The sequence below is a fragment of the Streptomyces bathyalis genome (genome assembly GCF_015910445.1).
Lineage (GTDB): Bacteria > Actinomycetota > Actinomycetes > Streptomycetales > Streptomycetaceae > Streptomyces > Streptomyces bathyalis.
The window spans coordinates 7301638-7357793 of record NZ_CP048882.1 but is presented as its reverse complement, the minus strand read 5'-3'; the positions used below and the strand labels follow the sequence as shown (position 1 = coordinate 7357793).

Sequence of the window (56156 nt, the reverse complement as noted above, 5' to 3'; positions counted from 1 at the left end):
GAAGCGGCCCGCAGAGTCGGCATGGCCACCTCGGCACTGCGCTACTACGAGGAGCGGGGCATCGTGACGCCGGCCGCCCGCCGTGGCGGCAAGCGCATGTACGGGCCGCAAGAACTCCACATGCTCGCATTCGTGCAGTTCATGCGGCGTCTGGGACTCAGCCTGGAGGACACCCGCGCCGTCCTGCAGGACTCCGGCACCCAATGGCGCCAGACCGTGAACGGAACCCTTGCCGCGCTGGAGGCATTGATCGCGCAGGCCGAGGGGGCGCGGCACTTCCTGCGGCACGCGCTGGAATGCCCGGCCGAACACCCCGTCACCGGCTGCCCGTTCATGGTCGAGACCCTCGAGCGCGCTCTCGCCGGTGTCTCCTTCGAGGAACTCGCCGCCGAGCACGGTCATGAAGTGCCCCCACCTGGAAAGGCACTCTCCTGGCCGCAGCCGGTGCGGTGCAGCCACACCAGTGCAGAAGGAGAGCACGGCAGGCATGCGTGAGCTACGAGTGGGCCTCGTCGTCGCCGGCGGGAGCCTGGGAGGTGTCGCGGCGGCGCTGGCCGCGTGCCGCCGCGGACACCGGGTGCTGCTGATCGAGGAGATGGACTGGCTCGGGGTTCAGCTCACCTCACAGGCCGTGCCCCCGGACGAGCACCCCTGGATCGAGCAGTTCGGCTGCACCGCCCCACACGTCGCGGCGCAGCGCCTGAAAGTACTCCTGCGTCACCGCGTGACCGCCGCCGTCCGCGACGGAAACTGGGTGGAAGCCCTGCAGGTCGCCGGGCCCGACGGCGAGGCCCTCTCTGTCTGCGCCCCGTTCTTCCTGGACGCCACCGAGCACGGCGATGTGCTCCCGGCCGCGGGCGCCGAGTTCGTCATCGGAGCCGAGGGCGCCGACGAGCACGGCGAACCGCAGCACCGACCGAGGCGCAGCCGGCCAACATCCAAAGCTTCACCGTGACGTTCGCCCTCTCCCACCACGACGGGGAGGACCACACCATCGACCGCCCCGCCTCCTACGAACACTGGCGCACCTACCAGCCGGACTTCTGGCCCGGCCCCCTGCTGGGATTCCGGGCCCCGGTGCCCAGCACCCTGGAGCCCTACGAACGGTGACTGGACCCGAACCCGCCCGGCGACCCCATCGACGAACTCGCCGACCCCACACGCGACATGGGCGACCGGGAACTGTGGATGTTCCGCCGCATCCTCGCCGCCGGTCTGCACACCCCCGGCTCCTTCGGCTCCGACATCACACTGGTGAACTGGCCGATGAACGACTACTGGCTGGGCCCGATCGTGGAGACAAGCGACCCGGAGGCGGCCCAACATCTGGGCCAGGCACGGGAGTTGAGCCTGTCGCTGCTGCGCTGGCTGCAGACCGAAGCACCGCGCAGGGACGGCGGCACCGGCTTCCCCGGCCTCCGACTACGACCCGACGTCACAGGGACCGCGGACGGCCTGGCCAAGGCCCCCTACGTGCGCGAGTCACGCCGCATACGGGCGCTGCGCACCGTCACCGAGTCGCGATCGTCGCCGACCGGGGTCTGGCCGCGGTGTCGTTGGCGGCGGTCGCGCGGATCATCAGCAGCGCGCATAGCCGTGTCCTGGAACCTTGCGGCGCAGGCGTTGTCGACGGCTGGAATGGACGACGGTCATCCCCCACGACTCCGCGAGTTCAGCCTCGTGGTCCGGCGGGATTCACCGCCCCTCGGACGCCACCGGTTCAGGCTTCCATCGGTGGTAGACCGGGAAGCACCTTCTCGAGCGTGATGGGGAAGTCGCGTACGCGCATGCCGGTCGCGTTGAAGACCGCGTTCCCGATGGCAGCGCCGGCCCCGCAGATGCCCAGCTCCCCGGCGCCTTTCGAGCCCAGGACGTTGGCCTTGTCGTCGTGCCCGTCCAGCACAGTGACGTCGAGGTCGGGGATGTCAGCCTGCACCGGCACCAGGTACTGCGCGAGGTCCCGGGTGGCGATGGCGCCGGTCCGGGGGTCCACGAAGGCCTCCTCCTGCAGGGCCGCTCCGAAACCCCAGATCATGCCGCCGAGCAGTTGCGATCGGACGGTCTTGGCGTTGAGGACCCGGCCCACTGAGAACACGCCCAGCATCCTGCGGAGCCGGATCTCGGCGGTGTCGGCGTCGACGCCCACCTCGGCGAAGTGGGCGCCGTAGGTGTGGATCGAGTAGTCCGTGTAGTTCGGCTCATCTGCCATGAGCGGGATCTCGCCCTCCGCCTCCACGCCGTCAGGGTGGTTGCGCGCGACGATCTCCCTCATCGGCTCGGACCTGCCTTCGACCCTCAGTTCGCCACCGGAGAACTGTGCCTCCGCCAGGTCCAGGCCGTACATGGGGGACCGGGCGTCGTCCTTCGCCGTCGACAGCAGTTTCTCGCGCAGGGCACGGCACGCGCGGTGGAGCGCGGTACTCGAATTGCAGGCGCCCCAAGAACCGCCGGACCCCCAGCTGGCGGGAAAGTCGGAGTGCCCCAGTTCGACTCGCACCTGATCCGGCGTCAGTCCGAGCGCCTCCGCTGCGACCTGGGTGAGGACCGTGTAGGTGCCGGTACCGAGGTCGGTCATGTCCGACTGCACCACGACGGTCCCGTCGGCCTCCATCCGCACGCGCACCGCTGTCGGCTGCTGGAAGTGTCCGCGGATGCCGGCCGCCATGCCGTAGCCGACCAGCCACCGGCCGTCACGGACACTGGCGGGCGTCGTAGGGCGACGCTCCCAGCCGAACCGGCGCGCTCCTTCGCGGAGGCACTCGACCAAGCGCCGTTCGCTGAAGGGCACATCCCGCTCGGGATCGACGGTGGGCTCGTTGCGGATCCGCAGCTCGACTGGGTCCATCCCCAGCTCATGGGCCAGCTCGTCCATCGCGGACTCGACCGCGAGCAGCCCCGGGGCTTCGCCGGGAGCGCGGACGTCCTCCCCCTGCGGCAGATCGAGCGGTGCCAGGCGGTGGGTCGTGGACCGGTTGGGCGCGGCGTAGAGGCTGCGGGTGGTGCCGGCCGTCGGCTCCCCGTATTCCATGTCGGGTCTGGTGTGCATGGTGACGTCGTGGGCGATCGCCGTCAGCCGCCCGTCGCGCGCCGCGCCCAGCCGGACCCGTTGGCTGGATGTGGGGCGCAGGCCGGTCAGGTGGAAGACCTGCTGCCGCGTGAGTGCCACCTTGACGGGCCGGTCCAGTGCGCGAGCGGCGAGCGCCGCCAAGACCGTCTCCGCATGGATGTTCAGCTTGGACCCGAACCCCCCGCCGATGTAGGGGGCGACGATGTGGATGCGCGCGGGGTCGATGTCGAGCGTGGCAGCGAGCGAGGCCTGCGCAGCGTCGACCACCTGGGAGCTGACGTAGACCGTCAGGTCCTCGCCCCGCGGCTCCACCAGACACGCGTGCGGCTCCATCGGCATGGACAGCTCGTAGGGCGTCGTGTAAACCTGATCGACTTTCACCGCTGAGGCCTCGAACGCCGCGTCGACGTCACCGACGGCGGTATCGGCAGGGATACCGGGGCCGACCAACGCCGGGGCGTACGCCTCGTCCATGTGAGTGCTGAAGTCGAATCGTCCTGGCTCGGCGGCGTATTCCACTTCGACCAGCTCGGCCGCCGCCCGGGCCTGCTCGAAGGTGGCGGCGACGACCAGCGCCACCGGCTCACCGTAGTGGTGGATCTCCGGCCCGGTCAGCGCGGGCTTGGCGCGCCAGTACTCCACCGCGATGGACTCGTCGCGGGGTCCCTGGGCCGCTGCATTGTGATGCGTCATCACCATGTGGTGGACACCGGGGGCGCTCTCGGCGTGGTCGGTGTCGATCCGCGCGATCCGGCCCTTGCCGATCGTGGCCCCGACGATGAATCCGTACAGCGGTGGTGTCTCCACCCAGTGCTCGTAGGCGTAGGTGGCGCGGCCGGCGACCTTCAGCGGGCCGTCGACGCGGTTCAGAGCCTGTCCGATCACATGCGTCTCCTCAGCCTGCCTGGGCCGCTTGCGCGAGTGTGCGCGACAGCGTGCGCTTGGCCAGTTCGATCTTGAAGTCGTTGTGCCCCTGGCCCACCGCGTCCTGCATGGCTGCCTCGGCTGCTGCGCGGTAGGTGGCCATTGTGGCGGGCCGGCCTGTCAGAGCGTCCTCCGCCTCAACGGATCGCCAGGGCTTGTGGGCCACGCCTCCGAAGGCCACTCGCGCCTGGCTGATCGTCCCTCCTTCGGTGGAGAGGACGGCCGCTACGGAGACCAACGCGAACTCGTACGACGCCCGGTCCCGCACCTTGCGGTAGATCTGCCGGCCCGGAGGGGGTGGAGGCAGGAGCACACCGGTGATCATTTCCCCGGGCCGCAGCACTGTCTCGATGTGCGGCGTATCGCCCGGCAGCCGGTGGAATTCCGTGACGGGCACGCGGCGTACCGCCTGCTCGGCATCGAGCAGTTCGATCTCCGCATCCAGTGCGGCCATCGCGACGGCCATGTCCGAGGGGTGCGTGGCGATGCAGGAGCTGCTGGCGCCGAGGATCGCGTGGATCCGGTTGAAACCTCCGATCGCCGCGCATCCGGCCTCGGGATCCCGCTTGTTGCAGCCCGCGGCAGTGTCGTAGAAGTAGGGGCAGCGAGTGCGCTGCAACAGGTTTCCGCCGGTGGAGGCCTTGTTGCGCAGCTGCCCCGACGCGCCGGCGACCAGCGCCTGCGACAGCACCGGGTAGCGGCTTCGCACGTGACTGTGGGCGGCAAGGTCGGAGTTCGCCGTCTGGGCTCCGATGCGCAGTCCGCCATCGGGGAGGTCCTCGATGTCCCGCAGCGGAAGCCTGCTGATGTCGACCAGATGCCCTGGCTTCTCAATTTCCAGCTTCATCAGGTCGAGGAGGTTGGTGCCGCCGCTGATGAACTTCGCACCGGTCTTGGACACTGCGTCGAGGGCGGTGTGCGCGGTCATCGCTCTCTCGTAGGTGAAGGACCTCATGCCGGACCTCCCTGCGCGGCGTCGCGGATGGCCGCGACGATGTTCGGATAGGCGGCGCACCGGCAGACGTTGCCGCTCATGCGCTCCCGAATCTCCTCGTCGCTCAACTCGATGCGTGATGACGCCACGTCAGCGGTCGCGTGGCTGGGCCATCCCGCCTCCACCTCTGAGAGCATGCCGACAGCCGAACAGATCTGGCCGGGCGTGCAATAGCCGCATTGGAAGCCGTCATGCTCAACGAATGCCCGCTGCATGGGGTGCAGGCCCTTGACCCCGTCCAAACCCTCGACCGTGACGATCTCGTCGCCCTCGTGCATCACGGCAAGCGTCAGACATGAACAGACGCGCCGACCGTTGATCAGCACCGTGCACGCGCCGCACTGTCCGTGATCGCAGCCCTTCTTCGTCCCGCCCAGTCGTAGATGCTCGCGGAGCGCGTCCAGCAGCGAGACCCGCGGGTCCAACTCAAGCTGCCGAACCTGACCGTTGACGCTCAACTTGATCGCCAAGCCCCTGTCCCCGTCGTCCTGAGCTCGCTCCGCGGCGTCCGTCCCTGAATCGCTCATCACAGCCCACCTTCCTCACCGATCATCGAATGAGCGCCCTGCCACGCCTGAGCCGCCACGCCGAGCGAGTCGCGATCCTGGTGTTCGGTCCGCGGGCGGTTGCTGACCGGCCTCCGCGGAGTCCTGACAGGAGTGCGGCTTCCGGAACAGCGGTGCGGCGGCGGGTGCTCGACCGGTCGGCCAGCACTGCCGTCCGAAGTCAGCTTTGGGCGTCCGGCCTGGGCCGGGAGTCAGGGCCATCGCCCTCGGGCGGTCCTGAACTCGACCGGAGTACCACCGGCCATCGCTTCCAGATGGCCACGTGCAGGATGACCGCCATGCCGATGCCATTCAGGGCGCTGTAGGACACCCAGCCATCCGGGTGCACACGTCCCCAGTTCACCGTGTCCGCGTACGCGTACAGGGCCCAATACATCAGTCCTGCCACGGCGATCGAGGTAGCCACCACCCCGGTACGGCCGGGTAGTGGACTCAGCTGCGTCCACGGCCAGCGGTCGAAAAGCATCGCCACGAGCAAGAGGGACGCGACGCCGCAGCCGCAGGCCGCGGTAACCCGCCCTACCGGCATGTCCAGAGCATGACGCAGCAGCAGGTACGAGGCCCAGGCACAGGCGATCACGGCCACATTGGCCACCGGAATGCGGACGGATTTACGCTTCACGCTCGTGAAAGGCCATCCGCGCAGGACCACGTAGAACACCAACTGCCAGGCGCCCAGGGCGGTGAGCCACGCGCCGTAGACCTCGGACGAAACGGGCCCACTGGGATCGCGGAGTCCGTTCTCCGCCTCCGTGTCGAGGTGTACCAGGAGCAGGTAGGCGCCGGCCCCGATGCCCCAGGCAACCGCGAGTGCCGCGACGCCCGAGGTGAGGCGGCCGAGCCGGCGGAAGGGCCAGCCTTCGCACACCAGCGTCAGCTGGAGGATCGCCGTGAACACCCCGGCAGCGACAGGCAAGGTGTGGGGGAAGGTCTCCACGTGCCCGGAACCCGGCTCCGGGTCGAACAGGGCGTGTGCGTCGGATCCGGCGACGACGGCCTGGCCGAGGAGAGTGAGAACGATCGCTGCCGGGATGGCGATCAGCGTGTCCGTCAGCCCGGACCAGCCCGCACGTAATGTGCTGCCGGGCCAGTCCTCCCACCAGAAGGCAATGGTCGCGATGACCGGAAGGCCGAAGGTGGTGAGCGGGGCCAGAACCTTGAGCGACGTCACCGGCCCACCGGCACCCAAGGCCAGCAAGAAGAACAGCGGCAGGAGAACGGCCAGCCCGGCGAGGCCGATCATGGGTTGCCCCCGCCCGGGAGCGGGAGCCGGCGCACCCATTCCTGGGGCCGGTGCGCTTACCGGGGGCCGACCTGGCAGCGGCGGAGTCCCGACGTAACCCCGGGCCCGCTCGCCGGTGGCTGACGAAGCCGTACTGGACGTGCCGTTCCCCGCGGAGGCCCCTCTCGACGCCCCAACGCCGTGCCGTCTCACGTCTCGCTCCGATCCCGAGGACGCAGCGACGACCCCGGACTCCCGGATACCGAGTCCCTTAGCAGTGAAAGCATCGTTTGACCGGGGGTGGTCGCGATTGGTCGGTTCAGCAACGTGAGGAGCTATAGCACGAATGCATCCGCGTCAGCCGGATTTGTTTGAGCTGGTGCGCCTTGTCCGCGTGGGTCCACTGTCTCGCTTACCAGGTCCAGCATCGAGAGCGTCAGGACTACCCCCCCCCCGCCCTCACTTGCAGCATTCCGGCCCGCTGGACTCCGGACGACAAGATCCCGAAGAGCTTCCGTCGGTGACCGTACGTAGCCGTCATCCGACGATTCACTCACCGCTGGCCGGAGGGCTTGCTAATGATTTGCTAACTGGGCTCCTGCGCACCCAGCGCAACAGGCCCCCAGATCCAGAATCTGAGGCCCACTCCCGAGACAAACGCGAGGTAAGCGACGCACGCGACCTTCACCAGCGTGCTTGCAACTGATTGGTCGTTCGCTTTGTCACTACCTCGCACTTTTCATGCTGGCTGTCACCGCTTCCATGCTTGTGTGACGCGAGCCCTCGACGGAGCAGAAGCCCCACTGTCGGCAGGATGAAGAGCCAACAAGCACTGAGGGTGAACAGCTGTCGGTTTCCAGCGGCGTTCGCAAACGCTGCACCGACGCCGCTTCCGAGCGAGGCCCCCAATAGCCCCACGCTGACTATGAGATCTCCAGCTCCGGGGGCGGCCTTCGCGTCTGCCATGGGCGAACTCCTCCGACGTGGCTTACCGCCCCCGGGCGCAGGCAGCCGCTCCGCCGAGAAGAGTGCACAGCAGGGCGTGGTAGCGGTCAGCCGCCCCTGTGGGGCGAAGATCCTGGGCCACCGTGTCCGTCTGTCGCGAGATCAGCCAGTCGGCGCTGGATGTGCCAGCAGCCTCCTCGCTCGGGAAGATGCTCGCTCGCTATAGAAGCCACACCGCCGCACCCTCGGCACAGTCACAGTCGCGACGTTAAGGCTCGTCCCGTGAGAGGTCTTTACAGTTCTGATGATCTTTGTTTGCGGTCGGTGTGACCACAGTGCCTGAGACATCCTGGAGAGGTCGCGTTCACGATTCTGAGCCCGAAGGTGTTTCAACAACCTGGTGGCCCAACTGTGCCGGGCGGGAGCCAGCCCGGGCCAGCGAGGACGTTCCGGGGCCCGGGCAGTGGTTGTCGTGGCGGGGTCAGGTCGTGCCCGCAGCGGGGGTCAACTCGGGCCGGTCGGTCGCGGAACGTCGTTGCGAGGTGGTGTCGCGGGTGCGCAGTTCTTCGTTGATGCGCTGGGCTTCTTCGAGTTGGTCTTCGAGGATGATGATGCGGCAGGCGGCTTCGATGGGGGTGCCGGCGTCGACGAGTTCTCGGGCGCGGGCGGCGATGCGTAGTTGGTAGCGGGAGTAGCGGCGGTGGCCGCCTGCGGAGCGCGGCGGGGTGATCAGTCGGTTCTCGCCGAGACTGCGGAGGAAGGCGGGGGTGGTGCCGAGCATGTCGGCGGCCCGGCCCATGGTGTAGGCGGGGTAGTCGTCGTCGTCGAACTTGTCGACGGGGTGGGAAGTGCGAGGGGGCATAGACCTCTTCTTTCGGGGGCGCGTCGGGGGGCCCGGGTGCCGTACTGGCACCCGGGCCCCGAGCTTTCAACACCATCTACCGGCTGACTGCGCCGGCCTTGTTGTTCCGCTGGTCCGCCTCGGAGGGCGGACGAGCGAGGATCGCGGCTGCGTGACCGAGGACCACCTTCCAATCCGGGGCCTGCGGTACCCGAGCGGTTTTTCGCTTCGCCCGGGCGATCCCGATGGCGTCTGCTCCTTACCTCGTTCGGTTACTCGGCTGTACTGCTGGATATCGCGGGTGTTGCATGCGACCCCTGGGGTCGCTCGGCCCGGCAGCCAGTGATGGGACCCACCCTTTCCGGCCCCGCCACTCCACTGCCGTTCCGCATCCTTCCTGACCTGCTTGCACGGCAGTTCATCTCTGCCGTGCCCTCTTCGACCTCTTGGCTACGAGGAAGACGTTAACCCCTGCACCCAACCATGTCTACTCTCGCCGTGATAGATTTTCTCCATGGGCAGTGATGGGATTTCTGCTCTATACGCACCCGGAAGAGTGGTGTCAGGGATTGAGGCCCGGCCCAGTGGGCACGAGCCGAACCCGGCGACACGACCGACCCAGGGGCGTGAGCGCATGAACGACACGACGACAATCAGCACGACAGCCCGCAGGCCCCCGTCGTCCTTGAAGACGACAGCCCTGTCGGCATCCCCCGCACCCGCCACGTCGCCCGTGCTTTCGCCGACAGCCTCAACCCGGCCCCGGCCCCCGGGACCGCGGAAACGCTGGCCCTGGTGGTCTCCGAACTCGCCACCAACGCCCTGCGCCACGGCGGCGGCCACTACACCCTCCACCTCAGCGCCACCGCCGACGCGGTGAACGTCGCCGTCAGCGACCTCAACCCGGCGCCGCCGCGCGAACGCACCCCGGCCTCAACGACGGCACCGGCGGCTTCGGATGGCACATGATCCGCCGCCTCACCGGCGACGTCACCATCACCCCCGGCCCCGGACAGGGCAAGACCATCCATGCCCGCCTTAGAGTTGATCTCAATTGACGATCATTGGGCTGTCGCCGTGATGGCGATGGTGGAGCGTCTGGTCCCGGACGGGTTGTGGGGGTTGTTCCAACGAGTGGTGCCCCCGGCGCCTGTCCGGCCGCAGGGCGGTGGCCGACGGCGCCACGGGGATCGGGAGGTGTTGGCCGCCATCGTGTTCGTGGCCACGACGGGCTGCACGTGGCAGCAAGTGCCGCCGGTCTTCGGCCCGTCCGGACCGACCGCGCACCGCCGCTTCACCGAGTGGAGTGCCGCGCGGGTATGGGGCAAGCTGCACCGACTCGTCCTGGACGCTCGGAGCACGCGGGAATCTGGACTGGTCGCGATGCGCGATCGACTCGGTGAACATGAGGGCGCTCAAAGGGGGGACCTGACGGGCCCGAATCCAGTGGATCGGGGCAAGAAAGGCTCAAAGATCCACTTGATCACCGAGCGGACCGGTCTGCCCCTATCAATCGGAATCTCCGCAGCGAACACCCACGACAGTCAGGGCCTGGAGCCCCTCGTCCGTGGTATCCCGCCGAGGACCGCGCCGACGCTGCCCCGCCAAGCTCCATGCGTACAAGGGTTACGACTACAATCGCCTGCGGAAATGGCTCCGCAGCCGGAACATCATCCCGCGCATCGCCCGCACGGGTATCGAGCCCTCGCAGCGGCTGGGACGCCACCGGTGGACCGTGGAGCGCACCGTGAGCTGGCTGTCCGGCTGTCGCCGCCTGCACCGCCGCTACGAACGCAAAGCCGAGCACTTCCTAGCCTTCGCTGGCATCGCCGCGGCCCTCATCTGCTACCGGCGACTCGCCAGATAGGGCGGTCAGTCGGCATCACAGCTCACCTTCCGAAGCCTGACGCTCGGGCCGACCTACCAGTCGGCCTTGTCCAGCACGACGGACAGCTCAGGGGCGATCACATCCGTTGTGGCCAAAGCCCCGATGTGGTCCTGACCCTCGACCTCGATCAGCTCGAACCCAGCCGCACGCAACTCGTCGGCGTGCGCACGGATATGGCGAGCGATAGCCGCGCCACCCACGAAGTCGTACATCCGGCAGCCCGGTTCGCAGTCCCGGCTGCCGTACCACAGGACCTTCGGCCCTGGCAGAGCGGCTAGAGCCGCACGGTCATCCCGGCTTCCCCACTCCCGGTACAGCAAACGGCCCAGGTGATGAACCGCCGCCTTGTCCTGCATCCCGGCCTGGATCAGGGCCGCCCTTGCCCCTTCCTCGAAACCCAGCCAGTAGTCGCAACTCGCCAGCAGCGGGAACCCTCCGACCACGAGCCCCCGCGCGCGGTCGCTCACCGGCGCCAGAAAGCCCGCCAGCGCGGCCATGCCCGAATAACCGGCGAGCACGAAGTCCCCCACCCCGGCCGCATCCGCCACGGCGTGCAGGTCGGCGACCTCCATCTCCAGGGGATAGTGGGTCCACGTCGACGGCTCCCACGGACCGCCCGCCTCGTCCTCGGCCTCCATCTCCCCCACGACCTGCCGGGGCTTGTACCGGACGACGCGATACCGATCGGCCAACGCAGCTCCCAGGGCTGCGAATTCTGCACGGAATCGAGCCGGGAAGACGATAGTCGGCGTCTCCTCGCCCCCGACGACGTCGTACCACAGCTTGTATCCATCGGCAGCAACGGCAACCGGCATCTAAGCGCTCCCATGATCGGCACGTCAGGCGATGAGCCTAGCCTCGACCGTCAGCACGCCGTTGGGTCGCGCAGGGAACTGCAGTGCCCCTGGCGTTGTCCACCGTCCAATACACCGCCAACGCGCCAATTGAGATGAGCTCCTAAGCGATGACCCCGCCCACGGCGGTCCTGCATCGGGGCCGGAGCCGTGGCGGACAGGGCGCCGAACGAAAGCCGGGCCGGGGTACTTTGCGGAACCTTTAACCGGGTGCAGGCGTTGGGACGGTAAGCGTGCGAGCGGCGTTCGCAACCGATGACTGAGACGAATATCGAGGTGACTCAATGCCAATGTGGGACCGGCTCAAGGATCAGGCCAGGACTCTGCAGCAGTCCCAGGGAGGACGAACCGGAGGGCGAAGCAGCGGTAGCGGCGCCGGAGGTGGCTCACGTGCGCAACTGGTCAGCGCGCTGAAGACGCAGCTCGGCTCCCTTAAGACTGAACTGAAGAGCGGCGCCTACCGGGACGCGAGCATGGCGATGTGTGCGCTGGTCGCGGCCGCGGACGGTCATGTGGACCCCGCCGAGCGGCAGCGCGTCGAGTCGATGATCCTCAGCAACGACGTCCTGCAGAACTTCCCGCCGGAACAGTTGCGGCAGCGCTTCAACAAGCACGTGGACCAGCTGACGCAGAACTTCGCGCAGGGCAAGGCTGATGCGATGCAGGAGATCGCCAAGGCCGCCAAGAAGCCGGCCGAAGCAAGGGCCGTGGTTCAGACCGGCATTGTCATCGCGGGTGCCGACGGCGACTTCTCCCCGGCCGAGCAGACGATCATCCGGGAAGCCTGCACAACACTGCAAGTGCCTCCAGCCGAGTTCCAGCTCTGACTTTCCCGGCTCGGGTCACGAAACGTATGAATCGACGATCGGTTACCGAAGCGGGCAAGATTCACCGCGCCTCAACGTGACCCGCTGCAGAGATAATCCCCAACTCGACCATTGGTGCTGACCCGCCAAGGGAGCGCGGGAAAAGATCAAGCGCGTGACAGATGTCGCGAACAAGCAAGGTTGATGACAACTATCTCGGCCAAACGGTGACAACCTGGTGATGATGGAGGAGGCAGGTGCGATCAGCCGCGGACCCGGGCCGCGTGATTGCCGCCCCAACGCAGGCGCAGCCGTGGCTCACCCCCCACGCGCCCGCAGGCATGTGCCGGGAGCAGCAACGCCTCGAGGCGGTATCGCAGGGATACCGCCTCGCAGCGCCGGTCGTCTTTGGTTGCCGGTGGTGAATCCGCGGCTGGCAGATCAGTTGGCGCCGGGACGTGTGCTGCGACCGGCGTGACCCGACCCCGTAGGTCCCGTTGCCCTGCTGCGCGCTGGAGCCCGGAGCACCGGGCCTTGGTGGATGCGTACGTATCGCGGATGGTGTCGGTCGGATTGCCTGGGGCCGGGAACCACGGGTGTACGTACTGCTCGGATGGAAGATCCGGTCCAGGTGGACGACGGTGTACGCCGGGCCAGGGCTCGCCATCCCGGCATCGGCGTCGGCGTGCACCTGCACAACCGGAACGGGTTCGCGCCCGCCAACGCGCTCGCCGAACTCGCGAGCGGGGCCGACTGGTTGGAGAGCGCGACCGCCGGCCTCGGCGGCGACCTGTGGTTCCCCGGAGACCGGACCGTCCTGGTCAACATGGCCACCGAGGACCTCGTCCACCTGCTCGACAGCGTCGGCATCGCCACCGGCGTCGACCTGACCCGGCTTCGGACGGCGATGCGGCTGGTGACGGAGACGACCAGCTGACCGCCGACCTCGTTCGTCGCCCGCGGCGGCACCCGCCATGACGTTGCGACCGCCGAGTGGCCGGCGCCCTGACCTCGTCACAGGCCGGTCCCGTATCGGTGTCACCGGGACGTCCGGGCTGGTCCGGAACTCGCAAGGTGCCAACCCCGAGACTGCTCCGGCGCGCGCTCTGTGCCCGTGGGCCTATCAGTTGGGGCCGGACGAGAGAGGCTAACCGAGTCCGCGCTTCGGGCTCCGAGACAGGGGACAAACCTGCCGTGGGGTTCGTTCACCCGCTGCTTCAGCAGGCCGGCAGGGCGTGGGTCCACCGGTCTGCACGCTGCTCGATGTGTTCGGCACCGTTGCGCCGGACATCGCCATGGCCTTCCGCCCGGAGGCGTTCTCGTCGGCAGGCATCAGAGCCCGCCACCGAGCATCGGGCGGTCACTGCTGCATCCTCGGGTCCTGGGTGGGGTCGGCATACATGCGCGGGCAACCACCGTCGATCGCTTTGGTGCGCAGTTCGTAGTGCCAGGGTTCGTTCCTGTAGATCTGGCACAGTCCGTACTCGGCTCCGTGCTGGGACAGCCACGCCGCGGCTTTCGAGCGCCCGATGTCGATCGCGTCCCCCGACACGTGAGGAGACGTGTCCGCTGTGGCAACCCATCGGGCAGCTTCCTCCTCCGAGCCGTACTTCAAAACCGCCTCGCGAAGAATCTGATTCTGACGCTCGGGGGAACGCCAGCCGCTGTTGACGTGGAACTCGACGCCGTCGTCAGCGGCATCCGCCGCCGCTTCGCGCAGGGCCCGGAGCAGATCGGGGTCGAGGTTGGCCACGCCGGCATCCCCGTCGTCAAACCCAGTCACGCCCTCAGGGGCGGCGTCGTCAGCCGCGCCCAGTGCACCCTTGCGGTCTGCACGCTTGTGGTCGCCGTGCGGAGTGCCGACGGGCGGCGATGCGGACGAGGATGGTGATGCGGTCGGGGAGGACGAGGACTCCCGCACCTGGTAGCCGAGTGCTGCGGTGATCACCGCTACGACGGCTATCAGGCCGACCACAAGGAGCCGACGAATCCGGCGGGGCGCTGTTCGTGCTGCTGGTGAGGTTCGAGCCATACCACCAGTCAAGGCAGCGCGGCGTTGCCGGCACGTATGTGGTTTTCGATACGGGGACGATATGCGCCGCCTCGTAGCATTCGGAGCATGCGTGTACTGATTGTCGAGGACGAGCCCTACCTGGCAGAAGCCATCCGCGATGGCCTGCGCCTGGAAGCGATCGCCGCCGACATCGCCGGTGACGGCGGCACCGCTCTGGAACTGCTGAACATCAACACCTACGACATCGCCGTCCTCGACCGCGACATTCCCCCTCCCCTCCGGTGACGAGATCGCCAAACGCATCGTCGCCTCCGGCAGCGACATGCCCATCCTCATGCTCACCGCGGCCGACCGTCTCGACGACAAGGCCTCCGGGTTCGAACTCGGCATTGACGACTACCTCACCAAGCCCTTCGAACCGGCGGGTTGGGTCGGGGCCCAGGGCCGGTGCCAGGGGGTGTCTTCGGGGAAGTCGCCCGGCAGCTGTTCGAGCGCGTGCAGCAGGCCCTGGTGGCTGCTGGTGGTGGGGAATACTTCACCGGCGGGGTGATCACCTCTCCGTCCGCCAGCACCCACGAGATCGGCGTGCGGTAGCTCAGAACGGTGTAGGTGATCTGCGCGTCGCACCACGCGTCGAGGCAGGCAGCGCGATAGGGCTCCGGGAGCCGTCCGGTGTCGAAGACTCCGCCGTCGATCGCGCGGAACGCCCCGTGCGTGGCGAAGGGTTGATGCGCGGCCAGCGACCGCGGCACTGCCCAGGAATGCGTTGCTAAAGGCTGTCCCGTAAGTGATCTCTGCTGTCGTTGAGCCCAACGAGCTCGGTGCCGAAAACCGCATGACATCGCCTGTCAGGCGTATAGATCATGGGTGGATGGCGCGACTCCATGACATCGTCTTCGACTGCGCTCACCCCGCGGCAACGGCCCGCTTCTGGGTGGCAGCCCTCGATGGCTATGCCGTCGCGCCCTACGACGATGCGGAACTCGCACGCCTGCGCTCCGTGGGGATCACCAGCACCGAAGACGATCCCACTGTGCTCGTTGAGTGCGCAGACGGAGGACCTCGTCTGTGGTTTCAACTCGTGCCAGAGGCCAAGCGCGTGAAGAATCGCGTGCACCTGGACCTGCAAGCTGGATCCAGGAGCGGAGATCCAACGCCTCACCGCGCTCGGCGCGACCGTTCAAGCCAACGGTCCATAGGTGGGCGCCCCCGTGAGCAAGAGCCGGACCGCTGTGGCTCGGCGGACCGCAATTGATCGATCGCGGCGCGCCGGACGCCCTGTCCGCCGGAGCTGTTCGCTCATGCGCTCACGGTGTGGGTGTCGTTGCCGGTCGACGGATTGAGTTGGGGGTCACCGTTGTACGTGGCGGAGATGGCATGCGTCCCAATGGCGAGCCCCCTGTCGGTGACTGTGGCGACGCCGTTGACCAGTGCCGCCGTCAACGTGCCTCCGCCGCCGCCTCCGATGGTGAAGGTGACGGTCCCGGTCGGGGTTCCCGTTGCGGGAGGCGTGGGCGACACCGTGGCGGTGAAGGTGATGACTCGGCCGGGAAGAGAGGGGTCGGGCGACGAGACGACGGTGGTGGTCGTCGAGCCACGGTTGACGGTCTGGGTATCCGTGCCGTTGGACGTGGCGAAGTTGAGTGCTCCGCCGTAGGTTGCCGTGATCGTATGCGGGCCGGCGCTCAGACCGCTGGTGGTGGTTGTGGCGACGCCGTTGACGAGAGGTGCTGTGACCGGCGTTGTGCCGTCGAAGAGGAACGTCACCGTGCCCGTAGGGGTGCCTGCTTCCGGCAGGTTCGCGGCGACCGTGGCGGTAACCGTGACTGTCTGCCCGTAGGTGGACGGGTCGGGGGCGGAGTTGACGGTGGTCGTGGTCGGCGCCCGGTCGACGGTGTGGGCGTCGCTCCCGGTGGACGGCGTGAAGTTGCTGTCCCCCGCGTACGTCGCTGTGGCGGCGTAGTTGCCGACGGGGAGTGTGCCGGCGTTGACCGTGGCGACACCCGTCCCGTCAAGGGTTCCGGTGAGGGTGGGGCCTCCGGTGATGCTGAAGGTGACGGTGCCCGTCGGGGTTCCGGCACCCGGGGCCAGCGGGGTGACGGTGGCGGTGAAGGTGACGGTTTGGCCGAAGGTGGACGGGTCGGGGGCCGAGTTGAGGGTGGTCGTGGTCGCCGCCTTATTGACGGTGTGGGTGTCGCCGCCGGTGGACGGCGTGAAGTTCCCGTCGCCGCTGTAGCTGCCGGTAGTCGAATGGCTGCCTGTCGGCAGGGAGTTGAGGGTCAGTCGGGCCGTGCCGTCGATTTCCACGGGCACGGTGGTGGTGCCGCCCCCGTCAATGGTGAAGGTGACCGTGCCGGTCGGCATTCCCGCGCCTGGGACGTCCGGGACCACGACCGCGGTGAACGTCACCGGTTGGCCGAACACAGTCGGATCGGGGCTGGAGTTGACGGAGGTCGTCGTATCCGCCGGGTTGACTGTGTGGGTGTCCGAGCCGGTCGACGTGTTGAAGCTCGGGTCTCCCGCACCGTTGTAGGTGGCCGCGATGGTGTGGGCGCCGGCGGGGAGCGCGCTGGTGCCGACAGTCGCGGTGCCGGTGCCGTCGAGGGCGCCCGTGAGGGTGGTGGTTCCGTTGATAGTGAAGGTGACCGTGCCGGTCGGGGTTCCGGCGCCTGGTGCGACGGGCGCGACGGTCGCGGTAAAGGTCGCCGTCTGCCCGAACACCGTCGGGTCGGGCGATGACGCGACCGAGGTGGTCGTGTCGGCCGGGATGACGGTGTGGGTGTCGGCGCCGGTCGAAGCCGAGTAGTTGGTGTCGCCGCCGTAGGCCACCGTGGCGGCGTGCGTCGCGACACCCAGGGTGTCCAGGGTGAGTTGAGCAGTGCCGGACGCGTCCAGCGGCCGGCTGAAGGTGCCTCCGCCGGTTCCGGCGACGGTAAAGGTGACGGTCCCGGTCGGTACGGGCCCGGCTTGGGTCGGGATCACGGTCGCGGTGAAGGTGACCGGCTGCCCGAAGACGGACGGATCAGGACCGGACGTGAGCGTGGTCGTGTTGGACGGCTCCACCTCGACGCTGTGGGTGTCCGTGCCGGTCGAGGAGAGGTTGTCGGTGTCGCCGTTGTAGGTGGCGGTGATGGCGTGAGAGCCCAATTCGAGCGTGCTGATGGCCAGTTGGGCGGTGCCCGTGGCGTCGAGGGCCTCGGTGAAGGTACCGCCGCCGGTCCCGGCGATGGCGAAGGTGACAGTGCCTGTGGGCGTCCCGGCACCCGGAGCGACGGGCGTGACGGTGGCGCTCACGGTGACCGGCGCACCGAGCGCGGACGGATCCGGAGTACTGGAGACCGCAGTCGTGGTCGATGCCCGGTTGACAGTGTGTGCGCCACTGCCGGTGGAGGGCTCGTAGCCGGAGTCGCCGCTGTAGCTGACGGAGACCGAATAGATGTCCGCCGGTAGGGAGTTGAGCGTGAGTTGGGCGGTGCCGTCGGCGTTCAGCGGCACGGTGGTCGTACCTCCGCTCGCGCTGAGGACGAAGGTGACGGTGCCGGCCGGGGTGCCCGCCCCTGGTGCGACTGGTGTGACGGTCGCGGTGAAGGTGACCGGCTGCCCGAAGACGGACGGGGCGGGAGCGGAGTTGACGGTGGTGGTGGTCAAGGCAGGGTTGACGGTGTGGGTGTCGGTGCCGGTGGAGGTGTTGAAGCTCGGGTCTCCCGCGCCGTTGTAGGTCGCCTCGATGGTGTGACTGCCGGCAGGGAGCGCGCTGGTGCCGACGGTGGCAGTGCCGGTGGCGTCGAGGGTTCCGGTGAGGGTGGTGGTTCCGTCGACGGTGAAGGTGACCGTGCCGGCCGGTGTTCCGGCACCCGGCGGCACCGGGGTGACGGTCGCGGTGAAGGTCGCCGTCTGCCCGAACACCGTCGGGTCAGGCGATGACGCGACGGAGGTGGTCGTGTCGGCCGGGATGACGGTGTGGGTGTCGGCGCCGGAGGACGGGGCGAAGTTGGCGTCGCCGTTGTAGACAGCGGTCTCGCTGTAGGTCCCCACGGCGAGGGCGTCCGAGGTGAAGGTGGCGACGCCGGTCGCGTCCAGCGGGACGGTGATGGTTCCGCCGCCGCTTTCGGTGAAGGTGACCGTGCCCGTGGCGATTCCGGCTCCGGGCGCGACGGGGGCCACGACGGCGGTGAAGGTGACCAGCTGCCCGACCACAGAGGGATCCGGCGTCGACGTCACCGTCGTCGTGGTCGCGGCCCGATTGACGACCTGGGTGTCGCTGCCGCTGGAGGGAAGGTGGTTGGCGTCGCCGTTGTAGGTGGCGGTCGCCGCGTACGACCCGGGCTCGAGGGCCGGGATGATGTCCGAGGCGACGCCCTGAGAGTCGAGGGGCAGCGTCGCCGACACACCTCTGTTGTCGGTGACGGTGACGGTCCCGGTCGGCACGCCCGCTCCAGGCGCGATGGGTGTGACCGTGACGGTAAAGGTGACGTCCTCACCGAAGACGGACGGGTCGGGAGTGGAGGCGAGCACGGTCATGGTCGCCACCGGGTTGACCGTGTGGGTGTCCGTCCCGGTGGATGTGCTGAAGTTGGCGTCGCCGTTGTAGGTGGCGGTGATCGTGTAGGTGCCGGCGGGGAGTGTGCTGAGGCTGACGACCGCGATGCCGGACGCGTCGAGGCTCGCCGTCAGAGTGGGGCCACCGCTGATGGAGAAGGTGACGGTGCCGGTGGGTGGCCCGGCCCCCGGTGAGAGCGGGGCACTCACTGCGGCGAAGACGACGGTCTGGCCGAAGACCGTGGGGTCCGGGGTGCTGACGACCGTGGTCTGTGTCGGCGCCTGTGCGACGGTGTGGGTGCCGGTGCCGGTGGACGTACTGAAGTTGGCGTCGCCGTTGTACGTGGCGGTCACCGAATGTCCGCCCGCCGCCAGGGAGTTGAGGCTGAGGCGAGCGATGCCGTCGGGGTCCACTCCGACGGTGGTGGTGGCACCGCCGTCGATGGTGAAGGTGACCGTGCCCGCGGGTGTGGCGGTTGCGGGGGCAACGGGGACGACCGTGGCCGTGAAGGTGACGTCCTGTCCGTAGACCGAGGGGTCGGGCGTTGAGTTGACGGTGGTGGTGGTCGAGGCGATGTCGACGGTGTGGCTGTCGGCACCGGTCGAGGCGGCGTAGTTGCCGTCCCCGATGTAGGCGGCTTGGACCGTGTGGCTGCCGACGGCGAGTGTGCTGGTGCTGATGGTCGTGGTGCCGGTGGCGTCGAGGGTTCCGGTGAACGCGCCTCCGCCGGGGCCGTCGATGGTGAAGGTGACGATGCCGGCCGGGGTTCCGGCACCCGGTGCGACGGGCGCGACGGTCGCGGTGAAGGTGGCCGTCTGCCCGAACACCGTCGGATCGGGTGATGAGACCACGGACGTGGTCGTGGCCGCGGCGTCGACCGTGTGCGTGTCGGCGCCGGACGAAGCCGAGTAGTTGGTGTCACCGCCGTAGGTGGCGGTTGCGGCGTGGGTGGTGACACCCAGGCTGTCCAGAGTGAGTTGGGCGGCGCCGGACGCGTCCAGCGGCTGGGTGAAGGTGCCTCCGCCGGTACCCGCAATGGTGAACGTGACAGTCCCGGTCGGTACGGGCCCGGGCTGTGCGGGGGTCACGGTCGCGGTGAAGGTGACCGGCTGCCCGAAGACGGACGGATCAGGACCGGACGTGAGCGTGGTCGTATTGGACGGCTCCACCTCGACGGTGTGCGTGTCCGTGCCCGTGGCAACGGCGTAGTCGGGAGCACCGTCGTAAGTGGCGGTGATGGTGTGGGAGCCCAAGGCGAGCGTGCTGACGGCCAGTTGGGCGGTGCCGGTGGCGTCGAGGGCCTCGGTGAAGGTACCGCCGCCGGTCCCGGTGATGGTGAAGGTGACCGTGCCCGTCGGGGTCCCCGCTCCGGGGACGACCGGTGAGACCGTCGCGCTGACGGTGACGGGCTCGCCGAACGTGGAAGGGTCGGGTGAGGAGGTCACCGTGACGGTCGTCGTCGCGACCTGGACGGTCTGCGAGTCGGTGCCGGTCGACGGGGTGTGCCCGGCGTCGCCGTTGTAGGTGGCGGTGACCGAATAGGTGTCCGCCGGCAGGAAGTTGAGGCTGAGCTGGGCGCTGCCGTCGGGGTTCAGCGGGACGGTGGTCGTACCCCCGCCGCCACTGAGAGCGAAGGTGACGGTGCCAGTGGGTGTTCCGTCACCGGGAGGGACGGTCGTCACCAGCGCCGTGACGGTGACAGGTTGCCCGAAGACCGACGGATCCGGGCCGGAGTTGACGACGGTTTCGGTGTCCGCCGGATCGACGGTGTGGGTGTCGCTGCCGCCGGAGGCAAGGTGGCCGATGTCGCCGCTGTAGGTGGCCTGGACCGTGTGACTGCCGGCAGGGAGCGTGCTGGTGCTGACGGTCGCGGTGCCGGTGCCGTCGAGGGTTCCGGTGAGGGTGGTCGTTCCGTCGACGGTGAAGGTGACCGTGCCGGTCGGGATCCCCGCACCCGGTGGTACAGGCGTGACGGTCGCGGTGAAGGTGGCGGCCTGGCCGAACACCGTCGGATCAGGGCTGGAGTTGACGGTGGTGGTCGTGGCTGCGGGTTCGATGGTGTGGGTGTCGGCGCCGGTGGAGGGCGCGAAGTTGCTGTCGCCGTTGTAAGTGGCGGTGGCGGCGTACGCCCCGGGCGGGAACGCGGGGAGGATGCCGGTGGCGACACCGCCGGAGTCGAGAGGCAGCGTGACCGACGCGCCTCCGCTGTCCGTGATGGTGACGGTGCCGGTGGGGACTCCCGCCCCCGGCGCGATGGGTGTGACCGCGGCGGTGAAGGTGACGTCCTGACCGAAGACGGACGGGTCGGGAGTGGAGACAAGCACCGTGCTCGTCGAAGCACGGTTGACGACGTGCGTGTCGGCGCCGGTGGACGGCGCGAAGTTGCTGTCGCCGTCGTAGGTGGCGGTGGCGGCGTACGACCCGGCGGGGAAGCCGGGGAGGACACCCCTCGCGACGCCATCGGCGTCCAGGGGCAAGGTGACGATGTCGCCCTCGCTGCCGGAGATGGTGACGGTCCCGGTGGGCACGCCCACTCCGGCGGCGACGGGTGTGACGGTGACGGTGAAGGCGACCTGCTGCCCGAAGACGGACGGATCGGGGGTGGAGACAAGCACCGTGGTCGTCGAAGCACGGTTGACCGTGTGGGTTTCGGTCGCCTCGGACGGGGAGTGGCTGATGTCCCCGTTGTAGGTGGCGGTGACGGCGTGGCTGCCGGCGGGGAGTGCGCTCGTGCTGACCGAGGCGACACCGTTCGTGTCGAGGCTTCCCACCAACGTGGGTCCGTCGCTGATGACGAAGGTGACGGTCCCGGTCGGCACTCCCGCGCCAGGAGCGACCGTGGCCACTACGGCGGAGAAGAAGGCCGTTTGACCGGACACCGTCGGATCCGGGTCCGATGTCGCCACCGTGACGGTCGCCGCCGGATCGACCGTATGGGTCGCCGTGCCCGACGAACTCGCGAAGTTCCCGTCGCCGTTGTAGGTGGCCGTCACCGAATGCGAGCCGACCGTCAGCGAGTTGGCCTGCATAGCCGCTGTGCCGTCGGCTTCGAGCTGCGCCGTGACGACACCGGCTCCGTCGAGGACGAAGGTGACCGTGCCGGTGGGCACTCCCGCGCCTGGGACGTCCGGGACCACGACCGCGGTGAAGGTCACCGGCTGCCCGAAGACAGAGGGGTCGGGCGTGGAGTTGACGGTGGTGGTGGTCAAGGCAGGGTTGACGGTGTGGGTGCCGGTGCCGGAGGAGGTGTTGAAGCTGGGGTCGCCCGCACCGTTGTAGGTCGCCTCGACGGCGTGATTGCCGGCCGGGAGTGCGCTGGTGCTGACGGTGGCGGTCCCACTGGCGTCGAGGGTTCCGGTGAGCGTGGTGGTTCCGTCGATGGTGAAGGTGACCGTGCCGGTCGGGGTTCCGGCGCCTGGTGCGACGGGCGCGACGGTCGCGGTGAAGCTGGCCGTCTGCCCGAACACCGTCGGGTCGGGCGATGACGCGACGGAGGTGGTCGTGTCGGCCGGGATGACGGTGTGGGTGTCTGCGCCGGTCGAAGCCGAGTAGTTGCTGTCGCCGCCGTAGGTGGCGGTTGCGGCGTGTGTGGTGACACCCAGGGTGTCCAGGGTGAGTTGAGCGGCGCCGGACGCGTCCAGCGGCCGGCTGAAGGTGCCTCCGCCGGTTCCGGCGACGGTAAAGGTGACGGTCCCGGTCGGTACGGGCCCGGGCTGTGCGGGGGTCACGGTCGCGGTGAAGGTGACCGGCTGCCCGAAGACGGACGGATCGGGACCGGACGTGAGCGTGGTCGTGTTCGAGGGCTCCACCTCGACCGTGTGAGGGTCCGTCGCGGCAGAGGTGACGAAATCGGTGTCGCCGTCGTAGGTGGCGGTGATGGTGTGAGAGCCCAATTCGAGCGTGCTGATGGCCAGTTGGGCGGTGCCCGTGGCGTCGAGGGCCTCGGTGAAGGTGCCTCCCCCACCGCCGTCGATGGTGAACGTGACCGTGCCTGAGGGGGTGCCCGCCCCCGGCGGGATCGGCGAGACCGTGGCAGTGACGGTGACGGTCTGTCCCACCGCGGACGGATCGGGTGCGGAGGTGACGTTCGTGGTGGTGGCCGCGGGGTCGACGGTGTGGGTGTCGCTGCCGGTCGAGCCGCTGAAGTCGGAGTCGCCGTTGTAGGTGGCGGTGACCGAATAGGTGTCCGCCGGCAGGAAGTTGAGGGTGAGCTGAGCGTTGCCTTCGGCGTCCAGAGGCACAGTCGTCGTCCCCCCGCTCCCGCTGAGAGCAAAGGTGACGGTGCCGGTGGGTGTTCCGGCACCCGGCCCGACCGGCACGACCGCGGCGGTGAAGGTGATCGGCTGCCCGAAGACCGACGGATCCGGGGTGGAGGCGACGGAGGTGGTGGTCGCCGCCTGGTCGACCGTAAGGGTGTCAGTGCCCGTGGAGGCGTTGAAGCGGGGATCGCCTGTGCCTGCGTATGTGGCCGCAACGGTGTGCACGCCCGGAGTCAGGGTGCCGATGCTGACGGTCGCGAGGCCGTCGACGAGCGTTCCGGTGAGAGTGGTGGTGCCGTCGACGGTGAAGGTGACCGTGCCGGCCGGAGTACCCGCACCCGGTGCGACGGCGGCCACCGCAGCGGTGAGACTGACCGCCTGCCCGGACACCGAGGGGTCCGGTGAGGAGGTGACCGTCGTGGTCGTGTCAGCGGGAGTCACGACGTGGGTGTCGCTGCCCGCGGAGGGGGCGAAGTCGGCGTCGCCGCTGTAAGTGGCCGTGCCGCTGTAGGTCCCAGGGGTGAGGGCGTCCGTGGTGAGCGTGGCGACGCCGGACGCGTCCAGCGGGACGATGGCGGTGCCGCCACCGCTCTCGGTGAAGGTGACGGAACCGGTCGGTGTACCCGCACCGGGCGGCAGCGCCGTGACGGTGGCGGTGAAGGCGACCTCCTGCCCGAACACCGACGGGTCGGGAAGGGAGGCAGCAACAGTGGTCGTCGGCGCCCGGTCGACGGTCTGGGTGTCGGATCCCGTGGACGGATTGAAGTCGCTGTCGCCGCCATAGGTGGCGGTGATGGTGTAACTCCCAGCGTGGAGCCCACTGTTGGTGACGCGCGCCACACCGTTGGAGTCGAGGGCCGCCGTGACCGGGTCGCCGCCGAGGTCGAAGGTGACCGTGCCTGTCGGGACTCCCGTCGCCGGAGCCACCGCAGTGACCACCGCGGTGAAGGAGACCGCTTGCCCGTAGACGGACGGATCGGGCGAGGAGGTGACCGTCGTCGTTGTCGAAGCGCCGTTGACGGTGTGGGTACCGGTGCCGGTGGAGGGGGCGAAGTCGGCACTGCCCTGGTAAGCGGCGGTGACGATGTGCGGCCCCGCGGAGAGCGCGCTGGTGGCGACGATGGCCACACCATTCATCAGCGTGCCGGTGAGTACGGGGCCGCTGTCGACGGTGAAGACGACATCGCCCGTCGGTACTCCCGCGCCCGGTGGAACCGCGGTGACGGTGGCGGTGAAAGTGACTTCCTGCCCCGGCACAGAAGGATCGGGCGAGGAGTCCACTGCCGTGGCGGTGTCCGCCCGGTTGACGGTGTGGGTGTCGGTGCCGGTGGAGGAGGCGAAGGCGGCGTCGCCGTTGTAAGTGGCGGTGATGCCGTGGTTCCCGCTGCCGAGCGTGCCCACGCTGACGCTCGCGACGCCGGACGCGTTGAGCGGGGCGGTGAACGCGCCCCCGCCGGCGCCATCAACGGTGAACGTGACCGTGCCGGTCGGCGTCCCCGAACCCGGCGTCACCGCAGCCACCGTGGCACTCAACGAGACCGGCTGCCCGAACACCGACGGATCAGGGACGGACGTCACGACGGTGTTCGTCTGCTTCTGCGTCGGCGTCACCGTATGAGTGCCTCTGGCAGTGGAAGGCAGGAAATCCCCATCGCCCATATAGATCGCGATCACCGACTGCGACCCCGCCTTGAGCCCCGACACCGTCACGGAAGCCACACCACTCGCGTCCAACCGCACGAACTTGCGGGGAAGCGCATCAATGATGAACTGCACCGTCCCAGAAGGCGTTCCGGCACCAGGAGCCACCGCAGCCACCGTTGCCGTAAAGGTGACCGGCGCCCCCTCCTGCGACGGATCGGGCGACGCAGACAACTGCGTACTCGTCGAAGCCCTCACGACCGCATGCTGGAACGAACCGCTCGAACGCGAGAACTGATCAGAACCGTTGTAGGTCGCACTGACCGCATGCGTACCCGTCCCCAGAGACGTAGCCGTGACGCTCGCCTTCCCACTCGGATCCAGAGGCACGGAGTAACTACCGCCCCCACTCCCATAGATCACAAAAGTGACCGTCCCCGTCGGAACACCCTGACCCGGCTGGACAGAAGTGACCGTGGCAGTGAAAACCACGTCCTGCCCAAAGACCGACGAGATAGGCGAGGAAGTCACCTGGGTGAGAGTCCCGGCCCGGTTGACGGTGTGGGTGTCGGTGCCGGTGGAGGAGGCGAAGGCGGCGTCGCCGTTGTAAGTGGCGGTGATGCCGTGGTTCCCGCTGCCGAGCGTGCCCACGCTGACGCTCGCGACGCCGGACGCGTTGAGCGGGGCGGTGAACGCGCCCCCGCCGGCGCCATCAACGGTGAACGTGACCGTGCCGGTCGGCGTCCCCGAACCCGGCGTCACCGCAGCCACCGTGGCACTCAACGAGACCGGCTGCCCGAACACCGACGGATCAGGGACGGACGTCACGACGGTGCTCGTCTGCTTCTGCGTCGGCGTCACCGTATGAGTGCCTCTGGCAGTGGAAGGCAGGAAATCCCCATCGCCCATATAGATCGCGATCACCGACTGCGACCCCGCCTTGAGCCCCGACACCGTCACGGAAGCCACACCACTCGCGTCCAACCGCACGAACTTGCGAGGCAGCGCATCAATGATGAACTGCACCGTCCCAGAAGGCGTTCCGGCACCAGGAGCCACCGCAGTCACCGTTGCCGTAAAGGTGACCGGCGCCCCCTCCTGCGACGGATCGGGCGACGCAGACAACTGCGTACTCGTCGAAGCCCTCACGACCGCATGCTGGAACGAACCGCTCGAACGCGAGAACTGATCAGAACCGTTGTAGGTCGCACTGACCGCATGCGTACCCGTCCCCAGAGACGTAGCCGTGACGCTCGCCTTCCCACTCGGATCCAGAGGCACGGAGTAACTACCGCCCCCACTCCCATAGATCACAAAAGTGACCGTCCCCGTCGGAACACCCTGACCCGGCTGGACAGAAGTGACCGTGGCAGTGAAAACCACGTCCTGCCCAAAGACCGACGAAGTAGGCGAGGAGGTCACTTGAGTGATGGTGGGTGATGCCACGGTGCGCCCCTTTCGTGCTGCCAGCCGTTTCCTCATCACCCCGCGAAAGCTGCTGCGCGTCTCCGTGATTCAGGCGCAACGCCCCCTCCTCGCGACGGAGTTGGGAGCAAAGGCAAGAGCACGTCTTCGGACGGTGCCCCAGTTGAACCGAGGCATCGGGGTACGGCGGCCAATACCATTGATGAACTCACGCTTCGAAAAGGCACACCAGGGGCAAAGTGTGCAATTCCCCTGAATGGAGCAGCGCGCGGGAGCGTGGGGGGCGTGAACTTCGACTTCGAACAGCGCATGTTCTTGGCAGCCGCTCCTGAGGCGCCCCCTCCGAGGCCCCGTACCGCGCGTCACCCGCACATGCAGGCTTCGAAACTGCCCTCGATCACCAACCGCCTCGCCGGAACGCCCGGTTCCCAACCGCCATCCTTCTGCGCGGCGGCCGCCGTGCGAGACGACTGCGCTGACGACGCGGCTGGTGTTCGGCGAGGTTTGAACCATCGGGCCCGGCTGGGGAACAGATCCACCCGCGTGCGTGCTCCGCCGCCATCGTCACCTGCCAACGCCCCAAGGTCTCCCACAACCCGCGCATGAGCGTTTCGCACTTCACCGCGGCCGCCGACACCCGTCAGGGATGTCCCCACTCTGGCCGCGGCTACGTGCTCGCCTGGCTCCTGCGAGAACCTGCAACCGGCGTCGTGGCGCATCGGCATGACATCTTCCTGCAGGCACCGGACGAAACCTTCGCCCGCTGGCCCTTCACAGCCCGCGAACACTGCCCCAGCGTCAACTCGTCATGTCAAGACGGGATCCAGCTGTGCCAAACCGGTTGTTCTGCTCGATGAAGCGCCCCGAGAAGCGGTCTTGTGGGGCGTGGGGAATTTGTGGGACAGCCTGGCTGATACGCCAGCACATAGCGTTTCTGGCCTGCGGAACCGCCGGGAATCTGACATCCTCCGGACCTGTGTGCCCGGGGGCGCGCCCCTCCCCTGCCAGGAGACGTACTCGTTGCAGATCCCAAATACGTCCCACAGGCCTTGAAGCCAAGGACGCGGGAAGCGCATCGTTGCAGGTCAAGGCATGGATGTTACTCAACAAAACAAGCGACTTCCAAGCGTTGGCCAGCTTTGACCGAGTATCCGACACCACACCAACTTGGTCAGGGACTGTGACTCGCGTAGGTGCCTGGCTCTCGAGGGGGCTCGCGCCAGCTGTACGAACCGCGAGCACCGCGCCGGACGTCAGTTCGTGAGGGTCTCCGTGGGGCTGACTCCGTAAGTGCGGGCTAGAGGTGTTGCTCGCTTCCAGCGAAGACGGCCCAGCTTGGGGGGATGTCCAGATCGCTTCCGCTGTGTTCAGCGCGCATGGCACAGTCCTCACCATGTCGTTGTCTGATATGCCGGACTGGCTGCCGGCCTGGTGTGTGGACCAGTTGGGGAATGAGCCGGTCAGCGTGCTGTTCGAACTGCGGTCGATCTCGATGGTGTTCGGTCTGCGGCTGGCCGATGGACGGGACGTCGTGGTGAAGGCGCGGGAGGACGACGGCCGGGCCACTTCTTGTGTTGCCACCCAGGCCCGACTGGCGGAGCGAGGGATTCCATGTGCCCGACCGCTCACGCCCGTGGTCGGCGTCGGTGCGCTGGCCGTACATGCCGAGGAGTCTCGGCCCGGCGGTGAGCTGCTGGGCGGCGACACACCGGAGGTCGCCGTGCGCTACGCGACCGTGTTCGCCCAACTGATGGCCGAATTGGCTGACGTGACGGTTGCCCCGCCGCTGCCGAACCCGCGCTGGGTGCGTTGGGACCACGAGGATTCCGGGCTATGGCCGACGATCGAGTTCCTCGATGAGCGAGACCAGAGCGCCGTGCCTGCGTACGTGGTCGACACAGCTGACCGGGCCCGTAAGCGGATGCTGACCGCCGACCTGCCGTGCGTACTGGGCCACGCAGACTTCGAAGCACAAAACCTTCGCTGGCACGACGGGGCCGTGTGGGCCGTACACGACTGGGACAGCCTGGCGTGGCAGCCGGAGGCGGCACTGGTAGGTGCGGCGTGCGGAGCGTTTGCCAGCACCTCGCCGCCGACCCTGGCCCCGATCGAGAGCTCTTCCGCGTTCCTGGCGGCCTATCAGGATCTCCGCGGACGCCGATTCACCGTGGACGAACAGGAGATTGCGTGGGCGGCCAGCTTGTGGCCGGCGGCGCACAACGCCCGCTGGGAGGCCCTGCACGACGCTCCCTTGGTCTCTGGTGACGCCGTCCGCGCACAGGCAGCCGAACGCCTCCGCCGAGCGAACGCCTAGCTGTGTTGAACCACTCGGCCCTTTCCCGCACCAGCTCAGGATCGAGGAGTTCGTGGCCAACGTCCTGAACACGACATCTCGCCACGTGGAACGCCTGTTTCTGCCACCCACCGCCCGTGGCCTTACAGACATCCACCACTGGCCCGGCCTCAAACATCTCGGCCTGAGGCCACTCGAGACCGGGCCCGGCATCGCCGACTGGCAAGCCATCGCAGAACACCCCGGCCTGGAGTCCTTCAATCTCCGCGCCTCGAACTTCGAAGACCTGATGGCATGCCAGGCAGGGATGGAACGTTGCCGTGTTCTCTACTTGCTCATCGACGGCGACGACATCGATCTGCACCGAGTGGCCCGATGTTCCCGTCGCTACACCACATTGCCCTGAACTCCCAGAGGACATCGACCTCGTGCCCTTGGCCGAACTCCCAGACCTCGCATCTGTCAATGTGAGCGAGGCGGGGCGCGTACACCGGACGCCCTCCCCGAGCCCGTCAACCTGACCGTCTTCCCCCGACCCCGATACGGCCTCCGGGCGAGCCCCTGAGCGAACCGTGCCTCAGGGCCAATCTCTGGGGGTGAACGGGGAATGGATCAAGGAAAACACGGCCCGCGCGGAACGCTCGCCCACCATCGCCCTGACCTGCACATACCCGCCGTGATCAGTACAGCTCGCTCGGGTGGGGGCCGAAGACGGTATTGAGTTCGGACTGCGGGATCTGGTTGTCGGCGTAGGAGAACGTGCCCAGGTCATGGAGTTCTCGGGCGGCTCGGCGCAGGTGGTGGTACATCGCCCGGGCGATGCTGCCGCCGACGGTGACCCGCCGTACGCCGAGCGCAGCAAGGTCGGCCAGGGATAGCTCGCTGCCGCTGAGTCCCATCACCACGTTCAGCGGGCCATCGATCTCGGCGACGAGCCGGGCGATGCTCTCCCTGTCTGCCGCGCCGGGAACGAACGCGCAGTCGGCCCCGGCCGCAAGGTAGGAGTTGGCCCGGTCGACGCATTCGGCCAGGGACCGTTGGGTCAGCAGTGCGTCCGTCCGTCCAACCAGGACGAACGGCTCACCGACCTTGTCCACCGCGGCGCGCGCGGCCCGGATCCGTTCGACCGCCAGCTCCCGGTCGTACAGCGGTCGCGTGCGGTCACCGGTGAAGTCCTCGATGTTGCCGCCCGCCGCACCCGCCTCCAGGGTCAGCGCGACAGTCTGCGCCACTTCGCCGGGCGACTCTCCGTACCCGTCCTCGAGATCGGCGCTTACCGGCACCCGCACCTCTTCGACGATCTCGCGAACCCGGCACAGCATCCGGTCGCGGTCGAGCCGCCCGGGGGTCGACTGCTCGGAGATGAAATCGTGGTCCGGTCGGCCGTAGGAGAACGCGATGCCCCCACTCGTTGTCGCCAGGGCCGTGAACCCGACCGACTCCAACATCCGGGCGCTTCCTACGTCCCATGCGTTGGGCAGCAGGAAGCAGCCGTGCTGGTGCAGCTCGACGAAATGCCGCGCCCTGGCCCGTCGCGCCTCTTCCGGACCGCCTCGCGGAATCGTCCACTTTGGCTCTGTCATGACGGCAGACTCGTAACAGGGAAGCGTGCGGCCCACGACTCGAGCGGCAGAGCAACGGAAGTGATCACCGTGGACAGGGTGCGGTACCAGCCGGTGAGCACAAGCAGCTCCACCAACTGGGCGTCGTCGTAGATGACCTGCAGTTCCCGCCATGTGGCAGCGCGCACAGTGGCCTGGTCGTGGAGCTCGTCCACTGCGGTGACCAGCAGCCGTGTGTGTGCGTCGAAGACGGCGGCGTCAGCAGGTTGAGTGACGAACGCGTCGAGTAGTTCCCGCTCGAGGCCTGCTGCAGGGCCGGAGACCACTGCGTGAACACCCCATTCGTACTCCGCGCCGGCACGTGCGGTGATCCGGCTGATCACGATTTCCCGGTCGCGCGGGGGCAGCACACCGTGGTTGAGCAGGCCGGAGGCCATGGGATGCAGGCGGCCGGTCAGGCCGCGATGCAAGGCGAGGAGCCGGAACAGCAGCAACGGCTCCATATCCGAGCCGGGTGGCATCCACTTGGCCAGCAGTCGTCCCGTCTCCTCGTCATACGGAGGCGCCACCGGTGACATCCGCGGCTTGCTACTCATCGACGATGACGTCGTCACATCTGCCGCGGCCTGGGTCGTCTGCGACTCACGGCGCTGGGGCTCGGGCACTTCAACCTCCTTGGCAATGCTACGTTTTGTGTAGCACCCAGCATGCCGCTGCGCTTCCCGTGGCACAACACCTCAGATCGGGGAGCTTTGAGGATGAGCGATAGGCCCGTGCCAGCTGAAGACGCTCCCCTTCCCGGCAGGTCCATGCGCGAGGCGCTGACCGGACGACCGATCATGGCCGCGTTCGATCTACTGGGCCGGCGCTGGACTCTTCGGATCCTGTGGGAACTTCGCAATGGGCCTTCGGCTTCCGGGCACTGCAGCAGCCGTACGGCGACGTGCACGGTCCTGAAGCTCGAGCGCCTTCAGTGAAGCGACCGGCCCTCTGCCTGCCTGGCCGCCTATGGGGTATTCGCATGGGGATAGCCGGCGACCTTCTGGGCGCGAGTTCGATCCGTGCCTGCTGGTTCCTCATTTGTGCGCCGGGAGCCCCAGGACGTGGAGGGCCACGTAGTTGAGGGCGAACTCGTTGCTGACGGGGCCCGATCGGGCCAGGCGTGCGTCGAGGAAGGCATCCAGCCAGCCGTTGCGCTCGTCCCACGCCTCGGCGCCCATCACTTGCATCGCATGGTCGGCGGCGTCGTAGGCGAGGTCGGCCGTCAGCAGCTTGGCCATGTTGCACTCACCCGCCACGACAGACCCGTCGACGCCCCCGTCAAAGCGTGCGGCGGCTCGATAGACGAACAAGCGAGTCGCCTCGAGGCGCGAGTGGAGACCCGCCAACGGGTGCGAGATCGCCTGTTCCGCGCCGATTGCCAGCTTGCCTGACAGGACGCGTTCCTTCGCGCGCTCGACGGACTTGGTGATGCCGTAACTGGCAGAGCCGATGCAGAGCGCTGCGGTGAGGATCCGCTCGACGTGTGTGAACGGCCACATCACCAGCAGCCCCTGGCCCGCTGCACCGACAAGGGCATCCGCGGGCACCCTCACGTCGTTGAGCTCGAGCTGGAACTGCTTGACCCCTTCGCGCTGACGCATCGGCAGCTCGGTCATCGTCGCCCCCGCGGCGTGCGGGTCGAGGAGCACCGTGGTGTAGCCCGTCGACTCACCCTCCGCGGTCTTCGGAGAGCGACCGAACACCAAGACGCGCTCGGCGACGTCGAGGCCGGAGGCGATCCGCTTGAGTCCATTGACGACGAAGTGGTCGCCGTCGCGACGCACTTCGGTCGCCGAACGGAACAAGTTGTGGCCGACCTGAGGCTCCGTGGTCGCCATCCCGAAGAGCGAGTCACCGGAGGCGATCCGTCCAAGCCATGCCTCCTTGGCGGGGCCGGGGCCGACTTGGGAGATCGCGTAAGCAATCGCGGCCGACAACACCGGCATCCACAGCACCATGTTCTGTTCGGCAAACGCCTCCAGCACGACGGTCATACCGAGCAGACCGCCCTCCGTACCGCCGTACTCCGCCGGGAGTATCAGCCCCGGCCAGCCGCGGTCGCAGAACGCCGCCCACAACTCCGGATGCATCTCGCTGTGGTCGAGCAAGTGCTGTCGGACCTCCCGAGCCCGCGGGGCGAATTCCGCGGCCACCGCGCGGGCATCGGCTTGCAGCTGCGCGTGGCCCGGAGCAAGCCCGAACGGTTCGATTTGCGTCGAGACGGCGGTCATCGGATCTCCTCTTCGCTCGCGTTTCGAAGGAGAGTATCACTCCGGAGTGCTACTCTAACCGCCTATGGAAACTCGCGAGCAAATCCTCAATGCAGCGCTCGAGTGCTTCACCGAGGATGGGTATGAAGCCACCACGATCACGCGTATCCGCGAGCGTGGCGGAGTCTCGAACGGTGCGCTGTTCCACCACTTCCCGACCAAGGACGCGATCGCCGGCGCCCTCTACGTGGACGCGATGCAGTCCGTCCAAGACCGCTACTGGAGGGTGCTCGCCGAACGCCCGGCGACGTTGGCCGAGGCAGTGAGCGGCGTCATCCACCAACAGCTGTCGTGGATCGAGGCCAACACCCGACGCGCTCGGTTCCTCTACGCACAGGGGCATCTCGACTGGTCCACGCATGCCGGCGAGGAGCTGCAGGCCCTCAACCGCGACCTTGCCTCCGCCTATCGCGACTGGCTCGCTCCGTTCATCGAGAGCGGCGACGCGCGCGACCTGCCTCTGGTCGTCGTCATCGCGGTCGTCAACGGCCCGGCCCATGCCGTCGCCCAGCGCTGGCTCGCCGGGCAGTTGCACGGATCTCTCAACGACTACGCCGACGATCTCGTCAACGCCGCCGTCGCCGGCCTCACAGGCTCGCCCACAACCAAGCCATCACTCACTGCGGCCCGTCCAACTGAAGGACGGATGCGCGTGCAACTCCTCGCCGGCGACGGAAGGGTCGTCGCCGAAGGCGAGGCCACCGCCCAATTGACGGCCGTCAACGGCGCACTTGGATCGGCCGCGGCCCGCCAGCAGGCCGATGGCGCGTGAGAGCTCAGCAGACCAGCTGGGCGGTCGTTGCGGCCTTCAGTCGATGGTCATGCCGTGCAGTACGGCGCCGCGATCCGGCTCAGGTCAGGCCTGGCTGCGGTACGGGCGGCACCGGCGTCCCGTCACGTCCGTTGTCCGGGACGCCGTGTGGGCGCGTGCCGTCGGTTCGGGCCTCCAGCGCGCGCAGCACGGCCACCATGTCCTCGCCGCCGTGGCCCTCCGCGACGGTCTCGTCGAAGAGGGCGTGGCAGACATCCAGGAGAGGGGAGGACAAGTCGGCCTTGCGGGCGGCTTCCGCGATCAGCCGGTTGTTCATCAGGACGTCCTCGGCCGACGCCTGAACGGCGAAGTCACGGTTCAGCAGCTTGGGCGCCTTCATGCGGGAGACGGGGCTGGCCATAGGGCCTGCCTCCAGAACGTCCAGGAACCGGCGTCGGTCGAGCCCGTGCCGGTCGGCGAAGTGGAATGCCTCGGTCAGGCCTGTTACTTGCGTGATCAGGAACAGATTGACCGAGAGTTTCATCAGCAAGGCACCCGGGACGGGGCCGCAGTCGAACGTCTCACGGCACATGGGGGCGACCAGGGGCCGTACGGTCTCCACAGCGTCTTCGTCGCCTGCCAGCATTGCCACCAACTGCCCCTGTTCGGCGGGGACTCGGGAGCCCGAGACCGGCGCTTCGGCGTACTTCCCGCCCGCGGCATGGATGTCACCCTCCAAGGCAGCCGAAAATTCCGGCGAGGTCGTTCCCATGTGGACCACGGTGCGTCCGGCAACTCGTTCGGCGAACTCCGGTGTGCGCCGCCCCAGAACCGCGTCGATTGCCGTCTCGCCGGCCAGCATGAGGATCACGACGCCGGCCCGGTCGAAGACCTCGGCGGGACGGGCCGCGATTTCGGCTCCCGCTTCGCCCAAGGCTTCGGTCCGGGTGGTGGTGCGGTTCCAGACGATGAGCGGTGTCCCGGTCCGGGCGAGGTTGAGCGCCATGGGCTGTCCCATGACGCCGAGGCCGATGAAACCCACGTACACGATGCACCGCCGTCTCTGACCGACGCCCGGATCGAGCCGTCGCCTTTGCTTCCCTACAGGTCCGCGAGGTCCCCGTGCTCACAGATCATGACAGCGGTCATAGTAGTGCGACCTATGACGGCAGTCATAGAGTGGGTTCGAAAATTCTTGAGCAGCAGGGGGAGGTCGAGGATGACCACGTCGGAACGCGGGCCACGAGAGCGGATGGTCTTCAGCGCGGCTCAGCTCATCCGGCGCGAGGGAGTCTCGGCAGCGGGGATGCGTGATGTCGCCGCGCACGCCCGGGCGCCCCGCGGATCGCTCCAGCACTACTTTCCCGGCGGCAAGGAGCAGCTCGTCAACGAGGCGGTGGGCTGGGCGGGCCGGTACGCGAGCGATCGTGTCGCGCGCTTCCTTGCCGCACTGCCCGAGCCGAAGCCCAGCGAGCTGTTCGCCGAAATGGTGCGCCAGTGGACCGACGAGTACCAGACCACCGGATTCGCCGGAGGCTGTCCCGTCGCCGCTGCCACCGTGGACCGCGCGGAGTCCACCGTGTCAACACGGGAGGCCGCATCCGCCGCTTTCACCACCTGGACCGAGTCAGTGGCCCAGGCGCTGGCGGACATGGGTGTGCCCGCAGAGCGGGCAGGAGCGCTGGCCACACTCATGATCGGCGCCCTGGAAGGGGCCATCCTCATCGCCCGGGCCGAGCGAAACGTCCGCGCCCTGACAACGGTCTCCCAGGAACTCGGCCCCCTCCTCGACGGGGCGGTAGGCAGAGCCGGCTGACCCTGGCCGCCGCATCAACCAGGCGAACCCCGCTTCCTGGTCGATCAAGCGTCGCCCCGCGATGGTGGGCGCGGTGACGATTTCATCGGACTTGCGCTAACCGCGCAGCCCCTTGAGCCCGTCGTAGGCGGACATGACGATCTCCAACCCCCTGGTGTCCTCTGCCGGTTCGCGCATCTGGTTGGTCACGTACGCCACCACCATCTCCGCCTCGGGCTCGATCATCACCAGCGAACCACCCCAACCGCCCCACCCGAAAGTGCTGCCGAACAGCCCGTAGCCCAGACCCCAGCGCACCGGCATCCCCAGTACCCGGTCATCACCGCTGAACTGCTCCTCCCACGCACGCTCACACCCCGCCGCCGACAACAGCGGTGCCCCGGACACGGCCCCTCCGCACGCCAACACCGACTGCACGAGGGCGACCGAGCGGGCGTTACCGAAGCCGCTCGCCGCGGGGATCTGCGCGCGCCGCCAGGCCACGCTGTTGCCGTCGCGAACGCGGATGGCGGTGCCGGCGGCGTGAGCGGCGGCGTCGCCACCGGACGCGCCGGCCCGGTACTCCGCATCCCGGCCCGGCGGCGGGACGGCGAGCGCCACGCGCGGATCGTGCTCGGCTGCCAGCCCGATATGAAAGTCCGCCCCCAGCACCCCGGCCACCTCGTCTGCGAAGAACTCACCCACGCTCCGCCCGCTGACCCGCCAGACCACCTCGCCCACCAGGAAGCCCTGGGTGAGCGAGTGATATCCGGCCGCACTGCCCGGCTCCCACTGCGGGGCCTGCGCGACGAGCCGCGCCGTGGCGGACGGCCAGTCGTAGAGCTCCTCGACGGTCCCCTCCCAGTCCGGCAGCCCCGCGGTGTGCGAGAGCAGGTGCCGGACAAGGACCTTCTCCTTGCCGGCCGCGGCGAACTCCGGCCAGTACCGCGCCACCGGCGCGTCCAGGTCGAGCTCGCCCCGGTCCGCCAGGATCAGTGCGCACAATGCGGTCATCGTCTTGGTGACGGACCAGACGTTGACGATCGTGTCCCGCTCCCACGGCACGGTGCGCTCCGCGTCGGCGAACCCGCCCCACACATCCACGACGGGCTCCCCGCCCACGAACACCGCCACCGACCCACCCACGTCCCCGCCGTCCAGCAACGCGCCGAGCGCAGTGGGCACCGCGGTGAACAGGTCGTCGTACGAGCCCTGAATGTCAGCCATGGTCCGCATTAGCCCGCATCGGCGTGACGGGCGGCAACCCAATTACCTTCCGGCGAATGAGGTGCCAGCCCTCCACTGCTGGTCATCCCGCACCTATCAAGCGAGCGACGGCCCGCGGCCCCCTTCAACGCCTCGGAAGGCCCCGACCAACTGCCCTTGCCAGAGCCCAAGGGCTGCATCAGGTAGTCGCCTCGCATAGGCGTCTGATTCGCTGGGCAAACGTGGCCGGCGCGTGGAGCATCGAACGACTTGCGCAACGACAGATACATGGCCCGCAGCATCCGCGGTGATACAGGGCGGACGGGCGGAGGGGAGCGCAGAGGTTCTGGGACTGCGTCAACACCGCCGGCGCACTCCCACTACTGGTCATGATCTCCATCCCCCTCACCGTGCTGGTGAGCGTCATCTGGATGACCCGCATGACCACCTGAAGTCCCCCACGGGAAGCCGGCCCGGGGCCCCACAGACCCCGGGCCGGCCCCACCACCGCCGCAACCGGCAAGCAGACGGACAGGACGGCAGACCAGCAGCCACGCGCAGCGGGCAGAGAGACCGACCCGCAGACCGGCAGACAGGCAGACCGGCGGACCAGGCGGACCGGCAGACCAGGCGGGGCCCCGCCACCCCTCCGGCGCACCCCCAGCGGGGCGCAGCACCGCCCGGGCCGCGGGCGGGTTCAGGAGAGCCAGTCGCTGTAGTGGGTGGGGGCGATACGCGCGTCCTCAGGGGCGGTGAGGACACCGTCGTGCACGGCGGCGAACATCCCCGCGGTGTCGTCGGTGACGACACCGTGCCCGTCGCCCTTCGCGGCCAGGGTGATGCGGCCGAGTTCGTCGAGGGGGTAGGCGTCCGGGCCGGCGACGTCGAGGACGCCGTCCAGGGGTTTCCCGGCGGCGACATCGGCGACGGTGGCGGCGACGTCTACGGCGGCGATGGGCTGCAGCCGCGTGCGGGGCAGGCGGGTGGTCTTCCCCTCGGTGGTCCAGGAGAGGATCGCGTCGATGAATTCCATGAACTGCGTCGCGCGGACGATCGAGTACGGGATCCCCCCGGCCTTGAGGAGGTCTTCCTGGAGCACCTTCGCCCGGAAGTAGTCCAACTCCGGGACCTGGTCCGCTCCGACGATGGAGAGGATGACGACGTGCCCAACGCCTGCCTCCCGGCTCGCGGCGAGGAGGTTGTCCATCGAGGTCCGGAAGAAGCCCGGCGAGGCGTCGTCGAAGGTCGGGGAGTTCGTCAGGTTCACCACCACCTCCGCCCCTGTGACGGCTTCCGCCACACCCGCGCCCTCGATGACGTCCACGCCCGTGGAGAGGGAGTGCGGGACGGCTTCGTGCCCGGCACGCTTCAGCCTCTCCACGACCTGCGATCCGATCAGTCCCGTTCCGCCGATGACTGCGATCCTCATCCGCTGCCCTTCCTCCCGACGACGCGCCCAGCCACTCTGACCTCATGGAGCCACGAAGACACCCGCAGTGCACGCGCTGAGGCCGAAGGGAGGGAAGCAGCCCGACCAGCCGGCACGGCATTCACGTGCCAGCACACCCGCCAGCACGGCCCGGCAGGAGCGCGCACCGCGTCCTGCAGGACCGCTCAATCGCCTGCGGAGCGCCGCAGCAGCGGAGTGAGGCGGTGGCGGACGAGTTCCCGCATCACCAAAGCGGTGCTCGTACGCTCCACCCCCGGGGCGGCCAGGACCCGGCCGGCGATGCGGTAGAGGTCGTCCGCATCCGTGGCCACGACGCGGACCAGCAGATCCGTATCCCCGCTGAGGCCGTCCACCTCGACGACTTCGGGGATGCGGGCAAGGGCGTCGGCGACCTCCTCGAGCCTGCGCTGCCTCACGCGGGTGGTGATGACGGCCGAGAGCGGATAACCCAGAGCCGCCGGATCGATACGCCGTTCGAAAGAACGCAGGACGCTACGGCGCCGCAGCTTCCCGAGTCTGGCCTGGACGGTGTTCCGGGAGAGCCCGAGGCGCTGGGCCAGCGCGGCCACCGGAGCGCGGGGCTCGTCGGTGAGCGCGAGCAGCAGCTCCGCGTCGAGGGCGTCGAGGGGCTCCTGGCCTGTCACTGTCCTTGACCTCGCTGTCCCGGCCGGAACCGCCCTGCTGGGCAGGTTGCTCTGCGGGGTGGGTGGTGATGGTGCGGTCATCGTCGCCGAGCTGTCATGGTGAAGCAATCCGCTGACCCGAATGCTCCGCAGAGGCCTGTGCGACCGGTCGTGGTACACCTCGACGTGTCCCAGGCACGCAAAGAGGTCACGACCACCCCGACCTCCTCGCGGCACACGAGGATTTCACCGACCACATGCTGCGCCAGTGGCAGTGCTCCGGCCCCGCCCGCGGCATCGGCGCCACCGCCCGCGTGAAAGCCGTCGTCGCCGGCCGCAGCGAAGACATCGACATCGAAGCGGTCGCGGCGCAGCGCCCGTTGCGGATCACCGAGCGCAACACCGGCGCCGCTGGCCGCCGCATCGCCTGCCCACGGCACCTACCTCCTCCAAGAACCGCCCCACGACGGCACCCGGATCTTCCTCACCCACGCATCGCAGAGCGCACCCCCGGGCGAACGGCCGGCCGCACCCTTGATCAGGTGGCTGCTTCGGCGCAACAATCAGCACGCCCCACGACGGCCGGCCACCCTCCTCGACCACAACTCCCAGCCGGCCGGACAGCCCGCCGGACAGCCGGCCGGACAGCCGGCAGGACACGCGCAGCGGCACAGAGAAAAAAGGGGGCCGGAGAACATGCGGGTCACGGTCGTGGGCAGCGGCGACGCCTTCGGATCCGGCGGACGCTTCCAGACCTGCATCGCCCTCGGACCCGCCGATCCCCAAGCCGCCTCCCACACCCTCATCGACTGCGGCGCCACCAGCGCCGTCGCACTCAAACAAAAAAGGGTTCGACCTGAACGCCATCGAGACGGTGCTGGTCACCCACCTCCACGCAGACCACTTCGGCGGCATCGTCTTCCTGATCCTGGACGGACAGTTCCGCCGCCGCACAATCGATCTGACGGTGGTCGGCCCTCCGGGGACGGAGCGGCGTCTGAATGAGGCGATGGAAGCGAGCTTCCCCGGCTCCACGGAAGTAAAGCGCCGCTTCGTAGTGCGCGTCGTCGAACACCGCGAACGCACCGCCTGGGCGACGCACCGGTTCACCGCCCTCCCCTTCGAAGTGCGCCACGCCGCCGGAGCACCCTCCTATGCACTCCGCGTCAAAAACGCCGAAAGCGGCTCATGTATCGCCTACTCCGGCGACACCGAATGGACCGACGCCCTCCTCGACGCCGCCCAAGGCACCGACCTGTTCCTCTGCGAGGGCTACGCCCACCACCCCGTGCGCTGGCACATGGACCTCACCACACTGCAGACCCACCGCCACCGGCTGGAAACCCGACACCTCCTCCTCACCCGCCTCTCCCCCACCGCGCTGGAGGCAGACCTGAGCACATGGGACGTCGCACACGACGCCCTCACCCTCACCGTCTGACTCCCCCACACCACCGACCCCACCCGGACACAAACCGGTGACATGACGTGAGGTGAGGTCAGGTGAGGTCCGGGCCGGGCGAGGCAGACCCGAGCAGCAGACCGGAGCAGCAGGCCAGGCCCGGCCCACGCGGTCAGCGGTGCGGTCCGCGAGAGACGGGACGAGACGGAACGGGAACGGTCTGCGGGACGGGACGGTCTGCGGACCGCCGCTGCGTGAACGACCCACACACCCGGCCAGAAGGACCAGCCCGGCGCCCAGACAAAACGACCCGCCACGCCCACCAACCGCTCCCCCACGGACGGCGGCTCCTAGCCGCGGCCCCGGCCGATCCCCACCACCCCTCACTCCACCGCGGCTTCATCCCTCACCCCTCACGCCGCCCCTGGAGACGAGGAACTCCGCCGACCCGATCACCCGGGCGGTCCCACCGCCGGTCAATGCCCCTCCCCAACCGGCCCGACTCCCACCGACCCCGGAAACGACCCCGCAGAAGAGCAACCCGCCACCGGCACAGCCGAGAACAGCCCCGCCCTGAGCGAGGGTGCGGTCAGAGGGCGAAGATCCGTCGTGCGTTGCCGGACAGGAACAGTCCTGCGGTCTCCTCGTCCAGGCCCAGTTCACCGAGGTGCTCCAGCGCCCGACCAGGAGTGATCATCGGGTAGTTCGTGCCGAACAGGACCTTTCTGCGGCCTCGCCCGCGCAGGTAGTCGACCAGCTCACGCGGGTAGCGGCGGGTGGTGTAGGCGCTGGTGTCGATGTAGACGTTGGCATGCTTGTCGGCCACGGCGATCATCTCCGTGGTCCACGGGTAGCCGATGTGACCGCACACGATGGTCAGTTCGGGGAAGTCGAGCGCAACCTGGTCGATGTACGGGATGGGGCGGCCGGTCTCGGACGGTCGCAGCGGGCCGGTGTGACCGACCTGGGTGCAGAAGGGGATGCCGAGTTCGACGCAGGCGGAGTACAGGGGGTAGTAGAGCCGGTCCGTGGGTGGGAACTGCCACAGCCAGGGCACGATCCGCAGGGCCACGAAGCCCAGTTCCTCCACCGCCCGGCGCAGTTCTCGCACAGCCTTGACCGGTCGGGTGAGGTCCACGCCGGCCACACCCCTCAGCAGTCCGTCGGACTGGGAGACGAAGTCGGCCACCTCGTCGTTGCTGATCAGCGGCCCCTGCGGGCCGTACCAGGCCGAGGACAGCGCGATCTCGACATCCGCCGCAGCCATCGCAGCAACCGTCGCCCGGACCGGCAACGGCTCCTCCAGCAACTCCAGTCCCGTCCACCGGCGCAACGACTCGAACATCTCGTGGTTGGAGTGACGGAGTGTCGGATGCTGCATCCATGCGTCGATGACCGGCACAGGCTTCCTGCCTCTCTCCTCACGTGGTCGCTCCTACCGCACCGAAAGGCGGATGAACGACCGACTACTAACGCCCTCTTTGCGATCTGTCGTCAACGAGGAAAGCGTGCCCCCCATGACTCCAGCGGCAGCGCTACCGAAGTGATCACGGTGGACAGCGTGCGGTACCAACCCGTGAGCAACATCAGCTCCACCAACTGCGCGTCATCGTAGATTTCTTGCAGTTCCCGCCATGTGCCAGCGCTCAGCGTGGCGTCATCGTGGAGTTCGTCAGCCGCGGTGACCAGCAGCCGGACGTGTGCGTCGAAGATTGCGGCGTCAGCTGGCTGAGTCACGAAGGCTTCGAGTAGATGTTGGTCGAGTCCTGCTTCGAGGCCGGGGCCGGCCGCGTGTACGCCCCACTCGTATTCGGCGCCGGCGCGTGCGGTGGTCCGGCTGATCAGTACTTCCCGGTCATGCGGGGGCAATGTCCCGTGATTGAGGAGGCCGGATGCCATCGGATGCATGCGGCTGGCCAATTGGCGATGCACGGCGAGGATCCGGAAGAGAAGCAGAGGCTCCATCTCCACTCCGGGCGGCATCCACTTGGCCAGCAGTCGCTGGGTGTCATCGTCGTATGGAGGTGTCACCGGGGACATCCGCGGACTGCCGCCCGCCGACGGTGCCTTCGCATCTCCCGCGGCCCGGGCCATCGGCGGCTCATGGCGCTGGGGGTCGGCCACTTCAATCTCCCATCGCTACGTTTTTAGTAGCGTGAAGTCTGCCGCTACCCTTCCTGTAGCGCAACACCTCAGATGAGGAGCATCGAGAAAGGAGCGACGTGCCCACCCCAGCTGAAGACACCCCTGTCCCTGGCAGGTCCGTACGCGGATCGCAGACCGGACGACCGATCATGGCCGCCTTCGATCTGCTGGGCCGACGCTGGACTCTTCGGATCCTGTGGGAACTGCGCAATGGACCTGTCGGCTTCCGCGCTCTGCAGAAGCAATGCGACGGCGTATCGCCGACCGTCCTGAACACTCGCCTCCGCGAACTACGCTCGGCCGGCTTGACGGAACACGGCCCCGACAAGGCTCAGCAGCTGACACCCTTGGGCCAAGACCTCCGACAGGCGCTCATCCCGCTGCAGGCCTGGTCCGAACGATGGGCTCAGAGCAGATCCGACTCCCTCACCTGACCGCCGCCCCTGAGACACGCCGTCGACAAGACAAGCTGACGGAACGCGTCGACAACTTGATCCGACGAGGCCCAGCGGGACCGTTGTCGGTCGATCAATTCCTTGCATGACCAGCCATCACGCCGCCCGAAATTGACACGTCGGCAGAAGGCAGAGGTCAGCGGTCAGGACGGCTGGGGGGAGAACCCCGTGAGCCACGACGGCAGCCGCGAAATCCAAGAGCCGCGTGAGGTCAGCCCGACGAGGAGTCGGCCAGGGGGAACCGTGCAGCCCACGACTCATGAGGCAGCGCCACCGAAGTGATCACGGCCGAGAAGGTGCGGTACCAGCCCGCGACCAGCAGCAACTCCAGCAAGCGAGGTTCGTCGTAGACCTGAGCCAGGCGACCCCACGTGTCGGCACTCACGGTCGCCTGGTCGTGCAGCTCATCGACCGCGGTGACCAGGAGCCGAGTGCGCTCGTCGAATGCGGACGCGTCAGCCGGCTGTGTGGCGATCGCGTCGAGCAGTTCTTGATCCAGGCCGACCGCGGGTCCGAAGAGCACCGCGTGCACGCCCCACTCGTACTCCGCACCGGCGCGCGCGGTGATCCGGCTGATCACCACTTCCCGATCGCGGGCAGGCAGCAGTCCTTTCGTGAGCAGGCCGGCCGCCATCGGGATCAATCGACCGAACAACTCGCGATGCCGGGCGAACACCCGGAACAGCAGCAGGGGTTCGATGTCCGACTGCGGCGGCATCAGCTTGGCGAGCAGTCGTTCGGTGTCTTCGTCGTACGGGGGTGACAGTGGCTGGATCCTCGGTCCGCCGACCGTCTCCGCCAGGGTCCCGGTCTTGTCGGAGGGCTCCGTACTCTGCGGGTTGTTCATCACCAGCTCCATCGCTACGTTTTCCGTAGCGTCCAGACTGGCTTCCGATTTCTGGTCGCGCAAGTCCCGGAGAGGTCTGCAGCCCGCCGGATCAGTTCATTCTCGACGGCGCTTTGTGGCATCCCTGCGAGACGCCGGCACAGCTGGCCATCGATCGACGCCGCGGCCCTTCAGGCATGAAGGAGCACGATGGAATTCCCCGAATCGGCTGTGAAGGTGCTATCGCAGAATCCCCAAGTGAGCGAGCTCAGGCCGACGTCGCTCCAAGAAGCAGCGTTGACTTATATAAGCAGAGACCGGTACGGTCCCCGTCGTGCACGCGCTCGACATCCTCGGCGACCCTGTGCGCCGGCGCATTCTGGAACTGCTGGCCGACGGTGAACGGACCTCCGGGGCGGTCACGGACGTCATCCGGGCCGAGTTCGGGATCTCCCAACCAGCCGTCTCCCAGCATCTGCGCGTGCTGCGCGACAGCGGGTTCGCGTCGGTCCGGGCCGAGGGCACCCGCCGGCTCTACACGGTCGAGCCCGCGCCGCTGCGCGAGGTCGACGCGTGGCTGGACCGGTTCCGCCGGTTTTGGGAACAACGCCTCGACGCCCTCGGCACCGAGCTGGCCCGAGGCAAGCGTGCACGCCGGACCCGGGCCGGTGGAGCGACCACCCGACCGGACAGGTCCGACACCGATGCGAGCGGGACCGATTCACCCACCGAGAGGACATGACATGAAGGATGTCCTGGACGAACTGGCCGCCGCGCACCGGAAGATGGGCAAGGGCACCGTGCTGGCCGGCGAGGCGTACACCGTGGAGCTCCGGGGACCTGGGTCTGCTCACCCTGGCCCGGCTCCTGGCCGGCGAGGAGATCGAGAACCTGGACGAGTTCGAGAAGTCGCCCGAGGGACGCGAGTTCAGCCGGGGCAGCGCCGCTGCTTGGAGCCAGGCTCATCTCGCCGCCGGTGGCGACTTTTGCCCCTTACGGACACAGAGTGTCAGTGCCCCTCGGTTGAGGAGCAGGACGAGCCGTACAACAGCATGTTGCCCCGCCCCTGGAAGGAAGAGCGATGCGCGCCATGAAGAACACCGACTCGATCGAGATCGCCCTGCCGCGGGAGCGGGTGGCCCATCTGCTCGCCGACCCTGCACACCTACCGAAGTGGCTGCGGGGCCTGGTGCTGCACGAGCCGTTGAGTGGGATACACGGGCAGCTCGGTACCAAGTCGCGGGTAGTGATGCAGATGGGGCGGCGGAAGATCGAGTGCACCGAGACCATCACACGCCGGGAACCGGCAGACCTGCACGGGATCCCGAAAGGGAGCGTCGTTCACTTCGACCGCGAGATCGTCGGCGAAGGCATGTGGAGTGCCGTGCGCGACCGGCTGACCGAAGCCGGTCCGGAGACGACGCTCTGGGTGAGCGAGAGCGAATACAGGTTCAACAGCTTGCTGATGCGGCTGGTGGGGCTTCTGATGCCCGGTGCCTTCCGCAAACAGTCGCAACAGCACATGCAGGATTTCAAGGCGTTCGCTGAGCAGGGAAAGGACGTCCGCGAAGGGATGAGCTGACTTGCTGAAACAGCGACGAGGATCCGCTGCCGTTTGACGGAGTCTTCGATGTCAAACTAGTGGGTCCCACTGGCTGCAAGCGAGATGTGCCGCCGCGACTCCAACTCCCCTGCAGGCATGTCAGCCTCCATCCGGGCAGGGGCTACATGTCGCCCACTCGACGCTCCACGCTGTCCCGCACGACGGCCTCCCTCTGCCACCCGACGAGGCTTGCCATGCGTAGACCTCATCGGGACATTCCAAGTGCCGCGCCTGCAGCATCCGTCGGCCAGCCGCAGCTCGAGGCCAGAGCGTGCGTGTAGCGCTCACCGCGAGGATGGCGAGCTCACGGCCTGATGCCTCGTCTCGTCAACTCAGCAGAGCGTGGAAGGCTTTGTGCAGCTCAATTCGCGATTCGAAGCCAATGCCGGGCTGCTCCGGTGGTCGCAGGGTTCCGTTCTCGATGGTGGCGTTGTCGGAGAATCCACCGAAGGGCTGGAAGATGCGCGGATTGGCTTCACTCCCTCCGAGCCCGAGCGCAGCCGCAACGTGCAGGGAGAAGAGGTGGCCACCGTGCGGTTGGAATGCTGATCGCGGCCACCCGTTGGTCTCCATCAAGTCAACGATGCCGAGGTACTCGGGGAGGCCGTAGCAGTGGGCGGGATCGAAGAGCAGGACGTCGCGGCCGGGGCGCAGGCCGCCGTAGCGGATGAGGTTGGCGGCGTCGCTCCGGGAGAAGAGGGCCTCGCCGGCCGCCAGTGCCGGGTCGTAGAACTCAGCGATCTGTGCGTGAGTCAGGAAGTCCTGCGGGTCGCAGATGTCCTCGAGCCAGCGCAGCCGGTACGGCGCCAGAACTCCCGCGACGCGTCGGGCGAGTTCGGGCCTGTAGCGGTGCATTGCGTCGACCGCGAGCCGGTCACCGCGGGGTAGCAGGGCGAGGGCGGTCTCGATGCGAGTGAGATCTTCCTCCAGTGGCCGCTCGCCGATTTTGATCTTGATGTGGGTGTAGCCGGCGTAGAGGAACTGACGCACCTCATCCGCCAGTCTGCGGTTGTCGTCGGCTGGATAGGAGTAACCGCCCGCTGCGTAGAGCGCGATCGGCGTGCTGGGGTGGCGGCCGAGGAGTTCGCTCAGGAATCTGTACAGCGGCTGTCCGGCGATCTTCGCGGCCGCATCCCGCAGCGCCATGTCCAACGTCCCCACGGCGACGCACCGTCGCCGTGCCCTCCCGGCTTTTCCCCGTTCATCATGCGATCCCACGCACGGAACGGGTCGACGTTCTCCCCATCGTCGGTCGCGAGGTCATCGTGGCTGGTGGACAGCAGTCGGGGGGCGAACCGCTCGCGGATCAGGCCCAGTTGACCGAACCTGCCGAACGACGAGAAGCCGAAGCCAACAACCGGGCAGCCATCGCGCACCGCGTCAGTGACCACGGCCACGATCGTCGTGGTGAGACCGCCGGACTGGATCGCAAGGTCCGCATAGCGCGAGATGGGAACGTTCCGGGCGCGCACATCGACGATACGCATCTACTGCTCCATGAACTGCCTCGGCCATCGGTCGGCGACCTCCCGGCGGCGGACTGCCCGAGCGGCAGGCCCACGCGGGTCGCTACGCATTCAGTAGCAGGATGCCGATGCCATTCTCGCAACGCAAGCCTTCATCCGGAGGTGCACAGAGAATCAGCGCAGCACGCGCCCGCGGCGAGGATCCCCGCAGTGGCAACATGGCCCCCCTGAACCGGCCTGTTCAATCCAGTACCAGAAGAGGTATTGCGGCGAGGCCCACCGCCACGAGGAAGCCGCGCAACACCATCGGAGGCAGCCGACGGCCCAGCCGGGCCCCGAGTACACCACCCAGGAGCGAACCCGCAGCCAGGAGGACCGATGGCAGCCACGCCACATCCGCAATGACCAGGAACAAGGACGCTGCGACGAGATTGACCAGCAGAGACAGCACATTTCTGGCGGCGTTCAGCCGCTGCAGGTCGTCGTCGAGCGCCAGGCCCATCAAGGCGATCGCCAGCACGCCTTGCGCCGCCCCGAAATAGCCGCCGTAGACACCCACCCCGTAGATGCCCAACCAGAGCAATACGCCCCCGTGCACCGCGATCCGTCGTCGATGAGCCAGCCGCGCAGCCAACTTGGGCTGCACCAGGACCAACGCACCGGCAAGCACGATCAATGCCGGGACGACGGCCGCGAAGGCCTCGGCGGGAAGCAGCAAGAGCAGAACTCCGCCAGTGACACCGCCCAAGACCGAGGCAGCTCCGAGTCGAATCAACCGGCTGCGCTGGCCGGCGAGTTCGCGCCGATAGCCGTAAGCACCCGAGAACGCCCCGGAAACCAGGCCGAGGGTGCAGGTGACATTCGCCGTCACCGGCGGGTAGCCGACCGCGAGCAGCACCGGGAAAGCGATCAACGTTCCCGAACCGACGGCGGCATTGACCGTCCCCGCGACGATTCCTGCTGCGAAAACAGCCATGGACTCCAGTCCAGTCACGGCGCCCCCTGTCGATGCTACGAAAAACGTAGCAGACTGCCCTCACTGAATCCATGTGGACAGGTGTGGGTTGGACCACCCCTCCATCGCTGTCGTCAGGGAATGGAGAGGCAACGCCGCTGTGGCCGTGCTCATTCACGGCGTCCCAGCTCCAGGACGACTCCTCTCGCCCCCAGGCGGAGTTGCCATCGCACTACGGAATCTCCCTCGGCGCGAGTCCGATCACGCCGGGAGCAGACGGGATCGCCGGAGCAGAAGCGCTTGTCGTAGCGGTCGACGAGCGTGCCGGCAGGCCCGGTGGGGGTGCGCCGGTGTCAGCAGGTGCCCGCTGCGGGGACGAAGGGCCCCTCCAGGGCGGCCCATTGCAGGAGCAGGATGGTCTTGCCGTCGACGATGTGTCCGTTGCGGACCATCGAGAGGGCATCCGCGAAGGGCAGTTCGAGCACTTCGATGTCCTCGCCATCCTCCTCCAGCCCGCCGCCACTTCCGGTGCGGTCGGCTCGCGCGTAGGGGGCCGCGTAGAAGTGCAGTCGCTCGGTGACCGAGCCGGGGCTCATATAGGCGTCGAGGACGTGGGTGAGCGCGCCGAGTCTGACGCCGAGCTCCTCCGCAGCCTCGCGCCGGACGGCGGCGAGCGGATCGTCGCCGTCGAGCAGCCCAGCTGCGGCCTCGACCAGCATGCCGTCCGGGTGGTCGTTGACGTAGGCCGGGTAGCGGAACTGGCGGGTGAGCAGCACACGTCCGCGCTCGGCGTCATACGGCAGGACGACCGCGCCGTTGCCGCGGTCGTAGGTCTCGCGCTGCTGGGTGACCCAGCATCCGTCCTGGCGTCGGTAGTCGAAGGTCGTGCGACGCAGGACGTGCCAGCCCTGGGAAGTGAGCTCCACGTCGCGGACCACGACGTCGGGGTTGCGGTCCAGATCACGCCCGACGCGGTCGAGGCCGGTACGTCCACGGTGGTCAGGAGTGTCGATGCCGGGGCGGGCGTTCACGCCGTCTCCTGCGGGGTACGGCCCGGGATCTCGTCCACGTCGTGGTAGACGGGCAGGCCGCGACGGCGGGCGGTGGCAACGTCCTGATCGGCTCCGGCGGAGTCACCGGGCAGGCGGAGCACGGCGTCACAGTGGGCAAGCAGACGCTCGGCGGCCGGATACAGCACCTGGTCGGCGAGGGGGTCGGTGGGGCCCGCGCCGACCGAGCGCAGGACGGGCAGGGCGACCCACTCCCCGATCACGGGGAGGTGGCCGGCGGCGAACACCGGCCACGCTGCCGCTTCGAGGCGGGCGAGATTGGCGGCCATGGCCTGCGGATCACCGTTGGTGCCGGAGCGGTAGGGCCCGGCGATGAGGATGAGCATCGGCTTGTCGTTCATGGTGCACTACGATACATGCAGAAACGTGCAAGAACAGGAGAGAGTGCGGATGTTGGCTGCTGAACGGCGCGACCACCTGCTGGGCCTTCTCGCCCGCGAGGGCAAGATCGTCGCCAAGAACGTCGCCGCCGAGTTGGGAATCTCCGAGGACAGCGTGCGACGCGATCTGCGTGATCTCGCGGCCGAAGGACTGTGCCAGCGGGTCTACGGAGGGGCCCTGCCTGTTTCCCCGGCCGTGGCGGACTACGTCACCCGGAAGACGGTGGCTCCTGACGGGAAGCGGAAGGTCGCCGCGGTGGCCGCCGGTCTGGTACGGCCGGAGGGCGCGCTGATCCTCGACGGCGGCACCACCGCCCTGGCCGTCGTCCACGCACTGCCTCAGGATCTGGCCTGCACCGTGATCACACACAGTCCGACGATCGCCGCCGCTCTGCTCGGTCACCCGCAGGCGGAGGTCTTCCTGCTCGGTGGCCGCATCTTCAAGCACTCGGCCGTCGCCTGTGGTGCGGCGGCGGTCGAGGCCACGGAGAACGTCTCCGCCGACCTCTGCCTCCTCGGTGTCACCGGCGTGCACCCCGAGGCAGGACTGACGACCGGCGACGCCGAGGAGGCCGCGATGAAACGCGCGCTGGCCGCACGGGCAGCGGACACCTACATCCTCGCCTCCTCAGAGAAGATCGGCACCGCTTCGCGCTTCCGCGTCCTGCCCTGGCAGAAGATCAGCGGACTGATCACCGACGCCGACCCCCGCCACGACGTCGTCGAGCAGCTCACGGCGCGCGGCGTGGAGATCCTGGCAGCCGGCTGAAAGACACGGGCGAACGGGGAATCGCAGGCAGGTCAAGGCGCAGCGCCGCCACCGTGATTCCGCCATCCACAGAGATTGGCAATTGCACCTGCGCCGGCCCTGGGACGCGGCCAGGTGACGGGCCCCGGGAGTCAGGGCTGCCACGTGCCGGGGATGACATCGCCGGTGATCCTTCCGATGTACCGCCCGCCTTCGATCACACCGGGATCGTCGTGTGCCGGCACGATGAACCGGTAGTTGAGCGCGTGCTTGGTTGCGCCGATTTCCTGCAACACCGAGGTGGTGAAGTTGTTGCTGAGTGCGGGGTCGTCCGTGGCCAGCGCGGATGGCTGCACGCCTGCGGTGAACGTTCCGGTCGGCTGATTCCGCAGCGCCCCCTCGACGTCGTAGAACAGGTCGCCGCACAGATATGCCTCGCCCTCCTCGGTGGGCACCACGATCCCGATGGAGCCCGGGGTGTGCCCGCCGGAGAGCCGGCAGACGATTCCGGGCAGCACCTCCTGCGGTCCGGACTGCTCGAGGTCGAGGAACCGGATCGCGCCCGGCGTATAGACGCGGTCGATCAGGTGATGGACGTCCTCTCGCGCATAGGCTCGGCCCTGGATCCCCGTGCACGCGCTGCCCAGTTCACTGCGATTGACCACCACAGGAACGGTCATCGGGACCTTGTCCAGGTGGCCGGCATGGTCACGGTGCAGGTGCGTCATGATCACGCAGCCGAGGTCCGCCGGCCCGATACCGTGCTTGGACAGCTGCTCCTCGAATCCCTGCCCCGGGGCCACTGTGCCTCCGGCACCGAGCACGGACACGTCCCGGTAGCCGGCGTCGACCAGCACTGGAGCTGAGCCACCCAGCAGCAGGAACCCCTGGGCAGGGACATCGATGCGGTTCCCGGGACTGATGCCTCGCAGCCGCATCGACTCGTCGATGGTGACCGAGCCGAAGTTGAGGCGGCGGATCTCGTAGAACACCGGTCAGTCCTCCAGCCCGTGATGGGCCCGATATGCGGCGTAGCGACGCCACGCGTCGATCACCGCCTGCTTGATGGCACCTGCGCCGTGACCGAGGTAGTCGCTGTCGATCCGGGCGGTGACGGCAGAGATGTCCTGGCCGAAGTCGACGCCGAGCAGCAATTCGGCGACCCACGCTCGGACCAGGGCCGTGACGGCGGTCGAGTCGACCTCCGTCACGGTCCCGGTGTCGCGTTCGATTCGCAGGGTGATCGAGAGGTACTCATGGGTGCTGCGCGACGCCGACGTCGCGGGCACCTTCGCATAGCCCACCACGATCATGCTGTCGGCCGGGTCCACGAGGTCAGCCTGCCACTGCCTGCCCGCTCGGTCGACAAGTGCTGTGACGCTCATGTCGCCACCGCCTCCCGGGGGGTCGCCGGTGCCGGACCGGTCGCACGGGCGAGGCTCAGGCAGACCGCGGCCAGGATGAGCGATGCGACCATGGCGATCAGCCCTGGTGTGAACGAGCCGGTGATGCCGATCAGCCAGCCGATCAGGATCGGGCCGAGGAATCCGGACAGCTGCGTGCCCATGTTGATGAAGCCGAGCCACAGCCCGACCTCGTGCGGCCTGACGATGTCCATCGGCACCGACCAGAACGGCCCCAGCCCGGCGTAGAGGAAGAAGCCGGAGGCAGTCAGCATCACTCCGGCGAGGTCGGCCGACGGAGCCAGTGCGGTGCCGGCGATGCATGCAGCCGTCGTCAGGTACGTCACCGAGATGAACCGTCGCCGGACGTGGTTGAACCGCCGTTCGCAGAGCACCGCTCCGAGGATCAGACCGATGGTGCCGGCGATGTACGGCGACGTGGAGAACACCCCGGCCCTGGACAGCTCGAGCCCCCTGTACTCGATGAGGTACGTCGGCAGCCAGCCCATCAGTCCGTAGAGCACGAAGCCGAAGAAGAAGAACGCGGCGAACGTCAGCCAGATGTGCGGCACCCACCACTCCCGCTTGGTGGCCGGAGCCACTGACACGGAGCGGGGCTGCGTGAGGTTGCGGCGCTCGGGGGTGTCGCGCAACAACAGCAGCACTGCCAGCAGCGTCAGCACACCCGGCACGACCGTCAGGTAGAAGACCCATCGCCAGCCGAGCGACGAGACGATGGGAAACGCGACCACCGGAGCGAGCGCCGGGCCCAGTGTCAGGGCGGTCAGCATCAGTGCCAGCGGCTGGGAACGCCGTCCCTTACCGAACCAGTTCGACAACGTCCGCCACAGCGGTGGTGGGTGGATCCCCTCCCCTGCGCCCATCAGGAAGCGCACGGCGACAAGAGCCACGACGCTGCCGGCGACGGCGCCGGTCAGGACGCTGAAGACCGTCCACCAGGCGATGGCGACGGCGATGAGGCGGCGCTGGCCGAACCGTTCGCACAGGATGCCGGCGGGCACCAGCACGGCCGTGTAGCTCAGGAACAGTGCACCGGTCACCAGTCCGCCGATCGCCGGACTCAGGTGCAGCTCCTTCGACATGAACGGCAAGGCGGCGGCGATCGCGACCCGGTCGAAGTACGACACGAGCAACGTCAGCCACAGGACACCGAGAATGACCCAGCGATAAGCGGACTTCGCCGGCGCCGCCGATCCGAGCAGTGCGGACATGACGTCACCCCGCCTTCCGCTCGGCGACCGACTGGTCGAACGCCGAGTCGTCCGGGAGGAATTCGTTGGCAGGCGAGCCGAGGAAGGCGGGTGTCTCGTCGGTGCCGTGGAGGCCGACCGCGAAGCGCTCGACGAGCGGATCGGCGTGCAGGCCCGGACTGTGCACCTCGATCAGCGTGCATTCAGCACCGGACTTGTTCCACGACCAGTGGATCCGGCCGGCCGGCACCCGCAGGAAGTCACCGGCGGCCAGGTGGAACGCGTCGTCCTCGACAAAAACCCACAGTTCGCCGCTCTGCAGCAGGTTCAGCTGCTCGCAGTCGTGGACGTGCGGACGGGAGTGGTACCCGGCCGGACGAGTGGCGATCATCAATGAGGACGAGTTGCCGTACACGACCTTGGTCGTGAACGAGGTGTCCCCCATGTCGGCCGTCTGCTCGGGCACCGACGGGCCGGAAGCGTAGATGGACACGAGACCTCCCAGGACGCGCGGCAGCGCATCCGCCAGGCGGCACTCGTGCGACGCCTCTCAAGGGAGATCACGTGATCAGTGATGTGAGTGGCGCGAGCGCTGGAGGCTCGCCATCGTTCACATCCTCGACGCGATCTGTTGATTGGCACGAAACGTAGCTCTCGCTCGCCAAGCGGCGCAAGAGCCCGGCCAGGAGTCCTGCTAAGGACTGTCCGTAACGGCTGATCTTGGTGTCACGATCTTGCCGTGCCTGGTTTGATCACGGTGTCGGAGCCGTCCTGGAAGTCCCGTTCACCGGGCGGTGCCCCCGGTCGGTTCGGCAAGCTGGTCACTGCGAATCGCCGCGAGGGTGCGAACCAGTGCCCCGGTCTCGACCGTTGAGGCTGATTCTGGAGGACCGGATCCTGCTGGTAGCGGCCTACTGGCGTACGAACTTGACGCTGCGACAGCTCGCGCCCCCGCTGTCAGGATGTCGAAGTCGGCCGCTGGCCCGCATGGTTGGCCACCTCGGGCCGTCGCTCGCGCTTCAGTCGAGACAGAACTCGTTGCCCTCGATGTCCTGCATCACGAGGCACGACTCGTTGTCCTCATCGGCAGGGAGCAGTCGTACGCGTACCGCGCCGAGTGGGACCAGTCGTGCGCATTCGGCCTCGAGAGCGGCGAGGCGCTCTTCACCCACGAGGCCGGTGCCTACCCGCACGTCCAGGTGCAGCCGATTCTTGACGACCTTCCCTTCGGGAACGCGCTGGAAGAACAGTCGCGGGCCCACACCTGAGGGATCAATGCATGCGAACCATGAACCCTGATCCTCGGGAGCCTGGGAGCGGTTGAAGTCGTCCCAAGTGGCGAACCCCTCCGGAGGCGGCGGTACGACGTACCCCAACGCCTCGCACCAAAAACGAGCGACGCGCTCAGGTTCCGCGCAGTCAAAGGTGACTTGGAACTGCTTGATCGCCGACATCGGCGCAACATACCAGGAGGCCCTGCCGCTCATTTCCCCAAGTGGAGCCGCCCGCGGCCCCGCCCCGCCCTGGGCCCACCTTGGACACCGAGCGATCAAACCGGGCAGTCCGCGAGAACGGCGCGACCCTGGCGGCGGAGTCCACTTGTGGCCCCCAGGGTCCAGTCCTGACCAACCACCCTCATGCCAAAGATCAGTTACGGGACAGCCGTCAGGGCTTGACCACGTACTTGCCGCGGCCGCTGCCCTCGGCGAGGAGCTGATGAACGGCCGGTACGTCGTCGAGCGAGTCGATCTCGGTGACGGGCAGGTCGACAGCGCCGTCCGCGAGCAGGTCGAGCACCTGGCGCAACGCTGCGGCCGCCCGTTCCGGCGCTGCGGCAGCGAGGCGGCTGATGCTGAAGCCTGCGATCGAGGCGTTGCCGCCGATGAGCTGCCGCAGCGCCGGTAGTTCGCCGGGCGCTTCGCCGGTGGTGTTACCGAACAGGACGATCCGGCCACCTGGAGCCAGGACCGCCAGGTCCGTGTCGAGTTGATCGGTGCCGAAGGGGTCCAGGACGATGTCTACGCCGTCGGGCGCGGCGGCCCGCACTGCCGCCACAAGGTCGTCGCTCCTGACCGCCGCCACGTCGTACCCGAGGTGCTTCGCCGCTGCCACCTTCTCGGGGCTGCCGACCGTGCCGATCAGGGTCCCCCCGCCGAGCGCAGGCACGAAGGAGGCGATGGCGCTGCCCACGCCGCCGCTGGCGGAATGCACCAGCACGGTCTCGTCCGGACGGAAGCGTCCGGCCTCGGTCAGCAGCAGCATGGCGGTGGCGAGCGCCCCCGGCGCGGCTGCCGCGACGGGCAGCGCAACCCCGGCCGGTACCGGCACGGCAAGCGCGGCCGGGACGAGGGCCACCTCCGCCAGGCCGCCGTCAACGGTGAGTGCGGCAACGCGCCGGCCAGGTTCCAGCGGCACGCCGGCGCCGGCCTCGCGCACTGAGCCTGCGACCTCCAGCCCCGGTACGTGCGGCCACGTCCGCGCGTACCCGGCGTCACCGCGGCGGGCCATGATGTCCAGGAAGTTGATCCCTGCCCAGGCGACGTCGATGGTCACCTCCCCCGGACCGGGCTGTGGCACGTCGGCCTCACGCACCCCTGTCCGATCAGGGCCGGTCGAGGGTTCGGTCATGACGAGTGCGCGCATGGTGAGCCTCCTTTGATGTACGACGTACCACGTACGTCGTACATGTACGCTAGCATCGCCTTACGACGAACGTCGAAATTCGAAGGAGGGCCGAATGGTCAGGTCACAGCGCCGCCGCGCATCGCTGGTGCATCCCGACACCGGCGAACTCGACCTGCTCGACGTACTGCATGCCCTGTCCGACCAGACCCGGATGACGATCGTGCGAACCCTGCGAGCGGACCCGGAGCGCGCCTGCGGCACGTTCCCGGTCGACGTCGCTCCCTCGACGCTCACCCACCACTTCCGGATCCTGCGCGAGGCAGGCGTGATCCGTCAGCGCGAGGAAGGCAATCGCCGCTGGACCACGCTGCGCACGGAGGACCTGGAGGCGCGTTTCCCGGGCCTGATCGATGCTGTCGTCACCAACTACGAGCGTCAGTCCTGATCCTCCATCAGCTCCTCGGTGCAACTGGTCGGGCAACGCCACCGAGCTGATCGCCCAACCGGGTTGCCGCGCACGGTGATCGGGCACGGCGAGGGTGCAGCACTCGCGGAACCCGGCGCGATTATGCAGGCGGTCACTCGCAACGCATTGGCCGATCCAGGAATCCTCGGAATCACGCGGGAGCTGCGTTCGCGGTTGCGACAGCGGTCTTCACCCTGGGGTTGAACCGGTGGCTTTGCCCGGTCCAGCGGATGCTCATGGCCAGGCGCGTCGGATAATCACCGCATGGCGGAGATCATCCAGCGCACCGGAATGTGGACGTTCGACGGCGAGACACTGCGGATCGTGCCTGCCCTGGAAAAGCACACGCACCCGCTGCGCAAAGTGCTGGGCGAGGTGGCTGTACCGATCACGGCGATCTCCGGCATCGCGTACGAGCCGGGCCGCAAGGGCGGCCGGTTGCGGTTGCGCCTACGGGAGGGAGCCGACCCGCTCGCACAGGTGGCGAGCGGGCGCCTGCCGGATGCATCGGACCCGTACCAACTGCCGGTGGAGAAAGACCGCGCCGGCGTCGCCGAGTACTTCGTGGAGGAACTCCGCCGCACGCTGCTGCTGGACGAGGTGCCGGACACGCCCAGCGACCGCTATCTGCTGCCCGGGCCCGCCGTTCCGCTGACGGCGGGCGGCACGGACGGGACCGCCTCGTTCGACGGCGAGCGCGTCCAGCTGGAGTGGAACTGGATGGCCAACGAGAGCAAGTCGCACAGAGGCCCGCGCATCTTCACCCTTGACGAACTGGACGGCGTGGAGTGGACGCCCGCGATCGGCTGGGAGAACGGCTCGCTGCGCTTCCGCCCGAAGGGCGGGCACGCCGTCCTCAAGCCGGAACATGACCCGAACTGCCTGATGCTGTGGGGAATTCGGCAGGCCCGCGAGACGGGCGGCTCGGTCCTGCTGGCCGCCGCGGTGACCGCCCGGCTGCCTCATCCGGCCGGTGCGAAGCCGCCAGTGGGAACCGTCGCGGACGAGCTTCCCCCATACCGCGTCAAGGACGGGAGCGGGGGCTCGGCGGACAGGCCGGGTGACTCGACCGCGGCGGAGCACGACCGGCTGCTGCGGCGCCTGCGCGAACTCGGCGAACTGCACCGCGACGGCGTGCTCACCGACGAGGAATTCACCGGCGCCAAGAAGGCGGTGATCGACCGCTTCTGACACCCGGCCCGACCGAGCACGGAACCCGGCTCCTGCCACCGGAGCAGGGACCTCGACCACACGCTCGGCGTCAGGACGTCATCGTCCCTCGTCCGCCCCGGTAAGTGCGGCGAGCGCCAGCCCACCGCTCCTCCCCCAGTACCGCACCACACCGCGCTCGTACGCCCACTTCCCGGGACGCAGCCAACGGCGACGGCAGCGCGCGGCTCCAGCAGCGGGACGAGGCCGGAGC

47 protein-coding genes and 8 pseudogenes (1 of these 55 running past the window's edge) are annotated in these 56156 nt (G+C 68.2%); 22 read left to right on the top strand and 33 right to left on the bottom strand.

The window, feature by feature from the left end:
• Nucleotides 1-495, top strand: the 3' portion of a protein-coding gene (locus tag G4Z16_RS32080; RefSeq protein ID WP_197354043.1) for a MerR family transcriptional regulator. Its footprint begins 21 nt before the window's first position; the window shows 495 of its 516 coding nt (coding positions 22-516); the start codon falls outside the window, past its left edge; the stop codon is at nucleotides 493-495.
• Nucleotides 488-1518: pseudogene (locus tag G4Z16_RS32075) on the top strand (FAD-dependent oxidoreductase); the annotation flags it as partial. The gene G4Z16_RS32080 and the pseudogene G4Z16_RS32075, both read left to right, overlap by 8 nt.
• 202 nt (nucleotides 1519-1720) lie before the next feature.
• On the opposite strand, the gene G4Z16_RS32070 reads toward G4Z16_RS32075, so the two are convergent.
• From G4Z16_RS32070 to G4Z16_RS32050, 5 genes are all read right to left on the bottom strand, one after another.
• Nucleotides 1721-3952 carry a xanthine dehydrogenase family protein molybdopterin-binding subunit gene (locus G4Z16_RS32070; RefSeq protein ID WP_197354042.1) on the bottom strand — a complete coding sequence of 744 codons (2232 nt, stop codon included), beginning with the start codon at nucleotides 3950-3952 and terminating at the stop codon, nucleotides 1721-1723.
• 10 nt (nucleotides 3953-3962) lie between these two features.
• Nucleotides 3963-4946, bottom strand: a complete 984-nt coding sequence (locus tag G4Z16_RS32065) for an FAD binding domain-containing protein (RefSeq protein WP_197354041.1) — start codon at nucleotides 4944-4946, stop codon at nucleotides 3963-3965.
• Complete coding sequence (locus G4Z16_RS32060; RefSeq protein WP_197354040.1) at nucleotides 4943-5512, bottom strand: 2Fe-2S iron-sulfur cluster-binding protein; 570 nt, start codon at nucleotides 5510-5512, stop codon at nucleotides 4943-4945. The genes G4Z16_RS32065 and G4Z16_RS32060 overlap by 4 nt, the downstream gene beginning before the upstream one ends.
• 199 nt (nucleotides 5513-5711) lie before the next feature.
• Nucleotides 5712-6794, bottom strand: coding sequence for a hypothetical protein (locus G4Z16_RS32055; protein ID WP_197354039.1), 1083 nt, complete (start codon nucleotides 6792-6794; stop codon nucleotides 5712-5714).
• Between the two features lie 1405 nt (nucleotides 6795-8199).
• Nucleotides 8200-8580 (bottom strand): MerR family transcriptional regulator, encoded by a 381-nt coding sequence (locus G4Z16_RS32050; protein ID WP_197354038.1) that lies wholly within the window; start codon nucleotides 8578-8580, stop codon nucleotides 8200-8202.
• Nucleotides 8581-9267: 687 nt separating this feature from the next.
• On the opposite strand from G4Z16_RS32050, the gene G4Z16_RS32045 reads away from it, so the two are divergent.
• The 3 genes and pseudogenes from G4Z16_RS32045 to G4Z16_RS33400 all read left to right on the top strand — a co-directional run bounded on the left by G4Z16_RS32045 (nucleotide 9268) and on the right by G4Z16_RS33400 (nucleotide 10426).
• A complete protein-coding gene (locus tag G4Z16_RS32045) occupies nucleotides 9268-9528 on the top strand; it encodes an ATP-binding protein (RefSeq protein WP_343070949.1) in 261 nt (86 codons plus the stop codon).
• A 60-nt stretch (nucleotides 9529-9588) separates the two neighbouring features.
• Nucleotides 9589-10083: pseudogene (locus G4Z16_RS33405) on the top strand (transposase); the annotation flags it as partial.
• Nucleotides 10084-10126: 43 nt separating this feature from the next.
• The gene (locus G4Z16_RS33400) at nucleotides 10127-10426 is read left to right on the top strand and encodes a transposase (protein ID WP_425508140.1); all 300 of its coding nucleotides are present in this window, start codon (nucleotides 10127-10129) and stop codon (nucleotides 10424-10426) included.
• Between the two features lie 53 nt (nucleotides 10427-10479).
• Here the strand turns inward: G4Z16_RS33400 and G4Z16_RS32035 are convergent, their stop codons facing one another.
• Nucleotides 10480-11139: an alpha/beta fold hydrolase gene (locus tag G4Z16_RS32035; protein ID WP_197354036.1), complete on the bottom strand. Its 660-nt coding sequence runs from the start codon at nucleotides 11137-11139 to the stop codon at nucleotides 10480-10482.
• A gap of 446 nt (nucleotides 11140-11585) precedes the next feature.
• On the opposite strand from G4Z16_RS32035, the gene G4Z16_RS32030 reads away from it, so the two are divergent.
• Nucleotides 11586-12128: a tellurite resistance TerB family protein gene (locus tag G4Z16_RS32030; protein ID WP_197354035.1), complete on the top strand. Its 543-nt coding sequence runs from the start codon at nucleotides 11586-11588 to the stop codon at nucleotides 12126-12128.
• 592 nt (nucleotides 12129-12720) lie between these two features.
• Entirely contained in the window at nucleotides 12721-13044 is a 324-nt protein-coding gene (locus G4Z16_RS32025; RefSeq protein ID WP_197354034.1) for a beta/alpha barrel domain-containing protein, read from the top strand.
• 423 nt (nucleotides 13045-13467) lie between these two features.
• On the opposite strand, the gene G4Z16_RS32020 is transcribed toward G4Z16_RS32025, so the two are convergent.
• Nucleotides 13468-14139: a M15 family metallopeptidase gene (locus G4Z16_RS32020; protein ID WP_197354033.1), complete on the bottom strand. Its 672-nt coding sequence runs from the start codon at nucleotides 14137-14139 to the stop codon at nucleotides 13468-13470.
• Nucleotides 14140-14226: 87 nt separating this feature from the next.
• Between G4Z16_RS32020 and G4Z16_RS32015 the strand changes: the two are divergent.
• A pseudogene (locus tag G4Z16_RS32015) lies at nucleotides 14227-14539 on the top strand (response regulator); the annotation flags it as partial.
• A gap of 453 nt (nucleotides 14540-14992) precedes the next feature.
• A pseudogene (locus G4Z16_RS32010) lies at nucleotides 14993-15320 on the top strand (VOC family protein).
• 100 nt (nucleotides 15321-15420) lie between these two features.
• Here G4Z16_RS32010 and G4Z16_RS32855 read toward each other — a convergent pair.
• The 4 genes and pseudogenes from G4Z16_RS32855 to G4Z16_RS33390 form a co-directional block, all read right to left on the bottom strand.
• Nucleotides 15421-24531, bottom strand: coding sequence for an Ig-like domain-containing protein (locus G4Z16_RS32855; protein ID WP_246531409.1), 9111 nt, complete (start codon nucleotides 24529-24531; stop codon nucleotides 15421-15423).
• A 54-nt stretch (nucleotides 24532-24585) separates the two neighbouring features.
• Nucleotides 24586-24735: pseudogene (locus G4Z16_RS32850) on the bottom strand (hypothetical protein); the annotation flags it as partial.
• A 159-nt stretch (nucleotides 24736-24894) separates the two neighbouring features.
• A pseudogene (locus G4Z16_RS33395) lies at nucleotides 24895-25686 on the bottom strand (Ig-like domain-containing protein); the annotation flags it as partial.
• Between the two features lie 99 nt (nucleotides 25687-25785).
• Nucleotides 25786-26043: pseudogene (locus tag G4Z16_RS33390) on the bottom strand (Ig-like domain-containing protein); the annotation flags it as partial.
• Nucleotides 26044-27349: 1306 nt separating this feature from the next.
• Between G4Z16_RS33390 and G4Z16_RS31935 the strand changes: the two are divergent.
• Both G4Z16_RS31935 and G4Z16_RS31930 read left to right on the top strand, forming a co-directional pair.
• Nucleotides 27350-28300 carry a protein kinase family protein gene (locus G4Z16_RS31935; protein WP_216865983.1) on the top strand — a complete coding sequence of 317 codons (951 nt, stop codon included), beginning with the start codon at nucleotides 27350-27352 and terminating at the stop codon, nucleotides 28298-28300.
• A 52-nt stretch (nucleotides 28301-28352) separates the two neighbouring features.
• Nucleotides 28353-28685 carry a hypothetical protein gene (locus G4Z16_RS31930; protein ID WP_197354032.1) on the top strand — a complete coding sequence of 111 codons (333 nt, stop codon included), beginning with the start codon at nucleotides 28353-28355 and terminating at the stop codon, nucleotides 28683-28685.
• 274 nt (nucleotides 28686-28959) lie between these two features.
• Here the strand turns inward: G4Z16_RS31930 and G4Z16_RS31925 are convergent, their stop codons facing one another.
• The 3 genes from G4Z16_RS31925 to G4Z16_RS31915 form a co-directional block, all read right to left on the bottom strand.
• On the bottom strand, nucleotides 28960-29862 hold the full coding sequence (locus G4Z16_RS31925) for an isocitrate lyase/PEP mutase family protein (protein WP_197354031.1): 903 nt from the start codon (nucleotides 29860-29862) through the stop codon (nucleotides 28960-28962).
• On the bottom strand, nucleotides 29859-30506 hold the full coding sequence (locus G4Z16_RS31920; protein ID WP_246531183.1) for a carboxymuconolactone decarboxylase family protein: 648 nt from the start codon (nucleotides 30504-30506) through the stop codon (nucleotides 29859-29861). The genes G4Z16_RS31925 and G4Z16_RS31920 overlap by 4 nt, the downstream gene beginning before the upstream one ends.
• Nucleotides 30507-30917: 411 nt before the next feature.
• Nucleotides 30918-32114 carry an acyl-CoA dehydrogenase family protein gene (locus G4Z16_RS31915; RefSeq protein ID WP_197354030.1) on the bottom strand — a complete coding sequence of 399 codons (1197 nt, stop codon included), beginning with the start codon at nucleotides 32112-32114 and terminating at the stop codon, nucleotides 30918-30920.
• A gap of 64 nt (nucleotides 32115-32178) precedes the next feature.
• On the opposite strand from G4Z16_RS31915, the gene G4Z16_RS31910 reads away from it, so the two are divergent.
• Nucleotides 32179-32925 (top strand): TetR/AcrR family transcriptional regulator, encoded by a 747-nt coding sequence (locus G4Z16_RS31910; protein ID WP_197354029.1) that lies wholly within the window; start codon nucleotides 32179-32181, stop codon nucleotides 32923-32925.
• Nucleotides 32926-33004: 79 nt separating this feature from the next.
• Here the strand turns inward: G4Z16_RS31910 and G4Z16_RS31905 are convergent, their stop codons facing one another.
• On the bottom strand, nucleotides 33005-33952 hold the full coding sequence (locus tag G4Z16_RS31905) for an NAD(P)-dependent oxidoreductase (RefSeq protein WP_197354028.1): 948 nt from the start codon (nucleotides 33950-33952) through the stop codon (nucleotides 33005-33007).
• Between the two features lie 171 nt (nucleotides 33953-34123).
• Between G4Z16_RS31905 and G4Z16_RS31900 the strand changes: the two genes are divergently transcribed.
• On the top strand, nucleotides 34124-34720 hold the full coding sequence (locus G4Z16_RS31900; RefSeq protein WP_197354027.1) for an LmrA/YxaF family transcription factor: 597 nt from the start codon (nucleotides 34124-34126) through the stop codon (nucleotides 34718-34720).
• A gap of 96 nt (nucleotides 34721-34816) precedes the next feature.
• On the opposite strand, the gene G4Z16_RS31895 is transcribed toward G4Z16_RS31900, so the two are convergent.
• From G4Z16_RS31895 to G4Z16_RS31880, 4 genes are all read right to left on the bottom strand, one after another.
• Nucleotides 34817-35926: a serine hydrolase domain-containing protein gene (locus tag G4Z16_RS31895; protein ID WP_197354026.1), complete on the bottom strand. Its 1110-nt coding sequence runs from the start codon at nucleotides 35924-35926 to the stop codon at nucleotides 34817-34819.
• A 676-nt stretch (nucleotides 35927-36602) separates the two neighbouring features.
• On the bottom strand, nucleotides 36603-37334 hold the full coding sequence (locus G4Z16_RS31890) for an SDR family oxidoreductase (protein WP_197354025.1): 732 nt from the start codon (nucleotides 37332-37334) through the stop codon (nucleotides 36603-36605).
• 185 nt (nucleotides 37335-37519) lie between these two features.
• Nucleotides 37520-37999 carry an Lrp/AsnC family transcriptional regulator gene (locus G4Z16_RS31885; RefSeq protein ID WP_246531182.1) on the bottom strand — a complete coding sequence of 160 codons (480 nt, stop codon included), beginning with the start codon at nucleotides 37997-37999 and terminating at the stop codon, nucleotides 37520-37522.
• 77 nt (nucleotides 38000-38076) lie between these two features.
• On the bottom strand, nucleotides 38077-38418 hold the full coding sequence (locus tag G4Z16_RS31880; RefSeq protein ID WP_197354023.1) for a hypothetical protein: 342 nt from the start codon (nucleotides 38416-38418) through the stop codon (nucleotides 38077-38079).
• Nucleotides 38419-38540: 122 nt separating this feature from the next.
• Here G4Z16_RS31880 and G4Z16_RS31875 point away from each other — a divergent pair, with 122 nt between their 5' ends.
• Nucleotides 38541-39419, top strand: a complete 879-nt coding sequence (locus G4Z16_RS31875) for an MBL fold metallo-hydrolase (RefSeq protein WP_343070948.1) — start codon at nucleotides 38541-38543, stop codon at nucleotides 39417-39419.
• A 550-nt stretch (nucleotides 39420-39969) separates the two neighbouring features.
• Here the strand turns inward: G4Z16_RS31875 and G4Z16_RS31870 are convergent.
• Entirely contained in the window at nucleotides 39970-40761 is a 792-nt protein-coding gene (locus tag G4Z16_RS31870) for an amidohydrolase family protein (RefSeq protein ID WP_246531181.1), read from the bottom strand.
• 113 nt (nucleotides 40762-40874) lie between these two features.
• Nucleotides 40875-41504, bottom strand: a complete 630-nt coding sequence (locus G4Z16_RS31865) for a carboxymuconolactone decarboxylase family protein (RefSeq protein WP_246531180.1) — start codon at nucleotides 41502-41504, stop codon at nucleotides 40875-40877.
• Nucleotides 41505-41674: 170 nt separating this feature from the next.
• Between G4Z16_RS31865 and G4Z16_RS31860 the strand changes: the two genes are divergently transcribed.
• Entirely contained in the window at nucleotides 41675-41959 is a 285-nt protein-coding gene (locus tag G4Z16_RS31860) for a winged helix-turn-helix transcriptional regulator (RefSeq protein ID WP_197354020.1), read from the top strand.
• Between the two features lie 232 nt (nucleotides 41960-42191).
• Here G4Z16_RS31860 and G4Z16_RS31855 read toward each other — a convergent pair whose 3' ends face one another.
• Nucleotides 42192-42890 carry a carboxymuconolactone decarboxylase family protein gene (locus tag G4Z16_RS31855; protein ID WP_246531179.1) on the bottom strand — a complete coding sequence of 233 codons (699 nt, stop codon included), beginning with the start codon at nucleotides 42888-42890 and terminating at the stop codon, nucleotides 42192-42194.
• A 250-nt stretch (nucleotides 42891-43140) separates the two neighbouring features.
• Between G4Z16_RS31855 and G4Z16_RS31850 the strand changes: the two genes are divergently transcribed.
• Nucleotides 43141-43548, top strand: coding sequence for an ArsR/SmtB family transcription factor (locus G4Z16_RS31850; protein ID WP_197354019.1), 408 nt, complete (start codon nucleotides 43141-43143; stop codon nucleotides 43546-43548).
• A gap of 339 nt (nucleotides 43549-43887) precedes the next feature.
• Nucleotides 43888-44388, top strand: a complete 501-nt coding sequence (locus G4Z16_RS31845; RefSeq protein ID WP_197354018.1) for an SRPBCC family protein — start codon at nucleotides 43888-43890, stop codon at nucleotides 44386-44388.
• A gap of 348 nt (nucleotides 44389-44736) precedes the next feature.
• On the opposite strand, the gene G4Z16_RS31840 is transcribed toward G4Z16_RS31845, so the two are convergent.
• The 5 genes from G4Z16_RS31840 to G4Z16_RS31820 all read right to left on the bottom strand — a co-directional run bounded on the left by G4Z16_RS31840 (nucleotide 44737) and on the right by G4Z16_RS31820 (nucleotide 48241).
• Entirely contained in the window at nucleotides 44737-45570 is an 834-nt protein-coding gene (locus G4Z16_RS31840) for an enolase C-terminal domain-like protein (protein WP_197354017.1), read from the bottom strand.
• Complete coding sequence (locus G4Z16_RS31835) at nucleotides 45498-45896, bottom strand: enolase-like domain-containing protein (RefSeq protein WP_197354016.1); 399 nt, start codon at nucleotides 45894-45896, stop codon at nucleotides 45498-45500. The genes G4Z16_RS31840 and G4Z16_RS31835 overlap by 73 nt, the downstream gene beginning before the upstream one ends.
• A gap of 220 nt (nucleotides 45897-46116) precedes the next feature.
• Entirely contained in the window at nucleotides 46117-46851 is a 735-nt protein-coding gene (locus G4Z16_RS31830; RefSeq protein WP_246531178.1) for a sulfite exporter TauE/SafE family protein, read from the bottom strand.
• Between the two features lie 332 nt (nucleotides 46852-47183).
• Nucleotides 47184-47861 (bottom strand): NUDIX domain-containing protein, encoded by a 678-nt coding sequence (locus G4Z16_RS31825; RefSeq protein WP_197354014.1) that lies wholly within the window; start codon nucleotides 47859-47861, stop codon nucleotides 47184-47186.
• Entirely contained in the window at nucleotides 47858-48241 is a 384-nt protein-coding gene (locus G4Z16_RS31820) for a DUF4406 domain-containing protein (RefSeq protein ID WP_197354013.1), read from the bottom strand. Before G4Z16_RS31820 ends, G4Z16_RS31825 begins: the two co-directional genes overlap by 4 nt.
• Before the next feature lie 49 nt (nucleotides 48242-48290).
• Between G4Z16_RS31820 and G4Z16_RS31815 the strand changes: the two genes are divergently transcribed.
• Complete coding sequence (locus G4Z16_RS31815) at nucleotides 48291-49049, top strand: DeoR/GlpR family DNA-binding transcription regulator (protein ID WP_197354012.1); 759 nt, start codon at nucleotides 48291-48293, stop codon at nucleotides 49047-49049.
• 131 nt (nucleotides 49050-49180) lie between these two features.
• Here G4Z16_RS31815 and G4Z16_RS31810 read toward each other — a convergent pair whose 3' ends face one another.
• The 4 genes from G4Z16_RS31810 to G4Z16_RS31795 are packed head-to-tail and all read right to left on the bottom strand — an operon-like array spanning nucleotide 49181 to nucleotide 52135.
• A complete protein-coding gene (locus G4Z16_RS31810) occupies nucleotides 49181-50020 on the bottom strand; it encodes an MBL fold metallo-hydrolase (RefSeq protein WP_197354011.1) in 840 nt (279 codons plus the stop codon).
• A 3-nt stretch (nucleotides 50021-50023) separates the two neighbouring features.
• A complete protein-coding gene (locus tag G4Z16_RS31805) occupies nucleotides 50024-50413 on the bottom strand; it encodes a DUF3870 domain-containing protein (protein WP_197354010.1) in 390 nt (129 codons plus the stop codon).
• Nucleotides 50410-51663: an MFS transporter gene (locus tag G4Z16_RS31800; protein WP_197354009.1), complete on the bottom strand. Its 1254-nt coding sequence runs from the start codon at nucleotides 51661-51663 to the stop codon at nucleotides 50410-50412. Before G4Z16_RS31800 ends, G4Z16_RS31805 begins: the two co-directional genes overlap by 4 nt.
• A 4-nt stretch (nucleotides 51664-51667) precedes the next feature.
• Entirely contained in the window at nucleotides 51668-52135 is a 468-nt protein-coding gene (locus tag G4Z16_RS31795; protein WP_197354008.1) for a cupin domain-containing protein, read from the bottom strand.
• A gap of 246 nt (nucleotides 52136-52381) precedes the next feature.
• Here G4Z16_RS31795 and G4Z16_RS32845 point away from each other — a divergent pair.
• Nucleotides 52382-52674: pseudogene (locus G4Z16_RS32845) on the top strand (helix-turn-helix domain-containing protein); the annotation flags it as partial.
• On the opposite strand, the gene G4Z16_RS31790 reads toward G4Z16_RS32845, so the two are convergent.
• Both G4Z16_RS31790 and G4Z16_RS31785 read right to left on the bottom strand, forming a co-directional pair.
• A complete protein-coding gene (locus G4Z16_RS31790; protein WP_197354007.1) occupies nucleotides 52662-53096 on the bottom strand; it encodes a VOC family protein in 435 nt (144 codons plus the stop codon). The pseudogene G4Z16_RS32845 and the gene G4Z16_RS31790 overlap by 13 nt on opposite strands.
• A gap of 211 nt (nucleotides 53097-53307) precedes the next feature.
• Entirely contained in the window at nucleotides 53308-54285 is a 978-nt protein-coding gene (locus G4Z16_RS31785; RefSeq protein WP_197354006.1) for a quinone oxidoreductase family protein, read from the bottom strand.
• Between the two features lie 94 nt (nucleotides 54286-54379).
• Here G4Z16_RS31785 and G4Z16_RS31780 point away from each other — a divergent pair, with 94 nt between their 5' ends.
• From G4Z16_RS31780 to G4Z16_RS31770, 3 genes are read left to right on the top strand one after another with little or no spacing between them, the layout of a single operon-like run.
• Complete coding sequence (locus G4Z16_RS31780; RefSeq protein WP_197354005.1) at nucleotides 54380-54712, top strand: ArsR/SmtB family transcription factor; 333 nt, start codon at nucleotides 54380-54382, stop codon at nucleotides 54710-54712.
• An 18-nt stretch (nucleotides 54713-54730) separates the two neighbouring features.
• Nucleotides 54731-54937 carry an iron chelate uptake ABC transporter family permease subunit gene (locus G4Z16_RS33385; RefSeq protein ID WP_425508139.1) on the top strand — a complete coding sequence of 69 codons (207 nt, stop codon included), beginning with the start codon at nucleotides 54731-54733 and terminating at the stop codon, nucleotides 54935-54937.
• A 60-nt stretch (nucleotides 54938-54997) separates the two neighbouring features.
• A complete protein-coding gene (locus G4Z16_RS31770; protein WP_197354004.1) occupies nucleotides 54998-55924 on the top strand; it encodes a DUF4429 domain-containing protein in 927 nt (308 codons plus the stop codon).
• Nucleotides 55925-56156: the final 232 nt, after the last annotated feature.

What these genes read in the sequence shown, in the direction of transcription:
- G4Z16_RS32065 (WP_197354041.1), bottom strand. Translation starts at nt 4,946, where the DNA reads ATGAGGTCCTTCACCTACGAGAGAGCGATGACCGCGCACACCGCCCTC.
- G4Z16_RS32060 (WP_197354040.1), bottom strand. Translation starts at nt 5,512, where the DNA reads ATGAGCGATTCAGGGACGGACGCCGCGGAGCGAGCTCAGGACGACGGG.
- G4Z16_RS32055 (WP_197354039.1), bottom strand. Translation starts at nt 6,794, where the DNA reads ATGATCGGCCTCGCCGGGCTGGCCGTTCTCCTGCCGCTGTTCTTCTTG.
- G4Z16_RS32050 (WP_197354038.1), bottom strand. Translation starts at nt 8,580, where the DNA reads ATGCCCCCTCGCACTTCCCACCCCGTCGACAAGTTCGACGACGACGAC.
- G4Z16_RS32030 (WP_197354035.1), top strand. Translation starts at nt 11,586, where the DNA reads ATGCCAATGTGGGACCGGCTCAAGGATCAGGCCAGGACTCTGCAGCAG.
- G4Z16_RS32025 (WP_197354034.1), top strand. Translation starts at nt 12,721, where the DNA reads ATGGAAGATCCGGTCCAGGTGGACGACGGTGTACGCCGGGCCAGGGCT.
- G4Z16_RS32020 (WP_197354033.1), bottom strand. Translation starts at nt 14,139, where the DNA reads ATGGCTCGAACCTCACCAGCAGCACGAACAGCGCCCCGCCGGATTCGT.
- G4Z16_RS31925 (WP_197354031.1), bottom strand. Translation starts at nt 29,862, where the DNA reads ATGACAGAGCCAAAGTGGACGATTCCGCGAGGCGGTCCGGAAGAGGCG.
- G4Z16_RS31915 (WP_197354030.1), bottom strand. Translation starts at nt 32,114, where the DNA reads ATGACCGCCGTCTCGACGCAAATCGAACCGTTCGGGCTTGCTCCGGGC.
- G4Z16_RS31910 (WP_197354029.1), top strand. Translation starts at nt 32,179, where the DNA reads ATGGAAACTCGCGAGCAAATCCTCAATGCAGCGCTCGAGTGCTTCACC.
- G4Z16_RS31900 (WP_197354027.1), top strand. Translation starts at nt 34,124, where the DNA reads ATGACCACGTCGGAACGCGGGCCACGAGAGCGGATGGTCTTCAGCGCG.
- G4Z16_RS31895 (WP_197354026.1), bottom strand. Translation starts at nt 35,926, where the DNA reads ATGGCTGACATTCAGGGCTCGTACGACGACCTGTTCACCGCGGTGCCC.
- G4Z16_RS31890 (WP_197354025.1), bottom strand. Translation starts at nt 37,334, where the DNA reads ATGAGGATCGCAGTCATCGGCGGAACGGGACTGATCGGATCGCAGGTC.
- G4Z16_RS31870 (WP_246531181.1), bottom strand. Translation starts at nt 40,761, where the DNA reads ATGCAGCATCCGACACTCCGTCACTCCAACCACGAGATGTTCGAGTCG.
- G4Z16_RS31860 (WP_197354020.1), top strand. Translation starts at nt 41,675, where the DNA reads ATGGCCGCCTTCGATCTGCTGGGCCGACGCTGGACTCTTCGGATCCTG.
- G4Z16_RS31845 (WP_197354018.1), top strand. Translation starts at nt 43,888, where the DNA reads ATGCGCGCCATGAAGAACACCGACTCGATCGAGATCGCCCTGCCGCGG.
- G4Z16_RS31835 (WP_197354016.1), bottom strand. Translation starts at nt 45,896, where the DNA reads ATGCGTATCGTCGATGTGCGCGCCCGGAACGTTCCCATCTCGCGCTAT.
- G4Z16_RS31830 (WP_246531178.1), bottom strand. Translation starts at nt 46,851, where the DNA reads ATGGCTGTTTTCGCAGCAGGAATCGTCGCGGGGACGGTCAATGCCGCC.
- G4Z16_RS31820 (WP_197354013.1), bottom strand. Translation starts at nt 48,241, where the DNA reads ATGAACGACAAGCCGATGCTCATCCTCATCGCCGGGCCCTACCGCTCC.
- G4Z16_RS31815 (WP_197354012.1), top strand. Translation starts at nt 48,291, where the DNA reads ATGTTGGCTGCTGAACGGCGCGACCACCTGCTGGGCCTTCTCGCCCGC.
- G4Z16_RS31805 (WP_197354010.1), bottom strand. Translation starts at nt 50,413, where the DNA reads ATGAGCGTCACAGCACTTGTCGACCGAGCGGGCAGGCAGTGGCAGGCT.
- G4Z16_RS31800 (WP_197354009.1), bottom strand. Translation starts at nt 51,663, where the DNA reads ATGTCCGCACTGCTCGGATCGGCGGCGCCGGCGAAGTCCGCTTATCGC.
- G4Z16_RS31790 (WP_197354007.1), bottom strand. Translation starts at nt 53,096, where the DNA reads ATGTCGGCGATCAAGCAGTTCCAAGTCACCTTTGACTGCGCGGAACCT.
- G4Z16_RS31785 (WP_197354006.1), bottom strand. Translation starts at nt 54,285, where the DNA reads ATGCGCGCACTCGTCATGACCGAACCCTCGACCGGCCCTGATCGGACA.
- G4Z16_RS31780 (WP_197354005.1), top strand. Translation starts at nt 54,380, where the DNA reads ATGGTCAGGTCACAGCGCCGCCGCGCATCGCTGGTGCATCCCGACACC.
- G4Z16_RS31770 (WP_197354004.1), top strand. Translation starts at nt 54,998, where the DNA reads ATGGCGGAGATCATCCAGCGCACCGGAATGTGGACGTTCGACGGCGAG.